The sequence below is a fragment of the Collinsella aerofaciens genome, from assembly GCF_015556945.1.
GTDB classification, from domain to species: domain Bacteria; phylum Actinomycetota; class Coriobacteriia; order Coriobacteriales; family Coriobacteriaceae; genus Collinsella; species Collinsella aerofaciens_AO.
This window is the reverse complement of sequence record NZ_JADNNH010000002.1, coordinates 1-53,324: the sequence shown is the minus strand read 5'-3', so window position 1 is coordinate 53,324 and position 53,324 is coordinate 1. Positions and strand designations below refer to the sequence as shown.

68 protein-coding genes and 1 tRNA gene are annotated in these 53,324 nt (G+C 63.7%); 57 read left to right on the top strand and 12 right to left on the bottom strand.

The window, feature by feature from the left end; translation table 11 throughout:
• Positions 1-108 precede the first annotated feature (108 nt).
• From I2F59_RS01050 to I2F59_RS01030, 5 genes are all read left to right on the top strand, one after another.
• Complete coding sequence (locus tag I2F59_RS01050) at positions 109-447, top strand: hypothetical protein (protein ID WP_118377353.1); 339 nt, start codon at positions 109-111, stop codon at positions 445-447.
• Positions 448-526: 79 nt separating this feature from the next.
• Positions 527-1,222 (top strand): Bax inhibitor-1 family protein, encoded by a 696-nt coding sequence (locus tag I2F59_RS01045; protein ID WP_195502916.1) that lies wholly within the window; start codon positions 527-529, stop codon positions 1,220-1,222.
• A gap of 140 nt (positions 1,223-1,362) precedes the next feature.
• Complete coding sequence (locus I2F59_RS01040; protein ID WP_195502915.1) at positions 1,363-2,496, top strand: TIGR02452 family protein; 1,134 nt, start codon at positions 1,363-1,365, stop codon at positions 2,494-2,496.
• Between the two features lie 78 nt (positions 2,497-2,574).
• Positions 2,575-3,234 (top strand): SGNH/GDSL hydrolase family protein, encoded by a 660-nt coding sequence (locus I2F59_RS01035; RefSeq protein WP_195502913.1) that lies wholly within the window; start codon positions 2,575-2,577, stop codon positions 3,232-3,234.
• A 79-nt stretch (positions 3,235-3,313) separates the two neighbouring features.
• Positions 3,314-3,925, top strand: a complete 612-nt coding sequence (locus tag I2F59_RS01030) for a pentapeptide repeat-containing protein (RefSeq protein ID WP_195502911.1) — start codon at positions 3,314-3,316, stop codon at positions 3,923-3,925.
• A gap of 96 nt (positions 3,926-4,021) precedes the next feature.
• Here the strand turns inward: I2F59_RS01030 and I2F59_RS01025 are convergent, their stop codons facing one another.
• The 4 genes from I2F59_RS01025 to I2F59_RS01010 all read right to left on the bottom strand — a co-directional run bounded on the left by I2F59_RS01025 (position 4,022) and on the right by I2F59_RS01010 (position 7,842).
• Positions 4,022-5,182, bottom strand: a complete 1,161-nt coding sequence (locus tag I2F59_RS01025) for a site-specific integrase (protein ID WP_195502909.1) — start codon at positions 5,180-5,182, stop codon at positions 4,022-4,024.
• 329 nt (positions 5,183-5,511) lie between these two features.
• Positions 5,512-6,555 (bottom strand): DUF3644 domain-containing protein, encoded by a 1,044-nt coding sequence (locus I2F59_RS01020; RefSeq protein WP_195502907.1) that lies wholly within the window; start codon positions 6,553-6,555, stop codon positions 5,512-5,514.
• Between the two features lie 320 nt (positions 6,556-6,875).
• Positions 6,876-7,421, bottom strand: a complete 546-nt coding sequence (locus I2F59_RS01015; RefSeq protein ID WP_195502905.1) for a hypothetical protein — start codon at positions 7,419-7,421, stop codon at positions 6,876-6,878.
• Positions 7,422-7,458: 37 nt separating this feature from the next.
• Positions 7,459-7,842, bottom strand: coding sequence for a helix-turn-helix transcriptional regulator (locus tag I2F59_RS01010; protein ID WP_229065255.1), 384 nt, complete (start codon positions 7,840-7,842; stop codon positions 7,459-7,461).
• A gap of 156 nt (positions 7,843-7,998) precedes the next feature.
• On the opposite strand from I2F59_RS01010, the gene I2F59_RS01005 reads away from it, so the two are divergent.
• The 40 genes from I2F59_RS01005 to I2F59_RS00815 all read left to right on the top strand — a co-directional run bounded on the left by I2F59_RS01005 (position 7,999) and on the right by I2F59_RS00815 (position 33,548).
• Complete coding sequence (locus I2F59_RS01005; protein ID WP_006235491.1) at positions 7,999-8,226, top strand: helix-turn-helix domain-containing protein; 228 nt, start codon at positions 7,999-8,001, stop codon at positions 8,224-8,226.
• A 16-nt stretch (positions 8,227-8,242) separates the two neighbouring features.
• Positions 8,243-8,518, top strand: coding sequence for an immunoglobulin domain-containing family protein (locus I2F59_RS01000; protein WP_195502901.1), 276 nt, complete (start codon positions 8,243-8,245; stop codon positions 8,516-8,518).
• 315 nt (positions 8,519-8,833) lie between these two features.
• Positions 8,834-9,094, top strand: coding sequence for a helix-turn-helix domain-containing protein (locus tag I2F59_RS00995; protein ID WP_195502899.1), 261 nt, complete (start codon positions 8,834-8,836; stop codon positions 9,092-9,094).
• Entirely contained in the window at positions 9,069-9,227 is a 159-nt protein-coding gene (locus I2F59_RS00990) for a hypothetical protein (RefSeq protein WP_195502897.1), read from the top strand. The genes I2F59_RS00995 and I2F59_RS00990 overlap by 26 nt, the downstream gene beginning before the upstream one ends.
• Before the next feature lie 10 nt (positions 9,228-9,237).
• Positions 9,238-10,488 carry a ParB/RepB/Spo0J family partition protein gene (locus tag I2F59_RS00985; RefSeq protein WP_195502895.1) on the top strand — a complete coding sequence of 417 codons (1,251 nt, stop codon included), beginning with the start codon at positions 9,238-9,240 and terminating at the stop codon, positions 10,486-10,488.
• A complete protein-coding gene (locus I2F59_RS00980) occupies positions 10,481-10,837 on the top strand; it encodes a hypothetical protein (RefSeq protein WP_195502893.1) in 357 nt (118 codons plus the stop codon). Before I2F59_RS00985 ends, I2F59_RS00980 begins: the two co-directional genes overlap by 8 nt.
• Positions 10,824-12,026, top strand: a complete 1,203-nt coding sequence (locus I2F59_RS00975; RefSeq protein ID WP_195502892.1) for a tyrosine-type recombinase/integrase — start codon at positions 10,824-10,826, stop codon at positions 12,024-12,026. The genes I2F59_RS00980 and I2F59_RS00975 overlap by 14 nt, the downstream gene beginning before the upstream one ends.
• The gene (locus tag I2F59_RS00970; protein WP_195502890.1) at positions 12,013-12,714 is read left to right on the top strand and encodes a hypothetical protein; all 702 of its coding nucleotides are present in this window, start codon (positions 12,013-12,015) and stop codon (positions 12,712-12,714) included. The genes I2F59_RS00975 and I2F59_RS00970 overlap by 14 nt, the downstream gene beginning before the upstream one ends.
• Complete coding sequence (locus I2F59_RS00965; protein WP_195502888.1) at positions 12,711-13,046, top strand: hypothetical protein; 336 nt, start codon at positions 12,711-12,713, stop codon at positions 13,044-13,046. Before I2F59_RS00970 ends, I2F59_RS00965 begins: the two co-directional genes overlap by 4 nt.
• 50 nt (positions 13,047-13,096) lie before the next feature.
• Entirely contained in the window at positions 13,097-13,399 is a 303-nt protein-coding gene (locus I2F59_RS00960; protein ID WP_195502886.1) for a hypothetical protein, read from the top strand.
• On the top strand, positions 13,396-13,602 hold the full coding sequence (locus tag I2F59_RS00955; RefSeq protein ID WP_195502883.1) for a hypothetical protein: 207 nt from the start codon (positions 13,396-13,398) through the stop codon (positions 13,600-13,602). The genes I2F59_RS00960 and I2F59_RS00955 overlap by 4 nt, the downstream gene beginning before the upstream one ends.
• A gap of 62 nt (positions 13,603-13,664) precedes the next feature.
• Positions 13,665-14,174 (top strand): WDGH domain-containing protein, encoded by a 510-nt coding sequence (locus I2F59_RS00950; protein ID WP_195502881.1) that lies wholly within the window; start codon positions 13,665-13,667, stop codon positions 14,172-14,174.
• Positions 14,174-14,608, top strand: coding sequence for a hypothetical protein (locus I2F59_RS00945; RefSeq protein WP_195502879.1), 435 nt, complete (start codon positions 14,174-14,176; stop codon positions 14,606-14,608). Before I2F59_RS00950 ends, I2F59_RS00945 begins: the two co-directional genes overlap by 1 nt.
• Positions 14,605-14,868 (top strand): hypothetical protein, encoded by a 264-nt coding sequence (locus I2F59_RS00940; RefSeq protein WP_195502877.1) that lies wholly within the window; start codon positions 14,605-14,607, stop codon positions 14,866-14,868. Before I2F59_RS00945 ends, I2F59_RS00940 begins: the two co-directional genes overlap by 4 nt.
• Positions 14,869-15,174: 306 nt before the next feature.
• Positions 15,175-15,423 (top strand): recombination protein NinG, encoded by a 249-nt coding sequence (locus tag I2F59_RS00935; protein WP_195502875.1) that lies wholly within the window; start codon positions 15,175-15,177, stop codon positions 15,421-15,423.
• 94 nt (positions 15,424-15,517) lie between these two features.
• A complete protein-coding gene (locus tag I2F59_RS00930) occupies positions 15,518-16,003 on the top strand; it encodes a sigma factor-like helix-turn-helix DNA-binding protein (protein ID WP_195502873.1) in 486 nt (161 codons plus the stop codon).
• 316 nt (positions 16,004-16,319) lie between these two features.
• A complete protein-coding gene (locus I2F59_RS00925) occupies positions 16,320-16,520 on the top strand; it encodes a hypothetical protein (protein WP_195502871.1) in 201 nt (66 codons plus the stop codon).
• Positions 16,521-16,522: 2 nt separating this feature from the next.
• Positions 16,523-16,837 (top strand): HNH endonuclease, encoded by a 315-nt coding sequence (locus I2F59_RS00920; RefSeq protein ID WP_229065254.1) that lies wholly within the window; start codon positions 16,523-16,525, stop codon positions 16,835-16,837.
• Between the two features lie 108 nt (positions 16,838-16,945).
• The gene (locus I2F59_RS00915; protein WP_195502861.1) at positions 16,946-17,395 is read left to right on the top strand and encodes a hypothetical protein; all 450 of its coding nucleotides are present in this window, start codon (positions 16,946-16,948) and stop codon (positions 17,393-17,395) included.
• Positions 17,349-18,833 carry a hypothetical protein gene (locus I2F59_RS00910; protein WP_195502860.1) on the top strand — a complete coding sequence of 495 codons (1,485 nt, stop codon included), beginning with the start codon at positions 17,349-17,351 and terminating at the stop codon, positions 18,831-18,833. Before I2F59_RS00915 ends, I2F59_RS00910 begins: the two co-directional genes overlap by 47 nt.
• Complete coding sequence (locus I2F59_RS00905) at positions 18,830-20,248, top strand: phage portal protein (protein WP_195502858.1); 1,419 nt, start codon at positions 18,830-18,832, stop codon at positions 20,246-20,248. Before I2F59_RS00910 ends, I2F59_RS00905 begins: the two co-directional genes overlap by 4 nt.
• The gene (locus I2F59_RS00900) at positions 20,241-21,491 is read left to right on the top strand and encodes a VG15 protein (RefSeq protein ID WP_195502856.1); all 1,251 of its coding nucleotides are present in this window, start codon (positions 20,241-20,243) and stop codon (positions 21,489-21,491) included. Before I2F59_RS00905 ends, I2F59_RS00900 begins: the two co-directional genes overlap by 8 nt.
• A 66-nt stretch (positions 21,492-21,557) precedes the next feature.
• A tRNA-Leu gene (locus I2F59_RS00895) sits at positions 21,558-21,642 on the top strand.
• A gap of 102 nt (positions 21,643-21,744) precedes the next feature.
• Entirely contained in the window at positions 21,745-22,266 is a 522-nt protein-coding gene (locus I2F59_RS00890) for a hypothetical protein (RefSeq protein WP_195502854.1), read from the top strand.
• 18 nt (positions 22,267-22,284) lie between these two features.
• Entirely contained in the window at positions 22,285-23,130 is an 846-nt protein-coding gene (locus tag I2F59_RS00885; protein WP_195502852.1) for a hypothetical protein, read from the top strand.
• Positions 23,131-23,149: 19 nt separating this feature from the next.
• Positions 23,150-23,491: a hypothetical protein gene (locus I2F59_RS00880; protein WP_195502850.1), complete on the top strand. Its 342-nt coding sequence runs from the start codon at positions 23,150-23,152 to the stop codon at positions 23,489-23,491.
• Positions 23,491-23,895 (top strand): Gp19/Gp15/Gp42 family protein, encoded by a 405-nt coding sequence (locus I2F59_RS00875; RefSeq protein WP_138339951.1) that lies wholly within the window; start codon positions 23,491-23,493, stop codon positions 23,893-23,895. Before I2F59_RS00880 ends, I2F59_RS00875 begins: the two co-directional genes overlap by 1 nt.
• A 63-nt stretch (positions 23,896-23,958) precedes the next feature.
• Positions 23,959-24,297 (top strand): hypothetical protein, encoded by a 339-nt coding sequence (locus tag I2F59_RS00870; RefSeq protein ID WP_195502848.1) that lies wholly within the window; start codon positions 23,959-23,961, stop codon positions 24,295-24,297.
• Positions 24,290-24,643 (top strand): hypothetical protein, encoded by a 354-nt coding sequence (locus I2F59_RS00865; protein ID WP_195502846.1) that lies wholly within the window; start codon positions 24,290-24,292, stop codon positions 24,641-24,643. Before I2F59_RS00870 ends, I2F59_RS00865 begins: the two co-directional genes overlap by 8 nt.
• Before the next feature lie 3 nt (positions 24,644-24,646).
• The gene (locus tag I2F59_RS00860; protein ID WP_195502844.1) at positions 24,647-24,991 is read left to right on the top strand and encodes a hypothetical protein; all 345 of its coding nucleotides are present in this window, start codon (positions 24,647-24,649) and stop codon (positions 24,989-24,991) included.
• Between the two features lie 19 nt (positions 24,992-25,010).
• Positions 25,011-25,589 (top strand): phage tail tube protein, encoded by a 579-nt coding sequence (locus tag I2F59_RS00855; RefSeq protein ID WP_195502843.1) that lies wholly within the window; start codon positions 25,011-25,013, stop codon positions 25,587-25,589.
• A gap of 63 nt (positions 25,590-25,652) precedes the next feature.
• Positions 25,653-25,946 carry a hypothetical protein gene (locus I2F59_RS00850; protein WP_195502841.1) on the top strand — a complete coding sequence of 98 codons (294 nt, stop codon included), beginning with the start codon at positions 25,653-25,655 and terminating at the stop codon, positions 25,944-25,946.
• 41 nt (positions 25,947-25,987) lie between these two features.
• Positions 25,988-26,341, top strand: coding sequence for a hypothetical protein (locus I2F59_RS00845; RefSeq protein ID WP_195502839.1), 354 nt, complete (start codon positions 25,988-25,990; stop codon positions 26,339-26,341).
• On the top strand, positions 26,342-29,257 hold the full coding sequence (locus tag I2F59_RS00840) for a tape measure protein (RefSeq protein WP_195502838.1): 2,916 nt from the start codon (positions 26,342-26,344) through the stop codon (positions 29,255-29,257). It abuts the gene before it with no gap.
• A complete protein-coding gene (locus I2F59_RS00835; protein ID WP_195502837.1) occupies positions 29,250-30,089 on the top strand; it encodes a hypothetical protein in 840 nt (279 codons plus the stop codon). Before I2F59_RS00840 ends, I2F59_RS00835 begins: the two co-directional genes overlap by 8 nt.
• Entirely contained in the window at positions 30,077-31,063 is a 987-nt protein-coding gene (locus tag I2F59_RS00830) for a hypothetical protein (protein ID WP_195502836.1), read from the top strand. The genes I2F59_RS00835 and I2F59_RS00830 overlap by 13 nt, the downstream gene beginning before the upstream one ends.
• A gap of 87 nt (positions 31,064-31,150) precedes the next feature.
• Complete coding sequence (locus I2F59_RS00825; protein WP_195502835.1) at positions 31,151-31,534, top strand: hypothetical protein; 384 nt, start codon at positions 31,151-31,153, stop codon at positions 31,532-31,534.
• Between the two features lie 3 nt (positions 31,535-31,537).
• Positions 31,538-32,215, top strand: coding sequence for a collagen-like domain-containing protein (locus I2F59_RS10025; RefSeq protein WP_271755769.1), 678 nt, complete (start codon positions 31,538-31,540; stop codon positions 32,213-32,215).
• 15 nt (positions 32,216-32,230) lie between these two features.
• Entirely contained in the window at positions 32,231-32,482 is a 252-nt protein-coding gene (locus tag I2F59_RS10020; protein WP_271755771.1) for a hypothetical protein, read from the top strand.
• 244 nt (positions 32,483-32,726) lie between these two features.
• Positions 32,727-33,548: a hypothetical protein gene (locus tag I2F59_RS00815; protein ID WP_195502834.1), complete on the top strand. Its 822-nt coding sequence runs from the start codon at positions 32,727-32,729 to the stop codon at positions 33,546-33,548.
• Here I2F59_RS00815 and I2F59_RS00810 read toward each other — a convergent pair.
• From I2F59_RS00810 to I2F59_RS00800, 3 genes are all read right to left on the bottom strand, one after another.
• Positions 33,545-33,790, bottom strand: a complete 246-nt coding sequence (locus I2F59_RS00810; protein ID WP_195502833.1) for a hypothetical protein — start codon at positions 33,788-33,790, stop codon at positions 33,545-33,547. The two genes, I2F59_RS00815 and I2F59_RS00810, sit on opposite strands and share 4 nt — an antisense overlap.
• A gap of 1,383 nt (positions 33,791-35,173) precedes the next feature.
• Positions 35,174-35,440 (bottom strand): hypothetical protein, encoded by a 267-nt coding sequence (locus I2F59_RS00805; RefSeq protein ID WP_195502831.1) that lies wholly within the window; start codon positions 35,438-35,440, stop codon positions 35,174-35,176.
• 34 nt (positions 35,441-35,474) lie between these two features.
• Positions 35,475-36,344, bottom strand: coding sequence for a tyrosine-type recombinase/integrase (locus tag I2F59_RS00800; RefSeq protein WP_267473343.1), 870 nt, complete (start codon positions 36,342-36,344; stop codon positions 35,475-35,477).
• Between the two features lie 99 nt (positions 36,345-36,443).
• On the opposite strand from I2F59_RS00800, the gene I2F59_RS00795 reads away from it, so the two are divergent.
• From I2F59_RS00795 to I2F59_RS00770, 6 genes are read left to right on the top strand one after another with little or no spacing between them, the layout of a single operon-like run.
• Entirely contained in the window at positions 36,444-36,851 is a 408-nt protein-coding gene (locus I2F59_RS00795) for a carbohydrate-binding protein (RefSeq protein WP_195502827.1), read from the top strand.
• An 8-nt stretch (positions 36,852-36,859) separates the two neighbouring features.
• On the top strand, positions 36,860-37,429 hold the full coding sequence (locus tag I2F59_RS00790) for a carbohydrate-binding protein (RefSeq protein ID WP_195502825.1): 570 nt from the start codon (positions 36,860-36,862) through the stop codon (positions 37,427-37,429).
• A 13-nt stretch (positions 37,430-37,442) separates the two neighbouring features.
• On the top strand, positions 37,443-37,751 hold the full coding sequence (locus tag I2F59_RS00785; protein ID WP_195502823.1) for a hypothetical protein: 309 nt from the start codon (positions 37,443-37,445) through the stop codon (positions 37,749-37,751).
• Positions 37,752-37,755: 4 nt separating this feature from the next.
• Positions 37,756-37,995, top strand: coding sequence for a holin (locus tag I2F59_RS00780; RefSeq protein WP_195502822.1), 240 nt, complete (start codon positions 37,756-37,758; stop codon positions 37,993-37,995).
• A gap of 1 nt (position 37,996) precedes the next feature.
• On the top strand, positions 37,997-38,815 hold the full coding sequence (locus I2F59_RS00775; RefSeq protein WP_195502819.1) for an N-acetylmuramoyl-L-alanine amidase: 819 nt from the start codon (positions 37,997-37,999) through the stop codon (positions 38,813-38,815).
• 1 nt (position 38,816) lies between these two features.
• Positions 38,817-39,119, top strand: coding sequence for a cupin domain-containing protein (locus I2F59_RS00770; RefSeq protein WP_195502816.1), 303 nt, complete (start codon positions 38,817-38,819; stop codon positions 39,117-39,119).
• A 202-nt stretch (positions 39,120-39,321) separates the two neighbouring features.
• Here I2F59_RS00770 and thiD read toward each other — a convergent pair whose 3' ends face one another.
• Both thiD and thiC read right to left on the bottom strand, forming a co-directional pair.
• Positions 39,322-40,152 (bottom strand): bifunctional hydroxymethylpyrimidine kinase/phosphomethylpyrimidine kinase, encoded by an 831-nt coding sequence (thiD, locus tag I2F59_RS00765; protein ID WP_195502814.1) that lies wholly within the window; start codon positions 40,150-40,152, stop codon positions 39,322-39,324.
• Between the two features lie 178 nt (positions 40,153-40,330).
• Positions 40,331-41,665: a phosphomethylpyrimidine synthase ThiC gene (thiC, locus tag I2F59_RS00760; RefSeq protein ID WP_195502812.1), complete on the bottom strand. Its 1,335-nt coding sequence runs from the start codon at positions 41,663-41,665 to the stop codon at positions 40,331-40,333.
• Positions 41,666-41,836: 171 nt separating this feature from the next.
• On the opposite strand from thiC, the gene I2F59_RS00755 reads away from it, so the two are divergent.
• Entirely contained in the window at positions 41,837-42,358 is a 522-nt protein-coding gene (locus tag I2F59_RS00755; protein ID WP_195502810.1) for a hypothetical protein, read from the top strand.
• Between the two features lie 40 nt (positions 42,359-42,398).
• Here I2F59_RS00755 and I2F59_RS00750 read toward each other — a convergent pair whose 3' ends face one another.
• Positions 42,399-43,208: a YaaA family protein gene (locus I2F59_RS00750; RefSeq protein ID WP_195502808.1), complete on the bottom strand. Its 810-nt coding sequence runs from the start codon at positions 43,206-43,208 to the stop codon at positions 42,399-42,401.
• A 103-nt stretch (positions 43,209-43,311) separates the two neighbouring features.
• Entirely contained in the window at positions 43,312-44,709 is a 1,398-nt protein-coding gene (locus I2F59_RS00745) for an aminopeptidase (protein WP_195502806.1), read from the bottom strand.
• A 166-nt stretch (positions 44,710-44,875) separates the two neighbouring features.
• Between I2F59_RS00745 and polA the strand changes: the two genes are divergently transcribed.
• Positions 44,876-47,626 carry a DNA polymerase I gene (polA, locus tag I2F59_RS00740; protein ID WP_195502804.1) on the top strand — a complete coding sequence of 917 codons (2,751 nt, stop codon included), beginning with the start codon at positions 44,876-44,878 and terminating at the stop codon, positions 47,624-47,626.
• 273 nt (positions 47,627-47,899) lie between these two features.
• Here polA and I2F59_RS00735 read toward each other — a convergent pair whose 3' ends face one another.
• Positions 47,900-48,727, bottom strand: coding sequence for a Cof-type HAD-IIB family hydrolase (locus I2F59_RS00735; protein ID WP_195502803.1), 828 nt, complete (start codon positions 48,725-48,727; stop codon positions 47,900-47,902).
• Positions 48,728-49,282: 555 nt separating this feature from the next.
• Here I2F59_RS00735 and I2F59_RS00730 point away from each other — a divergent pair.
• The 4 genes from I2F59_RS00730 (at position 49,283) to ndk (ending at position 53,251) form a co-directional block, all read left to right on the top strand.
• Positions 49,283-50,509 carry an argininosuccinate synthase gene (locus tag I2F59_RS00730; RefSeq protein ID WP_035138001.1) on the top strand — a complete coding sequence of 409 codons (1,227 nt, stop codon included), beginning with the start codon at positions 49,283-49,285 and terminating at the stop codon, positions 50,507-50,509.
• Between the two features lie 233 nt (positions 50,510-50,742).
• A complete protein-coding gene (locus tag I2F59_RS00725) occupies positions 50,743-50,913 on the top strand; it encodes a hypothetical protein (RefSeq protein WP_195502801.1) in 171 nt (56 codons plus the stop codon).
• Positions 50,914-51,031: 118 nt separating this feature from the next.
• The gene (argH, locus tag I2F59_RS00720) at positions 51,032-52,462 is read left to right on the top strand and encodes an argininosuccinate lyase (protein WP_195502799.1); all 1,431 of its coding nucleotides are present in this window, start codon (positions 51,032-51,034) and stop codon (positions 52,460-52,462) included.
• A gap of 384 nt (positions 52,463-52,846) precedes the next feature.
• The gene (gene ndk / locus I2F59_RS00715; RefSeq protein WP_055251725.1) at positions 52,847-53,251 is read left to right on the top strand and encodes a nucleoside-diphosphate kinase; all 405 of its coding nucleotides are present in this window, start codon (positions 52,847-52,849) and stop codon (positions 53,249-53,251) included.
• The last annotated feature ends 73 nt before the right edge of the window (positions 53,252-53,324 follow it).

The following is a 53,324-nucleotide window of genomic DNA, read 5'->3' as shown; positions in this document are numbered from 1 at the left end:
TGTTCTTTTTGCTAACACGCCATGAGGACACGTGCGCGCGCCCCAACACCCCAAAACCACAGTCTGTTCGCTTTACAATACGCAAACATGCGTTCGATAATAGGAGGCATGGAATATCGACAGACAGACGGCAAAACTCGACGCGTGCACAAGCAGTATGTGGACGTCGTGGCTCGCATCCTCGCGGGCGGACAGGTCGTGCCGGTTACCGTCTGCTGGGTCGATGGTCGTTGCTTTACGATTGACGAGATTGTCTCGTCCACCGGTTTTGGCCTGACGGTCCACGGCATTCGTACGGCGACTTATAAGGTTCGTTTTGGCGGACATGCGACCGAACTGTATCTGGAAGAACAGGCACGCGAGCGACCGGATGGCTCGCAGACTCATCTGATGCGTTGGTGGGTGTGGGCGTTCGACCGGACGCTTGAGAGCGAGCGTCGCAGGTAAGAACGCGTGGCGTTCGGGTACAATGGCAGGAAACTTGTCAGCTACGGCGCCGTCGCGGCGCTTTTTGAAAGGACGAAGTATGAACGATATCCAGGGCTATCAGAACGGCCCCATAGAAACCGGCGCAAGCCGTGCCAAGGAGATGTCGCCGCGCGCGTACAACCTTGTCATGTCTGCCCTGATCTTTTTGGGCTTTTGCGCCATGGGCGCCGGTGCTTACTTTACGAGCACCATGTCGTTTGCGCGCATGATGATGAGCGGGGCCGCTTTGCCGCTGGTCTTTGGCTCATTTATTTTGACCATCGTCGGCATGGTCATGATGTCGGCTGCTGCCAGCAAACAGTCCGTGGGCCTGTCACTCGTGGGCTACGTGGTCTTTGCGAGCACCTTTGGCCTGACGGCGTCGTTTGGTCTTGCCAACTACGACCTGCCTACCATTAACACCGCCTTTATCGCCACGGCCGCCATCACCTTTGTCTTTGGTGCGCTGGGCGTGACCTTCCCCAAGTTTTTCCAGCGTGTGTATGGCATCGGCTTTGGTATTCTGCTTGCCACCATTTTGGTTGAGATGGTTCTGATGTTTATGGGTGTTTCGCAGTCCATCACCGACCTGATCGTGATCGTGGTGTTCGCCGGCTTCATCGGCTACGACACCTATGTGGCAACGACGGTGCCGCCCACGCTGCCCAACGCCGTGCTTATGGCCTCTAACCTGTTCGTGGATATTATCAACGTGTTCCTGCGCATTCTGAACATCCTTGGCCGTCGCGATTAAAGCGCGGCATTGCGACGCTTCCTGCCGGACACGGTAAAACGATGCGAAAGGCGGTCCTTCGGGGCCGTCTTTTTTGTGCGCGGCGGGGTATCATGGATGGGAAAAGCCGATAGCGGCAGCGACAGGAAAGGTGGCCACGTATGGCAGACGTCGACAACAGGAACCGTAACCGCAGGTCCAACCGAGCGGGTCAGCCCAATCCCAAGCGCGAGGCGCGTGCCAAGGCCGCCGAGCGCCATGTGGCGGCTGTGTCCGAGGTCTGCGCCAAGGACATCGAGCGTTCGCTTGCCGGCGTGCGCGAGTTCGATGGTATGCCTGCCGGTTTTGTCGCGGCGATGAAGGCCAAGGCCCAGAAGGCAGCGGCTGCTGAGGAGCAAGCTGCCGAGGAGTCTGAGGCCGCCGAGGTCGAGACCGCTGAGGTTGCGCCCGTCGAGACCGAGGCCGTGGCCGAGCCTGCGCCCGCAGAGGAGGCCGCGGAGACCGAGTCCACGCCTGCCGCCGAGGAGCCCGCTTCGGTCCTGCCCGAGGTCACCGTGCTTGACGCCTCTGCCACGCAGGCCATTTTGGATAACGGCCGAGGCTACGCGCAGTTCTGCGACATGGCTGTGCTCGCCTTTGCCTCGTTCACCAACCCGGGCGGTGGCTACATCCAGGGCTATCTGGGCCAGGAGGCCACGCTCTGTGCCGATTCGTATCTGTACAACGTCCTCGATAAGCAGCGTAAGTGGTACGGAGAGAACCGTCGCCGCAACATCAACTGCGAGCTGTACCGCAACCGTGCGCTGGTGGTGCCCGCTGTGCGCTTCGACCGCAACCATGTGCACGCCTACGCCGACGTAATCGTCGCCGCTGCACCCAACGCCAAGCGTGCTCGCCAGGAGTACCGCGTGAGCGACGATGCCTTGCTTGACGCTCTGCGCGACCGTATCCGCTTTGTGCTTGCTGTCTGCGACGAGCTGGGCCGCGAGAAGCTCGTACTGGGTGCTTGGGGCTGCGAGAACAACGGCTTTGACGCCGAGGCCGTGGCCGAGCTCTTCCGCAAGGAGCTCGCATCGGGCGACTTCAAGGTCAAACAGGTCTTCTTTGCCGTGCCCTCTACGCGCTGGGACGAGGATTTTGCCAAGTTCGAGCACGTGCTGGCAAACTTCCCCGAGCGCAACGAGGAGTCCTATGCCCAGGTTGCCGCCCGCGCCGCAGCCGCTCGTGCCGCCGAGCAGGCCCGGGCAGCAGCCGAGGACGATGAGGACGAGGACGACTGGCGCAAGTACCTGTAAGCGGTGCGTGCGATGTGATATGCCAAGCCGACGGGAGGGATCGCCCCCGTCGGCTTTTTACGGAATAGGGAGCTCAAGATGAAAAACGTTCTGTGCTTTGGTGACAGCAACACCTATGGCTATGATCCAGCGGGTATGCGCGACAGCACCGCAGTGCGCTATGCGCAGGATGTGCGCTGGTGCGGTGTGGTGCAGCGTGACCTGGGTGAGGGTTGGCATGTGATTGAGGAAGGCCTAAATGGTCGCACGACGGTGCGCGATGATATGTGCCATCTGGACACCAACCTCAACGGCATTCGCGCGCTGCCGATGCTGCTCGAAGCTCATAAGCCGCTGGACGCGATCGTGATTATGCTGGGCACCAACGACTGCAAGACGGTCTTTGGCGTGACGGCCTCCGATATTGCCCGCGGCGCCATGGCGTTGATTCGCACCGTCCGTGCGTTTGCCTGGACCGATGCCGCGCCCTGCCCACGGATTCTGCTGATGGCGCCTATCAAGATTAAGCCGCAGATCGCCGACGTATATATGACCGATTTTGACGAGCATTCCGTAGAAGCCTCGGAACATTTTGGTGAGTACTACGCGCATGTGGCTGAGCAGTTTGGCTGCGACTTTTTGAATGCCGCCGATTTTGCCGAGCCGGGCGATATCGATTATCTGCACATGATGCCCGAGAGCCACGAGAGCTTGGGACATGCCGTGGCAGCCAAGCTCCAAGAGATGCTCGGTGAGTAGTGCAGCCCCAAACCACCACAAAGGGGACAGGCACCTTTGTGGTGGTTTTGCCCGGGTAAACGAACGGCTTGGCTGCCATATGGGCATGGACGAGCTCATCGACCTCTTTGCCGAAGGCGATGAGCACGTTTCCAATACCGCTTTTGAGGATTTGGATCTTGCCTATGACGTTGCGAACGGCGCGACCTTCGATGGCGTTGTGTTCCGGTCTTGCGAGTTCGATGGCGTTGACTGGAGCGGCTCGACGTTTCGCGACGTGGTGTTTCGCGGTTGCCGATTTATCCGCTGCAACATGGAAGGCTGCTGGCTCAACCGCTGCGACTTCGTTGACTGCTCGGCGCCGGGGCTCAACTTGCTCAGGGCGCGTCTGTCGAGTGTATCGTTTGCATCGTGCGATTTGAGCTATGCGAACCTTTCGGAGGGACGCATTGGCCCCATGGCTGCGCGTGACACGCGTTTGACCGAGGTCGCCCTCCAGGGGGCAAAGCTGGGGCAATTGCGCTTGGACGGCTGCGACCTGACGCGAATCGATGTGTTCAAGACGCCGCTTTCCGGCATGGATGTATCGCGTTGCGCGTTCGCGGCCCCTGTCGTCTCGGGCGACTACCGTGAGCTGCGGGGCCTGACGGTCAATGCCGAGCAGGCACTTGCGCTCTCGGGCCTGCTCGGCATCCAGCTCGCCGACGACTAGACGTCAAAAAGGAAAAATCACCGCAAAGGCGCCTGTCCCCTTTGCGGTGGTTTTGGGCTGCGAATCTTAATACTGCCACTATTAACAACGCCCGTTTTACCTGCTGGTTTGTTGGGAAATATCCCAATTTATCCCAAGCGCGTCGCAAACGGAACGCGCCACCTGCTCACGGGAGGGACGAATATAATGTCGCCCCGACACGCCCGGCAGGGAGTGGCCCATGAGCATTTCCATGAGGTCCCAGGGCATGTGCAGCTCCATCTCGCAGATGGTTCGCCACGAGTTGCGGAGGTTCGACCATGGGATGTGCTCGACGCCCTCGGCCTCGCACCACTTCTTCCATCTATGATTGCACATCCCTCGATTCATGGGCAGTCCGTCCCCGCGATCTGCTAGCCACTCGGAGCCTGCCGCGCGGCGCTCGCCTGCAATTTCGAGCAGGCGCCCGGCGGCATCCGGCAGCACCACGACTGTGCGTATGGACTTCCGCGTCTTGAGTACGCCGTCCGCCGTGGGCTCGATGCCCGCTTGCTCCATCTGGCGCACGAGGTCGACCGTCGCGAGCGTTGTGGATTCCGCCGCGAATGGCATGACCTCATCGGTGCGGATGCCCAGCGACTCACCCGAGCGGCATGATCCAAAGCACGCCATGATGAACGGCGCCTCGAGCGAGGTCCCGTGCAGGCGCCCCAGGATGTCCTTGGCTTCGGCGAGCGTGTACAGGCGCTTGGAGCGCTCGCGCGTCTTGCGCGTGGGCATGGTGTATTTCACGGTGGCGGCAAACGGGTCGATGGGCAGCACGACAAAGCCCGACACGGTTCCGTATATCTTGCGCAGGGTGAGTAGGGCAGTGTCCGCCGTTGCTGCGGGGAGAGTCAGAAGCCATTCCTGTAGATGCACGGGGCGCAACTGGTCGACCGGCATTGAACCCCATGTGGGGCCGACGTAGTTCGCCCACGACCTTGTGACGAGGTTGCGGGTGTTCGGCGCGAGCGTGCCGGCGGCTACCTGCGCTGCCATGGTCGGCTCGAGCCATGTGCCGTACGCCTGGGCGATGGTCGGCACCGGCTTGTCATCGGCGCGCTCGACGTGGATGCGGTCGAGCTCGGCGCATGCCTCGCGGTAGGTGCCGTATACCGTCTTGGTCTTACGTTTGCGTCCGCACGGCGTGTTCTCCTGCCATCGGAGGATGTATTTCTTGCCGCGCTTGGCCTCGGTGATTGAGCCCCACGCGCGGCGCCTCTGCTTGCGTGTCATATAATGTCCCTAGGTTGCCCGGAGCTATCTCCGTATTACTCCGGCATCCTTGTTGTCACCCCACCGCGCCAAGGTTCCAGCCGTGCGCGGTGGGGTTTCTTTATTTCTGGAGTTGCCAAAGATTCCTTGACAACTTGGGCGTCCGCTTGGATTTTCCGGAAAAACCGAAAAACCATGTCGCGCCGCGGGCCATAATCGCGTTGAATGCCGTTGCAGTCTCCAATCTCCATAACCGCTCGATTTACAACAACGCCAATTAGTACGATAATCACGGTAACGAGACGTACCCGCGAAGGAATACGGCTGGGTTCCCGAATGGGAGTAGGCGGTTATTTCCGCTTAGAATCCTTTGCCCCTGGGGTCGTCTCGTTTTGCTTTTTAGCGAGCGCCTGCTTCAGGGAGTCGACTACGCCCGACGGGTTCTCGCGGATCCTTTCCACAATGAAATCAACGGTTTTCATCGAGTATGTGTACGAGCCGTTCCTTCCGACCTCGTGCTTGTAGGCGAGTTCCTTGTTCGACTTGATGTCGTAGAAGTTCAGGAACAGCTTCCAGTCATTGGCGGTGAACAGTTTCGGTTCGCCATTTGCCATGAGTACGATCCCGAGCCTGCCGAGCCTTGAATTGACATGCTCGAGCACTTTCTTCATCGACAGCGGGTGCGTGTTCTTGGGGTCCTGGAATACCTTCGCGGTGCGGATCGTCCTGTCAGACGAGTTGTCGATGGCGACGGTGAAATCCGCATTTTTGGGGTTCTTCGTTATCGCCATCTCGGTCAGGAAGACGCACGAGTACCTTTGGTTTTCCTGAAGCTGCTGCTCCTGTTCGATCTCCGACTCATCGAAAAGGAACTTCGAGGCTATCTCGACTGGGTACTTGGCGCGTATCACCTCCGGCGTGGCGGGGTTGGCGCTCATCGACAGCATCAGGAAATGCTGGGGGATGATATCCGACATCCTTCTCCCGTGGAACTCGTACATCTTCTCGTCGAAGTTCGTCACGCACGACTGGAACAGGCCGACGTAGATCTGCTCGTATTCCTGGACGATGAAATGCGTGCTCGTGTTGCGCAGGCGGATGATGTCCTCGAGGTTGCGCCTCAGCGGGTCCTTGTCGTTTGTGAAGACCTGGGAGATGCAGCGCTCTAGCGTGATCGTCCTGTCGGTGTTGTCCCTGTAGTAGACGGCCGATATGCCCCTGTCCGCTATCAGCTTCGCCTTGAGCATCAGCTCCCACGCGTTGCAGATAAAGAACGAGAAGCCCTCGACCCTGTATTTGATGCTCGGTCTGTTGTAGAGCTCGATGGCGAGGACGAAGGCCTCGCTGGATTTATCCAGCAGCCGGTTGTACGTCTGCTCGCAATTGCCTTCCATTACTCTCCCTTCACCCATTTTCGTGACGTTACGAAAATGGGAAACAACTGGCGTTTTGGTGCGTGCCTGCACCCGTTTGGGTTTTTTCGGAAAAACCGAAAAAACCTAGCCGCGCCGTGAGGTGCCCGCAGACCGGGCAATGGGTCCTCATCGGATATATGGGCGTCTAGAGGAAGCCCGCGATCTTCCAGCCGACAGCTAGAATGGTTCATAAAAGGTTCCCTCCCATCGATACGTACCCCCGGGTTCTTCGCTTGGCGATAGTTGGGAAGGTCGGATAGGGCGTGCCTCCGGGTGCGCCCTATTCTTTTAACTAGCGCCTACGCCCCGAGGAGCGCCGCGAGGGTGCCGATCGCCTTGGCCACCTTGGGGACGAGCCCCGCGGCCTTGGATGCGAGGGCGAGCGCGTCCTTTGCCTTCTCGGCGAAGCCTCCCTCGTCCTTCTCCTCGGCGGCAAACCGCAGGTCGGCGAGGGCAAGCTTCACGGCGGCGAGATCCTTGGGCGACAGGCCCTGGCTGTTCGATATCTGCTTGATGGTCTGGTTGAAGTCGACCGTGACAGTCGCCTCGACGGCGGCGGTCGCCCTCGCCTCGATCTGGTCGGCAGTCGCCTTGGCCATCATGTACTCGTACTCCATGCGGTCCCGGTGCGCGAGCAGCAGCTCGCGGATCGTCTCGATGGACGTGATATCGATCATGTCGGGACTGGTATTGCCCATCACTCTGGTCCCGGTCTCGCGCTCGATGATTTCCCCGAATGCCGTCATATACCGTGCCACCACCTTCTGCCTGAGACCGGGCGGGTCGCTCTCGATGACCTCGTCGCACAGGTTCACCAGGCGGTCGATTGAATCGTACATTCCCATGTTATCTGCCAATCTCGCAGGTGGTTCCTCTGAATGCCTACGCGGACCTTACTTGATCCGCTTCCAGCCCTTCGATTTCAGGCGCTGCAGGTTGATTTTGGGACAGCTCGGCCTGGTCGCGTGCCGTCTCCAGGATCTTCGAGCGCCTCTTCTCGGTGCTCTGCCGGTAGCAGGTGATCAGCTCGCCCTCCGCGCCCGCCGGCGCCGTCGGCCTGTCCTCGGGATGCTCCTCGTACCAGCCGAGGAGGTCGTTGGGGTCGGTGTGGAGAACCTTCGCGCACTTCCAGAGCTGCTCAATATCGGGAAGGGTCTTCCCTCGTTCCCAGTTGCCTACCGTTTTGATGTCAACGTTCAACGCGTTTGCTAGATCGGCCTGTGAATATCCGTTTTCTTTCCTAGCCTGCTTAAGTTTTAAGTTCATCGTCACCTCCAATATGGGGAAGTATTTACCGAGGATTCTATAGATACACAAAAGAAAAGGCAAGAAAAGCCCTAGTTTGCTATTGCAATCGGGAAAAGATTACCTATACTCTGAATTGCACAGGGAAGAAGTTTCCTATTTCAGAAGGAGGAAAAGATGAAATTTTCGAAGGACGAGTTCGGAGCGAACCTGCGCGCCGCCCGTGCTCGCGCCGATATGTCTCAGGAGCAGCTGGCCAACAAGGCGGGGCTCTCGGCATCTTCAATCATCGGCTACGAGAACGGCTCGATGGTCCCGGGTGTCGACAAGGCGTACGCCATCGCCCAGGCCCTCGGCTGCACGCCCAACGACCTGATGGGCTGGAACACGGACGAGGCCGCATAGGGATGGGGGAAGAGGAATGACAGGCAAGAGCTACGAGCTGCCCGACGACATCACGACGATGGGCGGCATGGTGACGTGGGCCGACAAGGATGCCGAGTGGCACACGGAGGTGTTCGAGTTCCTGGCCGACGCGCGCTACGCGTTCCGCGAGCACGTCCGCATCGGCGACCCCGCCTACCTCGCGCGCCTGGTCGCGCTCGACCGCAGGCAGGCGCTCGACCCGGTGGCATACGACGTCATGGAGATCGACCCCGCGCCGGGCGAGTGGCCGTTCGGCCGCGGTCGCGAATGACCCGGGCGCTGCTCGCCTCGGCCGTCGTGATGGACGCCGCCGGCTGGATGTGCACCGCGCAGGGGGCCTACGGGCTGGCGCGGGTGTGCTTCTCGGCCGCCGTGCCGTTCATCGCGGCGTGGGCGCTCGCCTCGCTCCGGGGCTGAGGTCCCTTCCCCGAGGCGGCACCGGTCCCGGCGGGCTCCGTTAACCATCCGCCGGGCGTTCCAGCCGGTGCCGTGTCGGGGGAGGGTCCGCCCTACGCCCGACCCAAAAAAAGAGCCTCCCGCAGCGTTAGGACCGTACGCGGGAGGCCGACCTAAAAGGAGGTCATCCATGGATGATACCAGTAAGAAGCCCCAGACGTTCAGGGCACTTGCGGCCGAGCTCAAGTTGCCGCGCAAGCTGCTGTACACGCTCGACGAGGTGTCGCGCGTGCTGGGGGTGCCCTACAACACCCTTCGAGACGAATGCACCGCGCGCAGGCTCACCTACTGCCTGCCCGACGGCCGCTGCCGCGGCTACCTGGTGCGCCCCGAGTGGGTCGACGAGTGGATCGAGGAGGGAACCCATGAGCGAGATTCTTTTGCTGCTTAGCGACCGGGTGTCGGCCTGGTGGGGGACGTTGTCCGAGCGGACGCAGAGCGTCGTGTGCGCCCTCGTGATGCTCGCGCTCTTTGCCATCGCCGGCGCCATCGAGGGGACCGAACCGAGCGGGATGTACTACTAGGAGGAATGACATGCAGTTTGAGAAGAGGCAGGTTCGCCTGGGCGATATCCGCCCCAGCGGGCAGAACCCGCGCGAGGACTTCGGCGACATCGGCGCCCTGGCCCGCAGCATCGAGGCGACCGGCGGCGAGCCGCTGAACCCGCCCGTGGTCGTGGCGGACGGCAACGTCTACCGCATCGTCGACGGGGAGCGCCGCTACCGCGCGCTGTCGTCCATCTACGGGGAGGACCGCGAGGTGTCCGCGCTGGTGGCCGACACCATGGACGAGGCCAACGAACTCGTGGCCATGCTCGCCACCGACGACAAGCGCCAGCTGACCGAGGCCGAGCGCGCACGCGGCGTGCAGCAGATGCTCGTGCTGGGCGTCGACGAGCAGCGCATCGAGCGAGCGAGCCGCGCCACCGCCGGGCAGATCCGCGCTGCGCGCAAACTGCGCGGGAGTATCGAGGGCCGCCAGGTGACGCTCGACCAGCTGGAGGCCGCGAGCGCCTTCGACGACGAGAAGGACGTCGAGGCCGTGCTGGCGGCCGGCGAGGGCTGGGCGGGCAAGGCCGACAGCATCCGCCGCCGCAACGAGCGCGAGGAGGCCAAGGCCGAGGACTACGACGCCTTCGGCGATGCCGCGATTCACGTGGTGAAGGAGCGTCCCGAAGGTACGAACTATGTGCTCTGGGCGCGCTACGGCTGCGTGGCCAAGGGGCTCGAGGAGCTGGACATCGCCCCCGGCACCGTGGTGGTGGATACCGGCGGCGGCTGGTATTTCTATGAGCCCGACGATGGCTCGGGCGATCAGGCCGAGAAGACCGAGGAGGAGATCATCGCGGAACAGGAGGCTAAGCGCGAGAAGGCCGCGCTCGTGGACCTGTACAGGCGCATGGTCGACTTCGTCCTGCACGAGGCCCCGGGACGCACGCGCGAGTTGGAGGACACGGTCCGCGCTGCACGCATGAAGCCGTCCTTCTACGTGGACGACCTGCTTGACGACGGCGGCGACTACGACAGCGCCGAGGCCGCGGTCATGGAGGCCTTCTACGGCAGGTGCGCCACCTCGTCCCCGAGCGCCTACGAGATCGGCTGCTGGTGGCTGGACACGGCGCGCAGCATGCGGATGCTCAACAGCCGCTGGCGCGGCGATGACGCGGAAGGGTGGCTCGAGCACTGGGAGGTCGTCCGCAGTGCGGGCTTTACGCCCAGTGCCGAGGACGAGTGGATCGAGGCGAGGGTGCGGGAGAGCATCCGGGAGGAGGAAAAGGATGAGTAGCGAAGAGAAGGTCAGGGTGACGGTGGAGGCGTGCGGCGAGGTCCGCGCTTTCGAGTGCCGCTGCGCGACGGTCTCGACCGGCAACGGCGACGGCACCGGCAACGCGTGCTTCGTGGGCTCGGGCGGGCTTTCCGACCTCCTCATGCTCACCGGCGCTTGCGCCGACACGCTCTACGAGGCCTTCCGCCAGGCTGGCGCGCCGGCCGACATCGCTCGCAAGCTCATGCTCGTCGCCGTGCTCGGCGCCGACCCCCACGGGCACGCCGACAGCGTCCAGACCCTCGACCTGGACGCGCGCAGGGAGATCCGCGACATGGCGGCGGAGCTGGGCGTCGATGCCGGCTTCTAGCGAGCGCCGCGCGGTCGTGCAGCGCGGGGCGGACGGCCGCTGGTTCGCCCGCCCCTACATGGGCACCGACCGCGTGACCGGCAGGCGGATCAGGCCGTACAGGTCGTGGGACGCGGAGCTGACGCGCGAGCAGGCCCAGACCGAGTGCGACTCATGGGTCGCGACCTTCATCCCGTCGTCGGCCCGGGACAGCTCCAAGCGCCTCTCCTCGATGCTCGAGACCTATATCTCGGACCCCGTGAACGGCCTGTCCGACAACTCGGTGGCCACGTACCGCAGCGTCATCAGGACGATGGTGGAGCCGACCATCGGCCGCCTGCCCTACGACCAGCTGGAGCCCTGGGACGTGTCGGCGGCGTACCGCATGCTGCTAGCGCCCAGGACGGGGAAGGGCGTGAAGCCCAAGACGCTGCTCAAGATGCACGCGCTCCTCAAGGGCGCCTACCGCTCGTGGCGGCCGGCGCTGGGGCGAGACATCATGCTCGACGTCCCCGCGCCGTCCGCGCCGCCTTCGGAGCCGTTCGCCCTGTCCGAGTGCGACGTGGACGAGCTGTCCCGCGCGCTCGCCTCCGCCATGTCCTCGCGATCGGCGTCGGGTGCCAACATCGCCCGGCGCACCGAGGCCATGGCGGCCTACCTGGCCCTCAACACGGGCATGCGGGTCGGGGAGGTCTGCGGGCTGCAGCGCCGCGACTGGCGCCACGCGCTGCACGACCTCCACGTGGCGGGGCAGGCGGTCGAGAAGCCCGAGCTGCACCGGCAGGCGTACACCAAGGGCAGGCGGCCGCGCAACGTTGCCCTCGCGCCGGCCGTCGAGGCGCGGCTGGAGCGCCACCTGGAGTGGCAGGGCACGTGGCTCGCGCGCAAGGGCCCGGCGGCGCCCGTGGTGACGTTCAGCCCCGCCGGCACGCTCGCGCGCCCGTCGACCGTCACGCAGCGCTTCAAGGCGCTCGCGCGGGAGCTGGGCCTGCCGCTGGAGACGACGTTCCACACGCTGCGCCACACGCACGCCACGTGGCTGCTCATGAACGGCTTCGACATGAGGACCATACAGGAGCGCCTGGGGCACGCCGACGTCAAGACGACGCTCGAGACCTACGGCTCGGTCATGCCGGGCCGAGACCAGGCCGCCGCCGCGGCCTTTACCGATTCGATATCACACGGAGGTGAGACGGATGACGATACTTGATTCCCTCGTCGAGGGCGCGCTGTGCCTCGGCAACAGGCGCGAGAGCAACGAGCTGCTCGGCATGATGGTGCGCTACCTCGTGACCGGAGAGGCGCCCGAGCCGCGCACCGACGCCCAGAGGATGGCCATCACGCTGATCATGCCGGTCCTCGAGAACAGCCGCGCCAGGGCGGAGGCCGGAAGGAAGGGCGGGCTGAGCCGTGGCAGCGCAGCAAGCGGAGCCGCAAGCAAAGCCGAAAGCAAACAGACAAGCAAAACGGAAAGCAAACGCGCAAGCAAAGCCGAAAGCAAACGAACAAGCGAAGAGGAAGAGGAAGGGGAAGGGGAGTTAGGAGTCTGGATTAACCCCTCAGATTCTGAGAACAGAGGGGGAGGTGGCGCAGAGTTCGTCCCGCCTACCCTCGAGGAGGTCGAGTCGTATTTCGCGGCGAACTGCCTGCGCGGCAGCGCCCGGAAGTTCTACGACTACTACGAGGCCAACGGCTGGACCAGGCAGGGCTTCCCCATCGCGAAATGGGAGCCGGTCGCCCGCAGCTGGTCCGACCGCGAGCGCGGCTACGACGCCGAGCGCAAGGCCCGCGGCGGACAGACCTCGCAGGAGGTCGAGCGCGTGGCGGTGTGGAAGCCAGCCGAGACCGAGGACGACGTCATCGCCGCCCTCGAGCGGGAGCTGGGTGAGGCGTCGTGATCACCCTCAGGGAGATGCTAGACGGCTTCGACCCCGCCGCCGGCCGCCCGCTCGACGCGACGCGGATCTACATGGCCAACGTCATCAGCGCCGACGAGGGCGCACGCCTGGCCACGAAGCAGAAGCTCGACGAGTACCGCGCCCGCAAGCGCGCCAAGGAGGACCTGCGGATGGACATCGCCGCCATCGCGAGGGGCGAGGAGCCGAGCTGGAGGTATGCCAAAGGTGTGCCAACGGCGGCGGGGCAGCTGGGCCAGCAGGCGATGGGGTTCCCGCCGCTAGGCAGTGGAAACGGCGCCGGCGGGGAAGCCCCCGCGGCAAAGAACACCTAATTCTTTTGAGAAGGAGAGTGAGAGAGGTTTTGACCGAGATCTCAGCGGTGATGAGGGCCTACCGAGATGCCCTCGACAGGCACCAGATCCCCTGGGCCGACGACACGTACGACACCGAGAGGGTGGGCGGCTACAGGCTGCGCGTGGAGCGCACCGAGACCATCCTCGACGAGCACAGGGTGAGCGTGACCTGGGGCTACCAGTGCCTGCCGGGGCGCGAGCCCACGGGCGTGACCATCGGCTACCCGAACTACCTCGAGGTGCAGTACGACCCCGTGAGCACCGAGCCGTTCATGGCCACGCCGGGCGACATCCTGGCCGACATCTTCGGCGTGAGGGGTGAGTCCCGATGAGCTACGCGTGCGGAGCGGCCGACTGGATCGACCTCGCCGTCGGCAGGCTCGAGGACGCCAAGAGGTCGCTCAGGGAGTGCGACAGGCTGCGACAGGGGTGCGACATCTGCGTGGAGCTGCGCCAAGCGAGGCGATGCCTCAACAAGGCGCTGATCATGGTCGCACAGGAGAAGGAGATCGTGAAGGAATGGAGCGGGAAATGAGAGACAGGAACGAGTGGTTCAAGGACGTTAAGAGGCTCATACGGGGCCTCGAAGTCGAGACTGTGGAAAACCCTTTCGCATGGCCGACTGTCACGAGCGTCGCAGATGGGGAGGATGTCCTGCACGCACTCGGGCTTCATCCGTCCCGTGATGTTTGCGGCATTGTGAACGTCGACATCGATGAGGTGCATGAACTCGTCCGGCTCATAGAGCCCGAGCCCGTCACGGGCGCGACGTCGGACGGGTACCACACGTTCGACGAGCTCTACCATCACCGTGCGGTGCTGTTCTCGGTGATCGTGGCCATGTTCCGCGGGCTCTCGTGGAAGTCGCTCCACCACCATGACGGGACGATGTACGACGGCATGTTCATCGTGGGCATCGACACTCCCGCCGGCCCCGCCACCTACCACTACGACGTTGAGCCTTACTGGGACATGTTCCCGTGCGAGGTGCTCGACCGCGCGCCCGAGTGGGACGGCCACACGCCCGACGACGCGATCGAGCGCATCGGCACCCTGCGGGACATCCTGCAGGCTGAGGTTAAGGCCGAGAAGGGTGGTGACGAGTGATGGGGGAACGTCTCACAGTCGACAGCGTGATGACGCCGGACGGGGAAGTGATGCCGTTGGGCCCTGTCGACAAGGAGGGACGCAAGGTCTCCCTGTCGACCGCGACGCTCTTTGCGGACAGCGGCATGGAGTGCACGGTCAAGAGATATGAGTACCTGCTCGGCGCTGGCGTTTGGCGTGCCAGCTGCGATGAGGGGGTCGTGAGGGTGGACGAGATGCACCTGATCCGCCCGGATACGTTCGGCGCCCTGATGAACGATATCGAAGTTGCTATGAACTGCCCTGCCAGCGAAGAACCGACGCACGCCTACAACGTTGTCTCTGGGATGTGCGATGCCTGCGCTGACAGGTGCGGCGGCACGTTGTGCCAGGCGAGAGCGCTCCACAGCATCTGCTACCGCATTCACTCCTTGCTCGCGGGTGATGGCGAATGAGCTGCTACTTCTGCGGAGGCTCGCGCATCGCGTCCATCCACTCTGCCCCCGACCGAGGCGTCTGCAACTGGTCCGTTGGTTCCATGACCCTGACGCGCCGATATGACGGCGAACCGATCGTCAGGGTCGAGCTGGATACCAGCGTGTCGCTCGACGTATCGGTCAACGGCTTGTGCGGCGACACCGTCAGCGCCGATGTGACGGCGGACGCCTACATCGAGGATATCAAGTACTGCCCGTTCTGCGGAGAGGAGCTTTGATCCGCTCGGCGGTGGAGCTGTTCCGCGCGACCGCCTGGCGCATGGTGCCCGATCTGGTTTCGGGCCCCGCGCGCCGGGCGCTCGTTCACGGCCGGGCAGACGCGCCGAGCGTGTCGGCGAGGGAGATCAGGGACGCGGAGCGAAGGGCGAGGGCGCTGCAGCGCGACCAGGCCCGCGCTCTCAAGAGGTCGAGGAAGGCGAAGCGATGAGGTTGTTTGAGAAGTTGTGGCGGATGCTCGCCGAGAACCGCCGCGTGCGCAAGAGCATCGAGGCGCGCCGCGCCCGCAGGTGCAGGAGGTCGATGAGATGACCGTGATGTGGGATGTGCAGGAGAGGAGCTGCGCGGTCTGCGGGAGAATCTTCATCCCCCAGGCGCCGAAGGCCAAGTACTGCTCTGAGGAGTGTCGGCGAAAACACGAGCAGGACCGTGCGAGGGAAGCGAGGCGCAAGGGTGCCAAGCCCAAGCGCGACAGGGTCGACCGCTACCTGGCCGGGTCTGGTGCGGTGCACGACGAGATCATGGCCATTCGGCGCGAGGTCGCGATGAGATTTTAAGTTTCCGCAGGTAGACATAGGTAGATATATAATTAAGGCCGCTGGCGTAGGAGCGCCGGCGGCCTTTGGCAAAGACGCCTCCCGGCATCCTCTAATGACAAATGCATGGTACCACGCGGGAGGTCACATGGACGCACGTGAATATTTTGAGACTGTACGGGCCGCCCAGCGCGGCATCGACCGCCGCCTGGCGGTCATAGAGTCGATGCAGGCGCGCGAGCAGGTGCGCGCCCAGCGCTACGACGCCGTTGGCAAGGGCGCGCACGGCACGGACTTCATGAGGTCCACCGACGACCGCATAGACTACGAGCGCCGCAGCGGCGCCGAGCTATCCGAGCTGCGAGATGAGGTGGAGCGGGGCCGCGAGCTCTGCGCGGGCGTGCGCTCCGCCAACCCGGGCAAGCGCTGGGGCGACGTTCTGGAGCTGCGCTACTGCGAGGACCGCACCTTGCAGGAGATCGCGGGGACGCTCGGGGTGTCGGTGAGGTCGGTGCATTCCGATATGTCATCCGCCCTGGACTGGATTGACATGGTGGGCATCGCCACCGCGCGGTCCGGACTGGGCCGAGCGGCAATATAATTAGATAGCTGGTTCGCGTCAGCATGTTTGCCCCGGCCGCCCGTGCGGTCGGGGCTTTCTGTCTTTATGGGGCTGCAGACAATTGCAGACGATTGCACACTTCTGCAGACAATTGCAGATAGTTGCAGACGATTGCACACAATTGCAGACCGTTGCAGGTTTCTTCTGGGATATAACTAGGGTGTCGATTCGCAGCGCCGCCCGCGCGGCTTGCGGGTCGGATGTGCGTGGAAGCACAGATGAGTGGCCGGGGTTCCCTTCAGCAGTTCAGGGACTCCGGCCTTTCTATTAAGCAACAACCTAATGAGGTGGGTCTGTGGTCACACGCGAGGCTATCGTCCGCGCCGCAAGACGGTACGACACCGTTATGGCGTGGGCATTCCGCCGCGCCCTAGGCATCGCCCGCCGTGCGGGCGGGCGCAAGTGCAAGGCCGCCGGCAAAGCGGTCGAGAGCCTGCGCTACGCGGGGCTCGAGGGATGCATGGCCAACAGGGGCCGCTCCCCGGTGGAGCGCTAGCCTTGGCCACCAAGACCCGCTACGCCAACGGCCACGCCCGCCGGCAGGTGCGCGCCTGGCTCAAGGCGCAGGGGCTGCCGTGCCACATCTGCGGCATGGCCATCGACTACGACCTGCCCGCGGGCGACCCGATGAGCTTCGAGGTGGACGAGATCGTGCCCGTGTCCAAGGGCGGCTCGCCCATCGACCGCGCGAACGTCGCGCCGGCGCACCGGATCTGCAACGAGCGGCGCGGCAACAAGAGCCTCGCCGCGCTGAACGGCTCGATATCGCCACGCCCCCGCGACGTGGGCTGCTCGACCTCGCTGCCGTGGTGACCCGACCCTGGGGGATGGCCCCTCCCCGGGGGCCGAAGGCTCGCCCGCCGGCATTGCGCCTTTTTTGCGCAGGCCCCGAAACCGAGTCCATACCGGGAGGTGCATGGAATGTCCACGAAGTCCACGAAGCCGAGGGGCAAGCCCTGGACCGCGGACGAGCGGGAGTTCGTCAAAAACGCGTACCCGGCGCTCGGACCTGCGGCTATCGCGAAGAAACTCAAGAGGTCGCGCTCGGGCGTGTGCGCCCTCATCAAGAGGATGAAGGAGAGCGGCGAGATCGCGACCGACGAGTCCACGGGGGAGTCCGCGGGCGCGGGCGTCTCGGCGCCTCCCGCGGACGGCCCGGACGGCCGCCAGGACACGCTCGGGAGGCTCCGGTGGGTGCGGCAGATCATCGAGCGCCAGCTCTACGACGCCGAGCCCAGCCAGGCGGCACGGCTCGCCAAGGAGTACCGCGAGACGCTCGAGCAGATTGAACGAATAGAGGGGGCTGGGGAGGACGGTGGCGACGATGTCATCATCAACGCCGTCTCGGTCCTGCGCGACGTCCTCGGCTAAGCCGAGGCTCCGCCTCGTCCAGCCCTACGAGAGGTCCCTCGGCCCGCTCGCGGTCGAGCTCGCCCCGACGATGGGATACAAGCTCGTGCCGTGGCAGGAGCAGCTCGCCCATGACATCGGCGCCGTGGACGCCAACGGAAAATGGGTCCACCCCCGCGTCGGCATCTCCATCCCGCGCCAGCAGGGCAAGTCCGTCGACCTCATCGTGTGGGTCGCGATCATGGCGGCGCTGGCCGGCTACAAGGTGCTGTGGACCGAGCACAACTACTCCACGACCATGGAGATGGTCGCCCGCTTCCGCAAGATCTTCGGCCGCCGTGTCGGCGACACGTCCGAGGGGATCCCGCGCTGGCGCAAGCTCCTGGTCGAGGTCTGCTCCCAGACCGGCCAGGAATGGATGCGGTTCAGCTCCGGCGGCGTCATCCAGTTCTCGACGAGGACCAAGTCCTCTCGCCTGGGCTTCTCCTTCGACATCGTCATATACGACGAGGCCCAGGAGCTCACGGGCATCCACACCCAGGTCGTCAACCCGACCACGGTGTCCGGCGCGAAGCACAACCTGATGATCGTGTACGCCGGCACGCCGACCCGCGCCGGCAACCCCGCCGAGGTGTTCAAGAACCTCCGGCAGCAGGCGTGGGAGGGCGGCGAGAAGGCGTCCGACCTGCTCTGGCTGGAGTACGGCGTCGAGGAGGTCGGCGACATCTGGGACGAGAGCCGCTGGCCGGAGGTCATGCCCTCGCTCGGATACCATGCCGACATCCGCGCCATCCGCACCGGAATGAAGGACATGGACGAGCTGGGGGCCGCCCAGGAATACCTGGGCTATTGGCTGCCTCCGCAGAGTCAGGTGGAGGAGCCCGTCATCGGAGCCGTCGCGTGGGGCGAGTGCCTCGTGGGGAGCGGCCCCGAGCTGACCGCCGGCTGCAAGATCTGCGCCGGCGTGAGATTCAGCGCCGACGGCTCGACCGTCGCCGTGGCGTGCGCCGTGCGGCCGCCCGGCTCGCCGACCGCGCACGTTGAGCTTCCCTTCTGCAAGGACCCGGAGCCTAGCACGGATTGGCTGGCCTACTGGATTGCCGCGAGGGCGAGCAGGTACGCCTGCGTCGCCATCGACGGCAAGGCGGGCGCCGGCGCCCTGTGCGACAAGCTCGAGGGCATGGGCATGCCCAAGGACTACATCCTGCGTCCGAGCACCGACCAGGCCGTGACTGCCGCAAGCCTCATCTCGTCCGGCGCGAAGGCGGACTCGGTCACGCATATTGCGTGCCCGGCGCTCGACCTTTCTGCCGAGACCTCGCCCAAGCGCAAGATCGGCTCGTCGGGCGGCTGGGGCTTCGGCGGCGACAACGCCGCGCCCATCGAGGCCGCGGGGCTGGCGCTGCTCGCGCTCAACACATCGAAGAGAAAACCCGGAATGAAGGCGAGGGTCACTTGATCTCGATACCTTACGCCGTGGCGTCCGCCGACGGCCTGCTCGAGGAGGACCGCGAGACGGTGCGCTGCCTGCTCAACAGCTGGCAGACACATTACAGGGGCAACCTCCTGCGCTCGGACTACTACGAGGCGCGCAACATGCTCAAGGACCTCGGCATCGCCGTGCCCGACTCGCTGCGCGACCTGGAAGTCGCGTGCGGCTGGGGATACAAGTGCGTGGAGGTCATGCGCGACCACATCGCCTTCGACGGGTTCACGTGCCCCGACGACGAGGACTTCGACGGCCTGCTCACCTCTGTGGCCAAGCGCAACAAGATGGCCACGCGCGTCGGCAAGGCCGTCAACTCCGCACTCAAGTACTGCTTCTCCATGCTTGTGGTGACGGCGGACGAGGACGGGCACGCCCGCATCTCGGCGTATCCGCCGACGCTCTGCACCGGCATCTGGGACGACGTCCACGAGTGCCTGTCCTCCGGCATGTTCGTCGTCTCCTTCGCCAAGGACCGCGGGCGGCCCACGGACCGCCCGGACTGGGTCAACGTGATGCTGCCGGACCGCATGGTGCGCATCCGCGAGGTTCGCCGCAACGAGTGGGCGGCGGAGTACGTGGAGCACGGCCTGGGTGCCGTGCCCATGTTCGTCATGCCGCACAATCCCGATGACGACCGACCGTTCGGCGTGTCCAGGATCAACTCCGAGGTGCGCTGGAACATCGACTGCGCCATGCGCGCCAACGTCAACGAGGAGATCGCCGCCGCGTTCGCCGCGTCCACGCAGAAGTACCTGCTGGGCACTGACGGAGACGCGTTCGCCGACAAGACCAAATGGAGCGCCTTCATCGGCTCCATCTTCGAGGTCACCAAGACCGAGGACGGCACGATTCCGCAGTTCGGCCAGCTCACGCAGCCGAGCATGCAGCCCATGACCGAGCACTTCGGCAACCTGTGCAAGCGCATGAGCGCCGCGACCGGCATCCACGTGGGGCAGTTCGGCATCATGAGCGACAACCCCAGCTCTGCCGAGGCGATCTACGCCGAGAACGAGCCGCTCATCCTCAAGTGCAAGAGCTTCATCCGCGAGGCCAAGGCGGCGCTGGCGAATGCCGCGACCGCCGCGATCGCGACGGAGCTGGGGTGCTCCTACGAGGAGGCCGAGGACGCCTGCGGCGTGTCCGTCCACTTTTTGAACCCAGCCATGCCGACGCTGGCCCAGCAGACCGACAGCTCCATCAAGCTCGCCTCGGTGGTCGAGGGCTTCGCCGGCACGCCGACCTTCTGGCGGCTCAACGGCCTCGATGACGACGAGGTGCGCAACGTCTCGTCCGAGATCAGGCGCAACGTGACGCGCTCGGCGGCGCTCGACCTGATGGCGGGCGTCACCCAGGCGGCGGAGCCTGCGCCGCCCGCCGATGATTAGCGCGGCTGAGTTCGCGGCCTACAACCGGGCCGTGGCGAAGATAGGAGACAGGGCGGCATCCGACGTGGAGGCCGCCGTGCTCGCCTGGTGCCGCGCCCACGAGGGCGCGACTGTCGCCGAGAAACGCGAGGCCGCGAAGCTCATCATGGAGGGCTTCGTCCAGGGGTACGACGACGTCGCGGCGGAGTTCGCGGCGCAGTGGTACGACGATCTAGCCGAGCGCAACGGCGTCAGGCTGCAGCAGGCCGTCACCATGACGACGTACAAACCGAAGTCCGTCGACGAGGTGGCGCGCTACCAGGCGAAGAAGCTCGTGAAGGGCGGCGACGCGGCGTTCGCCAGGGCGTGCGGCGAGTACGCCCGCAACGACGCGTTCCGCAGCCTGAACGAGACGATCATCTCCAACGTGGGCCGCGACAAGGACAGGGGCGTGCGCTTCGCACGCGTGCCGACGGGATTCGAGACCTGCACCTTCTGCATCATGCTCGCGAGCCGCGGCGCGGTCTACCACACGCGCAAGTCGGCCGGCGAGTTCAAGCACTTCCACCGGCACTGCGACTGCAAGGTGGTCCCCGGCTTCGAGGACAACCCGGACGCGGAACTCGTGGAGGGCGTGCGGCCGGAGGAGCTACGCGACCTGTACGTGCAGTTAAATGAGATAGACGAGGATGCGGGCCTAAGCGCCAAGCAGAAGGAGGCGCTCAAGTGCAGGGCGATCAACCTCGCCGCCGTAGGATCTGACCCATCGACCGGCTACAGGGCAGACAACCTTGACCTGTCTGCGTTGGTGCCTGGCGAACTCAAGAAGATGCAGAAGAAGAACCCGCTCGAGTGGGAGAGCTACGTGCAGCTGTCCAGACTCGGGTATAGGCAGAGGTTGCTCCACGAGCAGGGAAGCGCGACGGCGAATATCGACATTGAGCTCTATCTTGACGGAATGTGGAGATATTGGGATATGAAGACGATCGAAGGTGGGGTCCATGCACTGAAGAAGCGTATGACCGAATGCCATTCAAAGTGGGTGCGGCTCTCGTCGGAGGGGGCCGTCCTGCCAGACGGAATCAATATCGAGCTCCTTGATAACCCGCGTGTTGTCATCGACAACAGGTTCAGCAAGATTACCGATGCGGAAGCTGAGGCGCAGATAAGGAAGTCGGAAGACTATCTAAGCGGCAAAAACGGATTCAACTTTGAGCGGGCGCTTCTCATCTGCAAGGACGGTACTGCAAAGCTGATTGAATAAAAAAGGCGGTTCCAACCCCAGACCGAGCCCAGGGCGGAACCGCCAAGCAACTGCATTTTATCACACCGGGGCGTGGCGGAATGGCAGACGCGCGTGCCTCAGGAGCACGTGGGCATCGCCCGTGCGGGTTCGAGTCCCGCCGCCCCGACCAAAACGTTGAACCAGGCCATCCGCACGGGTGGCCTTTTTCATGCCGAAAAGCGCCCCGCACGGGGCAAGACGATGCCCCGCACGGGGCGGAAATGGAGGGAGCATGGCCCAGAAGACCACGCCCGCCGAGACCGATCCGATCGACCCTGCACAGGGCGGAAAGACCGATCCGGCGCCCGACTACAAGGCGCTCTACGAGAACGCGCTGAAGGAGTCGCGCAAGTGGGAGAGCCGCTCGAAGGCGAACCTCAAGGAGCTCGACGAGCTCAAGGCAGCCGCGACCAAGACCGACCCGACCGTCGAGGAGCGCCTGAGCGCGCTCGAGAGCGAGAACGCCGCCCTTAAGGCGAGCGCCGCCCGCTCCGCGCTCGTCGACTCCGTGGCCAAGGCCACCGGGCTCGACCGCTCCATCGTGGCCACGCTCAACGGCGAGGACGAGGACGCCCTCACCGAGCAGGCCAAGGCCGTGGCGGCCATCACGAAACCGGCCGGCGGCGCGCCGAAGGCGCCCGAGGCCGGCGGCAAGCCCAAGCCCGGCAAGCCCTCCAAGAAGGACATCCTCGGAATCGAGGACAAGAAGGAACGCATGGCGGCAATCGCCGCCAACATCGACCTCTTCAAGTAAGGGGAGAAAGGGGCCCCAATGCCCGATATCAAGACCCTCGCAGCCGCGCGCAACGTCGACCTCGTGAACACCTTCACCAAGTCGCTGGAGAAGCTCACGGCGATGCTGTCCACCTGCGCGCCCATCCACGCCGCCGTCGGCGAGACCCTGCACCAGAAGAAGATCACCGGCAAGCTCTCCGAGGCCGAGTACACCCCCGGCCAGGACATCCCGCTTTCCAGCTACGCCTACGAGGACGTCACGACCTTCGAGGTGACGCTCAAGCCCTACCGCAAGCAGACCACGCTCCAGGAGGTCAAGAAGCGCGGCTACGACGGCGCCGTCGACAAGACCGACGCCGCGATGATCTCCGACATGCAGCGCAACATCAAGAAGGACTTCGTCGCCGCGCTCGGCGCCGAGGGCACCACGGCCGCGACCGGCAAGAGCCTCGTGGCCACCGCCGCCAACGCCTGGGCCGCCCTGTCCAACCTCACCGAGGAGTACGGCTTCGGCAGCGGCGAGACGGTCTACTTCGCCAACCCGGTCGACTTCGCCAAGCAGATCGGCGAGTCCGAGGTCTTCAGCGCCTTCGGCATCTCCTACATCGAGAACTGGGCAGGCCTGGGCACGCTCGTGTCCACCGGCTCCGTGACCGCCGGCACGATCTACGCCACCGTCAAGGACAACATCAAGGTCTACGTCGCACCGACCGACGGCGACGACCTGTTCGGCTTCTACTCCGACGAGAGCGGCTACATCGCCGTGTCCCACTCGCCCGAGCTCAAGAGCCTGACCTACGACACCGTGGCCTACGTCGGCCTCGTGTTCTTCGCCGAGTACATCGACTTCGTGGTCAAGGGCACCATCGCCCCGACCGCCTAGGCAACCCTAAGGAGCATCCATGATCGCTTTGGTCACCTACCCGTACCGTGACCGCGAGACCCTCGCGGTGCATTACATGGGAGAGGAGGTCGAGCTGACCGACGAGCGCTTCGCGGAGCTGTCCGCCCTCGGCCATGTTGACCTCCCGCCCGCCGAGCCCGAGGTTAGCGCGGAGCCCGTCGAGGACGAGGCGGACGAGGGCGAGGACGTCGTGGACAACGAGCCCGAGCAGCCCGTGCACGAGAAGCCTTCACCCGAGATGACCGTGCAGCAGCTGCGCGATGCCATCGAGGCCGCCAACGGCTTCGCCCCGCGCAAGGCGACCAAGGCGGAGCTCATCGCCATCCTGGAGACGCTCTAGTGGGCGCCTTCGCCACCGTTGCCGACTACGAGGCGCGCTGCGGTGCCGCCGAGGACGAGGCCAGGGTTGCCGCGCTGCTCGAGGATGCCTCGGCGTACCTGCGCGGGGCATATCGGCGCCGTATGGGTGTCCAGTACCTCGCCGGCTCGAACCCCACGTTCGATGAGAACGTGAAGTCCGTCTGCGTGGCCATGGTCGCCCGGGCGGTCAACGCGCCCGGCGCCATGGCTGGCATCACCCAGCAGTCGCAGACGACCGGCCCGTACTCGTCGAGCGTCACGTTCGCCAACCCGACCGGAGACCTCTACCTGGGGCGCTCCGACCTCAAGCGGCTCGGCCTGGCCGGGTGCCGCGTGCGCAGTATCCAGCCCATGACCGCCGCTGACCGCTGGGAGGAGGCGTGATGCCGATGGCGGGGATACCGACCGAGACAGTCGCGATCATCGTCCCGATGGCTGGCGATGACCATGTTTAGCCTCATCCCCACGGAGCCGGTCACCGTCATCCGCCCGAGCATCGAGCGCGACGACCTCGGCGAGCCCGTCGAGGTGGGGGCCGAGCGCGAGGAGGTGCGCTGCGTCGTGTGCCCGGGGGCGACCTCTGACATGGACGCGACGCGCCCGGAGGGGGTCACCGTGGCCTTCACGCTCCACTTCCCCAAGACTTACGCCGGGAGCCTGCGCGGCTGCTCGGTCGAGGTGCGCGGCGAGACCTACGACGTGGTGGGCGATCCGCAGCGCACGACCGAGGCGGCGACGCCCGGCCCCTTCAACATGGCTGCGGAGGTGACCCGCGCAGATGGCTAGCGTCAAGTTCGGAAAGTTCAAGGCCAACAGGGCGGGCTACAGCGCCGTCAAGAACTCAAGTGCCGTCCAGGGCATGCTCCGCGGCAAGGCCGAGCGCGTGCGCTCCCAGGCCGTAAACATTGCCGGGGGCAACGGCGAGGTCCGCGGCCCCGCGAGAAACCACCCAAAGGACATCATCGCCTACCCGGGGTCCGAGTACCGCAAGCCGCCGTTCGTGATGAAGCCCGTCGTACTCCCGAAGAAGGGCGACCACGCGTACATCGTGGCCACGGGTACGAACCACGGGCGCTACAGCGAGGCCAAGCACAAGGCTCTCTCGAAGGCGCTCGGCGCGGCGAGGGGGTAGCGCATGGACATCGAGGCAGTGGTGGCCAGAAGGCTCTCCGAGGCGGCCGGCGTGCCCGGCCGCGTTGAGGCCACCGGGGACGCGCCCGAGAGTTTCATCAGCGTCGAGCGGCTGGGCGGGGGAGGCTCCATGTTCGAGCCCGTCCAGCTCGCCGTCGACTGCTGGGCAGGAAAGAAGCAGCGCAAGGCGGCGCAGGCGCTCTCCGAGAGGGTGGGCGCCGCCGTCTACGACCTCGACGAGGAGCCGAACGTGTTCCACCCCGAGGTCACCAACACCTACCGGCAGAACGACCCGGACACGGGCCGCTCTCGCTACATCGTGCAGATCCAGCTGTGGGTCTGCGAGTAGACAAGAAAGGGGCCTGCGAATGGCAGAAACCAACACCAACAACCAGGCGAACGTCAGCTCCGCAAAGGGCGTGAAGGGCGGCTACATCTTCTCCGCGCCCGTGGGCACGGACCTGCCGACCGACATCGAGACCAAGCTCAACCCCGCGTTCAAGTGCCTCGGCTTCATCTCCGAGGACGGCTACGTGGAGACGGTCGACGAGGACTCCGACGACATTCCGGACATGAACGGCGACGTCATGGACTCCACCAACTCCAACCGAGTCGAGTCCGCCCAGCTCACGCTCGCTGAGATCAAGGCCGAGACCCTGAAGCGCCAGTACGGCGAGGACAACGTGACCGACGCGGGCGGCCTCATCACCGTCAAGCACAACTCCGACTCCCACCCGACCTTCGCGTACGTGCTCGAGCTGGTGCTCAAGAACGGCCGACGCTGGCGCAAGGTCGTGCCGAAGGGCAAGTCCTCCGAGCTGGACGACCTCACCATCGCGAGCTCCGAGCTGTGCCAGCGCGCGCTGACGATGAAGTACCTGACCGACGAGCAGGGCAACACCTGCTACGACTACTACGAGTCCACGGAGACCACCAAGGCCGCCTAGGGCCGTTGACGGGCGGGCGCGCCACGCCCGCCCATTTGCCGACGAAGAGACAAGGAGCGGCGAATGCCGACTAAGAAGAAGCACGACACCGTCAAGTTCGATTTCCGCGGGCTGACGTTCGAGGTGGACAAGACGGCGTTCGCGTCGCTTAAGATCCAGACGGCCCTCAACCTCGGCGAGCGCGATCCCAGGGCCGCGAACGAGGCAATGGACATCGTCTGCTGCGGCCACCTGGTCGACTACATCGGGCGCATCCCCGACGCCGATGGCAACGCCCCCGACGAGCTGGGGTGCTCCGCCGAGGACTGGGCGGCCTTCACCTCAGCGATGGCGGAGGCCATCTCGGCAAAAAACTGACCGGCTTCGCCCGCGACTGGCTCTGTCACCGAGAGGACACGGTGGCTGACTTCAGGCAGTTCTACGGCATCGACCTCCCCCTGGAGGCCGGGGACGAGGACTGCACCCGCTGGGCGATGCTGTGGCACGCGCTGCCGCGCGAGTCGAGGACGGCGAGGCGGCAGAGCCCGGCGCTCGAGTGGAGCGAGGGCGAGTACATGCTCAACCAGGCGGTCTACTACCTCAGGCTCCTGGCGTGGAGGCAGTGCACCAAGGACGGCCAGAAGGGGCGGCGCGCCCCTCAGCCGCCGAAGACCCCGGGCGAGAGGGCGGACGCCGAGCGGCGTCGCGCCAACGCGGAGCGCTCGCGCGACGAGATAGACAGGATTCTCGGCATCCCGGAAGGGGGTGTGTAGATGGCAGTTAACGTCGGCTCGGCGTCCGTGACGATCATGCCCACCATGTCGGGCTTCGCTGCGAAGATGGACAGGGAGCTGGGCGGCGCGGGCAAGTCTGGCGGCGCGGCCTTCTCCAAGGAGTTCGGCGGCGCAGCGCAGCCTGGCGGTGGGTTCCTCGGGAAGTTCAGGAGCGCGGGCACGCAGGCGGGCTCTTCCATGGGCGAGTCCGTGGGCAAGGGCATCTCCGCCAAGGGAGCGGCCATCGCGGGCGCGCTCGGCGGCCTCGCCTCAACTATCGGCTCGAAGCTCATCGGCGCGGTGCAGGGTCTCATGGGAGAGATCGCCGACGCATCGGACTCCGCGCAGAAGTTCGCGAGCACGCTGAGCTTCGCGGACCTCGACGACTCGACCATCAGGCAGCTCACGGCCTCGACGCAGGCCTACGCGGACGAGACGGTCTACGACCTCTCCGACATCCGCAACACGACGGCGCAGCTCGCCGCGAACGGCGTGGACAACTACGCCCAGCTCGCCGAGGCGGCGGGCAACCTCAACGCCGTGGCCGGAGGCAACGCCGACACGTTCAAATCCGTGGGCATGGTCATGACCCAGACTGCGGGCGTGGGCAAGCTCACAACCGAGAACTGGAACCAGCTCTCCGACGCCATCCCGGGAGCCTCCGGCAAGCTGCAGGAGGCCCTGAGGGCGAACGGCGCGTACACGGGCAACTTCCGCGAAGCCATGGAGAAGGGCGAGATCTCCGCCGAGGAGTTCAACCGCGCCATCATGGACCTCGGCATGACCGACGCGGCCAAGGAGGCGGCGACCTCCACCGCCACCATCGAGGGCGCCATGGGCAACCTCGAGGCGGCTGGCGTCAAGGCGGGCATGGTCCTGCTCGACGCCCTCAAGCCGCTCATCACGGGCGGCATCAACGGCGCGACCGACGCCATCACCGCCGTCACGGACGGCGTGTCGGCCTTTATCGACTCGTGCGCGCAGAACGGCGCGGCCCAGACCCTATCGGACACCATCGGGCAGCTGGGCACCGCCGCGGGCAACGTGGGCGGGGCGCTCGGCGGCCTCGCGCTGTCCCTGCTCGGCGTGGAGCCGTCCGGGGACGCCGCGAAAGACGCGGCGGACGGCCTGAAGAATGCGCTTGACGCCGCGAAGCCGGTCGTCAAGGGCGTCTCGGACGCCACCGGGTGGCTTAAGGACCACGCTAGCGAGGCCACGCCCTACGTGAAGGGCCTCGCCGTCGCGTTCGCGGCCTTCCGCATGGCCAAGGGCGTCGCGGGCTTCGTCTCCGCCTTCTCGGCGGCCGTGGGCGGCATGGCCGTCGCCTCTCCCGCGGCGGCGGCAGGGACGACGGCGCTCGCGGGCGGCGAGACCGCGGCCGGCACCGCCGCTGGCGTCTCGGCGGGCCAGATGCTCGCCTTCGGCGCGGCCGTGCTCATGGTGGGCGCGGGCGTGTTGCTCGCGAGCGCGGGGCTGCTGGTCCTCGCCAACGCGGCCGTCATGATCGCGTCGTCCGGCCCCGCCGCCGCCATCGCCATGGCGGCCATGGTCGGCACGGTGGCCCTGCTCGCCGTGGGCGCCGCCGCCCTCGGCCCCGCCCTCACGGCGGGCGCCGTCGGCATGGTCGCATTCGGCGCGGCCATCGCCCTCGTCGGCGCGGGCGTGCTGCTCGCGGGCGCGGGCATCCTCGTCCTCTCGACGGCGCTCCCCGCGGTCTCCATGTACGGGGCGTCCGCCGCGGTGAGCATCGCCGCCCTCGGCGCATCGATGCTCCTGCTCGGCCCGGGCGCCATCGTGGCGTCGGCGGGGCTCCTGGCGCTTTCCGTCGCCACGGTCGCTGTGGCGGTGGGAGTGGCGGCGCTGGCCGTCTCGGCCGTCATGGCGGGCGTCGGGCTCCTGCTCCTCGGGGCCGGAGCACTCGTGGCGGGCGCGGCGCTCTCGCTCTGCGCGTCGGGAGCGCCCCTCGTTGCCGCGTCCGTCATGGTCATCGGCCCGGCTTCCATCCTCGCGGGGACGGGCCTCATCCTCCTCGGCGCGGGGGCCATGGTCGCCTCCGCGGGCGTCATGCTCCTCGCGGGAGGGGCGACCCTCGCAGCGGGCGGCGTCACGCTCCTCGCGGGAGGCATGACCGCCCTCGCGGCGTCGGTGACCACCGTGGCCGCGGGGCTCAAGACGTCCGCGTCCTCCCTCAAGACCATGGGCACCGCGATGCCCAAGGTGGCCTCCGGCGCGCCGGGCGCCGCGGCGGGCCTCGCCGCAGTCGCCGCCGCGGGGGTCGCCGCCGCCCCGGGACTCCTCGCGGGGACCCCGGCCCTCGCGGCCTTCGCCGCCACGTGCGGCACCGCCGCTGCCGTGGCGCTCGTGCTCGCCGCATCCATCGCCTCCGTCGGGGCGAACGTGCGCTCGAGCATGTCCTCGGCGTCCTCAGCGGTCTCCGGGTTCGGCAGCAAGTCCACGAGCGCCTTCCGCACCTTCGCGACCTCCGCGAGGACGGCGGCGAGCGTCGCGAGGCTCGCGATCATGGGGGCGTGCCGCCAGATGAGCGCGCAGGTGGGGTCACTCAGGCTCACCCTGCCGCGCATCCAGGTTGGCGCGCTGCCGCACTTCTCCATGAGTGGCAAGTTCGACGCACAGTCCGGTTCCGTGCCCTCCGTGCACGTGAACTGGTACGCGTCCGGCGGCGTCTTCTCGTCGCCGAGCGTCATCGGCGTCGGCGAGGCCGGCGACGAGGCCGTCATCCCGCTCAGGCCGAGCGTCCTGCGCGGTATCGGCGAGGGCATCGGCTCGACCGGGGGAGACCCATCGGAGGTCATCGAGTGGCTGGACCGCAACCTTCCCGCGATCATCCAGAGGTACACCCCGGTCACGCTCGAGCGCGACCTCGACAGGCACATCAGGGCGGTGGCATATGCATAGGATGCACTACGTCTCGTCCTCGGGTGAGCGCGTCGACCTCGACGGCGACGGCATCTTTGTCGGCACCGCCGCGTGCGTGCGCTCGCGCGAGTGGAGCTACGAGCTCTCATGGCGCGGCATCTACGGCATCTCGCGAGACGCGAGGGAGGCAACGGTCGATGCCGTGCTGTCCTCGGCGGCTGCCGACAGGCTCAGGCGGCTGGCGGACAGGGATATCTCCGTCCGCGAGCCCGGCCGCCTCGTCGTCGACGGTGTTTGGTACCAGCGCGCCTATATCGCGAAGTCCGAGACCTCGCAGGTCTACGGCAGGCGGGGTATCGCCGCCACGCTTACCGTGCTGCTGCTCGACGGGTCCTGGCGGCGCGAGGTCGTCCAGGAGTTCTACGCCCGGGAGGACGAGGACCAGACCGGCCTGGACTTTCCCCATGACTACGAGTACGACTACGGCGGCTCAGTCGCAAGCCGGACGGTCACCGTCGACGGACTGGTGCCCGCCGACCTTAAGCTCACGATCTTCGGTCCCGCGTCGTCCCCGCGCATCACCGTGACGCAGGGGGACTTCATCAACGTCTACTCTGCGGACGTTGAAGTGCCTGGCGGCTCCAGGCTCATCATCGACGGCTCGAGCTTCCCCAAGACGATCAAGCTCGTCGGCATGTACGGTGAGACCGAGGACCGCTTCGCCGACGGCATGCGCGGAGAGGGCGCCGGAAGCGGTTCCTACTGCTTCGAGCAGCTTCGGCCCGGCACGTCCTCTGTCGCGTGGGACGGCTCGTTCGGCTTCACCATGACCCACTATCTTGAGGAGGGGGAGCCGCCTTGGAGCTCATAGTCGCCGACAGCGCCGGCAGGACGCTCTTCCCGATTTCTGACTTCGAGCTGGATATGGACTCGGGCTGGGGCGACGGCGTCGACAACTCGTTCGATCTCGTGGTGCGCGACTCGTCCGTACCGTTGCCGGAGGCCGCTTGGCGTGTTTTCGCCGACGGCCTGGAGATCGGCGGGCGCGTCGAGGGGTTCGAGCTCAAGACGCGCCGCACCTCGTCCGAGCTGCACTGGACCGGGTCGACCTGGACTGGAGTGCTCGAGAAGCGCCTTCTTTGGCCCGATCCGGGCCAGGACTACCTTGTCCTCTCTGGGGACGCTAACGCCGTGCTGCGGTCCGCGGTTAAGCGGCTCGACATCGGCTCCCTCTTCACGGTTCCCGATGCCGACGCCGGGGTGAACGTCAGTTACCGATGCAGCAGGGACGCACCCGACGCCTGGACCAACCTTAGGCTGGCGATGCGCTCCGCAGGCCTTCGCCTCGATGCGAGGTGGGTGGGCGGATCGTGCAGGCTTCAGGCGGTGAAGGTGACAGACTGGCGCGGCAGGGTCGACTCCGATCTCGTAAACTTCGACCTCAAGAGCGACCTGCTCGTCACCAATCACCTCAAGGCGGCCGGCAAAGGTGAACTTGCGGCCAGAGAAGTCGTGGACGTCTACGCCGACCGGGAAGGCAGCGTGGGCACCGTGAAGGCGATGACCGGCGTCTTCGAGCTCGAGGAGTACTACGACGCCAACAACACCGAGGGCGACGATCTCCGCGACCAGGCATCCAGCCGACTCGAGGACGAGCAGTCCGAGGGCAGCGTGACCGTGACGGTCAACGAGGGCGTCGAGTTCGGCCTCGGCGATATCGTTGAGGCCAGGCACTATTCGCCAAACGTGACGGTCTCGGTCGAGATCAGCAGCAAGATCGTAAAGGCCGCGGGGTCGGGCTACAGCGCCACGTATGGCGCATCGCCTGGTGCGGTGGGGAGATAGGAGACTGCCATGAAGCAGATAGAACTCATCGGCTCGCCCCTTTACCAATGGGATACGGGTCGGCGCGTTCATATCGCGTTGCAGGGGGTGACGGAGGCACATTTCGCCGTCGCCGGATCGGAGCGCGCATTGGTCGTCCCGGTCGTGGGCGGCGAGGCCGTGGTGCCCTCGCTCCTGCTTACTGCGGGCGTTGACATGGCCGTTTGGGCGAGCGATGGGCGCGACACGCACGCGCGCGCCGTGCTCAAGGTGCGCCCGAGGGCCAAGCCGGACGGCTACATCTACACCGATGACGAGGTCAAGACCTGGGCTGATGTCGAAGATTGGGTGCGAGAGCAACTGAAGTCCGCAGGCGAGCCCGGCACGAAGTGGTATGTCGGGGGCGGCACCCCCGCCATAGGTGGCCGCGTTGGGGACCTCTACCTCGACAGTGAGACCGGCACCTATTATCGCTACGGCGAGAAGGAGTAACAAATGGCAAACACATGGAACCAGGTCGGCACGCTCATGGGCCCGCAGGGGCCGAGGGGCGCGACCGGCGCGACCGGCGCCAAAGGCGGTAGCGTCAGGGTCGCGAACATCGACGTGAAGAGCAACAGCGACGTTGCCTTCTCCGCGCTCAAGCCTGCCGACGGCGTGCAGGTCGGCGACGTGGTCATCGACGCCAACGGCGACGTGTACGCTATCGCGTCCGTGGACTCGGCGGGCAGCACCGCGCACGTCGGCGAAGCCGTCGAGGGCGTAAGCGTCAAGGGCCCGCAAGGCCCCAAGGGCGACGTGGGCGAGAAGGGCGCCGACGGCACGTCCATCACCGTCAAGGGCGCCGTCGCCGACAAGAACGCCCTGCCTGCAGATGCGGCGGTCGGCGACACCTACGTCACGAGCGATAACGGCCACATGTGGGTCAAGACGTCGATGTCCGGCGACGCCCAGTGGACAGACCTCGGCGAGATGAAGGGCCCTAAGGGAGACAGGGGCGAGAAGGGCGCCACGGGTGACAGGGGCGAGAAGGGCGCCACGGGCGCGCCGGGCCCGGCTGGTCCCGGCATTACCTTCGGCCAGGGTGCTCCTACGTCCGCCTCGCAGGAGGGCGCGGTCTACATCGACACCGCCGACGGCTTCAAGGTCTACCAGTACGGCCAGACGGCCTAGCGAAAGGAGCTCATCATGGCATGGACGAACATCGGCTCGCTCAAGGGACCCAAGGGCGACAGGGGTGCTACCGGCGAGACCGGACCGCGGGGCCCGCAGGGAGAGAAGGGCGTCACGGGCTCCCAGGGCCCGACCGGCCCGACGGGCCCGAAGGGCGCGGACGGCACCTCCGTCACTGCGGGAACCGGCGCCCCGAGCGGCGTCGCGGTGGTCGGCTCGGTGTACATCGACGCCTCGACCGGAAACCTGTACACCTATAAGGCCTAGCTGGGGTTGCGCTATGGCCTGGACAAAGATAGGCAACATTAAAGGACCGACCGGGTCTACGGGTCCTCGGGGCCCGCAAGGGCCACAAGGCCCCGAGGCCTCGACCGCCAAGGTGTTCCTCGCCGCCCATCCCGTCGGATCTCTCTACATGGAGAGCCAGGGGAAGAACCCCGGCGCCACCTATGGCGGCAAGTGGGCCATGCGAGACAGCCAGAACGGCTTTATATGGGAAAGGACGGCTTAAATGGAGATTGTGACCGGCAAAGCGGGCGTGCCACACGTCAGCTCGGCCGACGACGGGCGTCGCATTGCGGGCGAAGTCGGCACTGGCAGCTATGTGCTGCAGACGGGCGGCAAACTTGCCCCATCTCTCGTCGACGCGAACACCGTCCGTATCGCGACCGGCGACATGATCGTGCAGGGTCGCCATATCGGTGTCACCGCGCCCGAGGACGTCAAGGTGGCGAGTGGCTCGCAAGGCAAGAAGCGCATGGACTACATTTGCGTCCATTACACCCGCGATGTGAGCGGGTCCAGCCCGACCCTTGTCGAGACGGTTGAGTGGAAGGTTCTCCAGGGAACCCCCGGCTCGAGCGCCGTCGCGCCGTCGGTGCCGAAAGGCTCCATCCTGGACGGTGATGCTGACGTGACGGTCCCGATCTGCTCGGTGACATTCGACGGATTGACGACGGGTCAGCCTAAGCTTCTCATCCCCGAGCTGACTCCCCTGGCAGACCTCGGGGATTCTGTATCCCAAGGCCGCGACCCGTCGCTCGACCGCAGCGGGACTGCCGAGGGATGGAGCTATTCACTTGTTCATATCGAACGCGACAACTATATGCTGACGATCCAGCGTACCCTGAACCCTACGCCCGCGTACACCGAGTTCATCCTTCCGTTCCATCTGGAGACCGCTGTTCGTCTGTATGGCAGGCTCATGGTCGCCACCACATACGTCGGGGCAACGACGGCATCTATCAATACCAACGGCCTCGTGCGCGTCAGCGGAAGCGGCTATGGGGCGCCGGCGACTACCGACCTGTACGGTCTGGTTATCCTCGCCTAGGCCCCCAATGTGATGATGTAATTCAGCCTTATGGCGCCGGTCGTGCCGCTCAGATGGGCATCAATGTGCTTCGTGTTCGGGTCGTAGATGACGCCCATGACGAGGGCGCCGGTCGCGTTACCGTCCGCGTTTATGACCGAGATGCAGTCTTTGCTGTTGTCGAACGCCCTCCCCGCGATCTCCTTAAACTGCTCCGGGCCGAACACCATCACAGCATTGAAGCCACTTGCGTTGCGCACCACTGAGCCGCATATGACCTTGGGATACTCGTTTTGGGATACAGAATGCTATACGTTTACCGTTCCCAGCATTCTGTATCCCCGACAGTGCTTTACTCGGATGGTTCGTGGCTCGTAGTGAGCTCCGGGATGCTCGGTATAGCCATCGCGAAGAATGTCAAGGTAACCGGCAGTGGTTGGACTATGACAAAGTGTCCTTACATCCTACCGCTGGATAAGAGGCCGAAAACAGGGTTTCAGGCCCCTGCGTATGCCTACCCAAACGCCAATGTTCGCATCATTATCGATGACACGGGAAAGATTACGATCGGTAGCGGAGACAGTTACAACATTGATTCGATTGTCTACGCGTTCGCTGTGTGGATGGTCGGCGTGTAGCATTCTGTATCCCAGGCTAGGATCAACTGGAAAGTCCCTTACTCTAGCAGCACGATTCAGCTGGAACGTATAGGCAAAGCCGTTTTCTGCCACGGGAACGTAAAGTTCAGCTCTTCAGGACAGTGCAACTACTCCACGGCCAGCGAGACGCTTCCGGTTGGATTCCGGCCGCTCTCCGGCAATACCCCTGCGGTTTTCTCGTTGGCCGGCAATTTCGCCCTGCTGTTCGACGAAAACGGCAAAGTCTCGATGTTCGGAAACCCAAACAGCGCCTACGCCTGCTGCACTGGCTCATGGGTCACCGGCGATCCTTTCCCTGCTTAGTCGGCATGAGGGCCGATGTAAAGGACGTGTGGCTACTTCCATCTTCCGCGAACAAAATAGCCTACAGGGATGTCCCCTCTCTCCTTTGCATCCGCAACAGCGCAGCTGACAGTGCTAATTGACGCTTTATCTGTCGGGTAATACGGGTACAGCGCCGGCGCGAAGTAAGCGCCACCAGAAACAATCACGGTGAAGTCATCGTATGAGTTGACAGGCTTGACCAGTGTAAACGGCAAGCTTATCTCAGGTAGCCAGAAGGTTCCTGTCCGAGTAAGGCTGTGCTTTGCCGTGCCGTGGCATTCGGCGGTGCCGTCTGCGTACTTGGTATACGTCCATATGCCACTCGTGCCCCTCTCGACGATTTGGGATACAGAATGCTAAGAAGGCAGAACATCACGTTTGCTGTTCCCAGCATTCTGTATCCCAGGCCGTCGTCACAGCTCCAGCCAACGGCGTCACTTGTGTTGGCATCGGGCGCATCGTTGTCGTCCAGCTGAAAAACATCTCTCTTACGGGACATACCGGTCGCACCGTTTGTCAGCTACCTTTTAAACCGGTGACGGAGGCGTTTGGATGTCTTAACGTGGGCAGTGCCTCTGGCTACGTCAAGATCAATACAAATGGAATCGTCTTCTGTTTCTCCATGACGTCTGGTGACTTCTCCGGTCAGGTCGTGATCTGCACCTAAAACACCATGAAAACTGCGCTATATGTTGAGGCTTCGGCCATGAGGAATAGCTTGCCGTCCGTATAGTAAGCGTGGACATCAAATTTAAAGTTACCAGTGCTGTAGCAGCAGTCAGCGCACATTCCGGCGTTGGTGCATTCCTCGGCAAACATTGACGTGGAGAACAAGGTCGATGCTAGAGGGCGCCCTTGATAGACGCAGACGAGCGCCGCCATCCTGTTTGGCGGCATGTCGTAGTTGAATATCTGATAGTTCTTCCCCATATTCGTCTTTGCCACAATTCTCGGGGATACAGAATCACCCGGCTAGTATTAGCCGCTCGACCTCGCGCTGCGCATCCTTGCAGATGCGCGGCCTCGGCACGATGTAGTGCTCGTATGCCGTGCCGATATCGGTGTGCCCCAGCATCATGGCCACAGTCTCGATACCCACGCCTGCCTCCACGGCGAGCGTCGCCCACGTGTGGCGGCATTCCGTCATCGAGGTCCAGGCGGCGCCGGCACGGCGGCAGGCGGACTTAATGTGCCGAGCGATGGCGTCGGGCGACAGATCGCACAGCCAGCCCGAGCGGCCCTTTCGCAGCGCGCGCAGGCGCTTGACCGCGAAGCGGGGGAGCCAGCAGGACCGCGCGGAGCGCTCGGTCTTCGGCGCCTCGACGACCTCATTGCCGCGCACGACCTGCCTCGAACGGCGGATGCGGACCTCGCCGGTGCGCAGGTCGATGTCCGACCACTTGAGGCCGCACGCCTCGCCGCGCCGCAGCCCGAGGGTTACCGAGCAGATCGCGACCGCCTCGCACTCGTGTCCCCACAGCGCGCGGAGGTAGGTGCGGACCTGGCTTGCCTCCATCGTGCGGGGGCGGTGCGCCGGCTTGCGCGGCAGCTCGACACCGGCGGCGGTGGGGTCGTACATCCGCACGCCGAGACGGCGGATGGCCCAGCGGATAACCTGCCGCAGGGTCTTGTATGCCTTTTCGGCGGCCCCCGGCAGCTCAAACGAATCGATCCAGCCCTGTATGCCCTCGGGCGTTATCGCCTCGAGTTCCAGCTCGCCCCAGCGAGGTAGGACGTGCAGCGCTAGCGCGCTCTCGTATCCGGCCAGGGTGCAGGCGCGCAGCCTGCCGCGCTTGTCGTCCATGTACCTCGAGGCGGCCTCTGCAACTTTCATCATGCTCTCCAATCCCGTAAATCCCAGACGCGTGGGCTCTCAAGGAGAGGATACGCGCGTGGGATTTCTGCCACGAGAGGTCGAGAGAAAGGAGTCTAAATGGCATTGATCGGGACCCTTGTCGGGCCCGCAGTGCGCCTGGCGACAGACGGGAGGGGTCTCCCGATTCTCGCGTCTGATGAGCCTGAGGTCCCCGAGGGTTTCAAGGCGGACATGGCGTATGAGCAGCGGGGCGGTTCCATCTACCAAGTATGGAGTGTCGTGCCGGACGGGGTGCGCGATGACGCGGTTCGGCTTGCTGCCATGTCCGCCGAGACTCTCGGTGACGAGGACGCGCTGAAGGTACCCCAGCTCATCCGGCCGTGGTATGTGGGTGAGGCCTCGTATGCCGCCGGCGCGCGCGTGGCATATGGAGGCGACCTGTACAAGTGCCTGCAGACGCATGCGCCCCGTATCGGATCTGAGCCCGATACGGCACCGGAGCTTTGGGAAAGAATCAACCATTAAGGAGAAAAATGTTTTACGGGCAATTTGTATCTGGGTCTGTCTACCTGACCACGGACGGCTCCGGCCTGCCGATTCGCGAGGCGGCGGAACCCAACCCCGGCGCCGGTTACCACACGGTGCTCTCCTATGAGCAGCATGACGGCGCCATCTGGCAGGTGTGGACTCTCGTCCCCGATGAGGGCACGCCGCAGGACGCGGCCCTCATGCTCGCCCAGATCCAGGCGGCCGCCCTCTCCGACGATGATGCGTTGAAGGTTCCGGCGCTCTATCCGCTCTACGCATGCGGTCACGTCTATGCGCAAGGAGACCGCGTGCTCTGGCAGGGCGCGCTCTACAAGGCTATTTCCGGCCACACAGCGACTGCGGCGGATCCCGCTTCCGACCCCCAGCACTGGGCGAAGGTCGTGGCGTCAACGGCCGGTGGCGAGAGCGTTCCCGAGTGGGTCAGCGGCAAGTCCTACGCCAAGGGCGACCGCGTCACCAAGTACGGCCAGGTCTACGAGTCGCTGATGGACGGCAACACAATCGAGCCGGGCACGTTCGGCAGCGAGTCTGCATGGAAGCAGCTGACGGCCTAGTGGGGGCATGCGAATGGAAGAACTAGCCAGCGCGGCCGTCCAGTGGGCCGTGCCGGTTGTCCTCGCGGCCCTCGCGGGTGCGCTCATGCGCCTGTACCGGCTCATGGACGCGATGCAGGAGGGCACTCGGACGATGCTGCGAAGCCGCCTCGTGGACCTCCATGAGCGCTACGTGGTCAGCGGCAAGGGTTGCCCCGACTGGGTCAAGCAGGAGGCCTCGCAGGTCTACGGGGCCTACCACGGCATGGGCGGAAATGGCACCGGCACCCACTACTACCAGGAAATCGTCAACGCCCCCATCAGGGGAGAATCGGAGGACTAGCATCATGGAGAAGTACGAGGAATGGGCAATCGCGGCCCTCACCCGCGCCGTCAAGACGGCTGCTCAGACGGCGGTGGCGCTCATCGGTACCGGGAGCGTCGGATTCACGGACCTCGACTGGGTGCAGGTCGCGAGCGTGGCGGGCGTCGCCGCCGTCGTGTCGCTGCTAACCAGTGTCGCGACCGACCTGCCAGAGGTTGGCGGCGCGCAGCCGGGACCGTCTCACGAGGGCGGCGAGGAATAGCGTGGCCAAGCTGTTCGTCATCTGCGGGCACGGCGCCGGCGACCCCGGCTGCTGCGCCGGCGGGTACACCGAGGCCGAGCGCGTGCGTGCGCTCGGCAGGCGCATCAAGGAGCTTGGCGGCGATCAGGTGGTGCTTTGCGACACTTCGCGCAACTGGTATGCGGACGGCGGGCTGAACAGCCTCAAGGCTGACGGTCCCGTCGTTGAGCTGCATATGGATGCCAGCGGCCTCAAGACACCTCACGGTGCCCATGTGATCATCAGCTCGAAGTTCAGCCCGGACTCCTACGACAAGACGCTGGCGGACAAGTTGTCAGCATTTATGCCGGGACGGGCGCAGAAGCTCGTCAAGCATTCCGACCTCGCCAACGTCAACAGGGCTGCCGCGCGCGGCATCAACTACCGCCTCGTCGAGAACGGCTTCATCGACAACGGCGGCGATTTGCAGAAGTTCAATGAATACCTCGATGACCTGGCCCGAATCTACCTCGAGAGTTTCGGAATCAAGGTATCGAATTCCGCACCCGTTCAGCAGGCTCCCGCGAAGCAGCCGACCCAGCAGGCGACTGAGACCGAGAGCTTCGGAGGCCGCTACCGCTGCACCGTCTTCAAGCTCAACGTGCGCTCGGCGCCGTCCCTCTCCGGGTCCGTGGTGGCCTCCTACAGCAGGGGGCAGACTGTCGTGCTCGACGACTGGTATAAGTCCGCGGACGGCTTTATCTGGGGACGCTACACCGGCGGCAGCGGGAAGATCCGCTATGTTGCCGTGGGACGCGCCACTGGCAAGCCCGAGGCCGACGACTACCTCGTCAGGGAGTGACATGAAACCGAGAGAGAAGATGCTCAGCCTCGCCTATGCGATCGCGTGCCTCATCGCAATGTCTGCGCTCATCATCATCGTCTGCTCAGCCTTGGCGCCCAAGAATGCCCAGGCGGCATCTGACATGACTGTCATGGACCAGTCGGAAGGCCCCCTGTACGATCTGCCTGGTGGAGTCAATTCGTACATCGCGACCGAGCGCTCGACGAATCGAGCCTACATCGTGGTCGAGAGCGACCGCGGCATCGCGATCACGCCGTACCTCGACGAGGACGGCGACCAGGTGGTTATCGCCAGACCATAAGGACAGGCCCCTCCCCGGTAGTCCCGGGGAGGGGCCTCTTTGTGTTAATAAATGGGGATATTTCGGGCGCACGCCCGCGTGGCTTTCATATCCCCAAATTATCCTAAGTGCGCGTGCTAACCCGTTTTTACGCGCTTCTGCCGTTGTTGTCGTACTTAAACCAGCAGGTAAACGGCGTGTTCGTTTTTGTCGTTCCTACAGGTCAGTACTGCCACATATGGTTGACGGGGCCGGAACCTTTGCCCATGTCAAAGCCGGCGGCGAGAGCGCCGGTTAGGTAGGCCTTGCCGGCGTTGACGGCGTCGGCAAGATCCATGCCTTGGGCCAGCGCGCAGGCGATGGCGGACGAGAGCGTGCAGCCGGTGCCATGCGTGTTGCTGGTCTCGATGCGCTTGTGGCGGAACCACGTGGTGAGCGGATCGCCCAGGTGGTTGCCCTCGTCATCGAGCGGTTCGGGCTCTGCTAGCACATCGTTGGCCTCGTTGACAAAATGACCGCCCTTAACGAGGGACGCGCAGCCAAAGCGGCGGGTGAGGAGCATGGCAGCGTTTTGCTGCGTGCGCTCGGAATCGACCTCGTAGTCGAGCAGCGCCATGGCCTCGGGAATGTTGGGCGTGATGACGGTCGCTAGTGGGAACAGGCGACGTGTGAGCGCCTCGGCGGCATCCTCGGCAATGAGGCGAGCGCCCGAAGTGGCGACCATAACGGCGTCGACGACGATATTTTGTGCGTTCCAAGTACTCAGGCGGTCGGCGATAACCTCGATAATCTCAGCAGAGGAAACCATGCCGATCTTGACGGCGCTGGGGCGAATATCGTCAAAGACGGCGTCAATTTGCGCAGCGACGATATCGGGGGAGATATTCTGCACGGCGGTGACACCGAGCGTGTTTTGTGCGGTGATGGCTGTGATGGCTGTCTCGGCATACAGACGGTGCGCCGTGATGGTCTTGATGTCTGCCTGAATGCCGGCGCCACCGCTGGAATCGGATCCTGCGATGGATAGAACGGCTGGTACCTTACTGCGATCCATGTTCGCTCCCTTGTCCGGTCGAATTCAAATGGGTCTTTTACCCCGCATTATAAAGTTGCCCGGGCCGGCTGTATGCCGATCCCGGGCGGGCGGTGCAACCTTTACGTAAATGTAAGAAAATGTTCACATGTCAACAATTGACGAACACCTTGTGGCCGTTTGTGGCTCCGGTGACGAGTTAGTCCTCCATGCCGAGGTCGATCGTCGTGCCTTCGAACACCTTGTTGACGGTGCGGACGGCGCACATCTTGCCGCACATGGTGCAAGTGCCCTCGGTGGCGGCGGGGGATTCCTCGTAGCGTTTTTTGCCGGTGACCGGGTCGAGGGCGCACTTCCACATGGCGTCCCAGTCGAGCTTGCGGCGCGCCTGGCCCATCTTGTCGTCCATGTCGCGGGCGTGCGGCACCTTCTTGGCGATGTCGGCGGCATGCGCGGCGATCTTGGTTGCCATGAGGCCATCGAGCACGTCCTGGGCGTTGGGCAGGCACAGGTGCTCGGCGGGCGTCACGTAGCACAGGAAGTCGGCGCCGGAGCTTGCGGAGATGGCGCCGCCGATGGCGGCGGTAATGTGGTCGTAGCCCACGCCGATATCGGTCACCAGCGGCCCCAGCACATAGAACGGGGCGTTGTGGCACAGACGCTTCTGCAGCTTCATATTGGCGGCGATCTCGTCGAGCGCCATGTGGCCCGGCCCCTCGACCATAACCTGGACGCCGGCGGCCCAGGCGCGCTTGCACAACTTGCCGAGCTCAATCATCTCGGCGGTCTCGGTGGCGTCGTTGGAGTCGTAGAGGCAGCCCGGGCGGCAGGAGTCGCCGAGCGAAATCGTCACGTCGTACTCATGGCAGATTTCGAGCAGCTCGTCAAAGTACTCGTAGAAGGGATTTTCGTTGCCGGTGACCTCCATCCAGCCAAACAGCAGCGAGCCGCCGCGGCTCACGATGTTCATCAGGCGGCCGGTCTCCTTAAAGGTCTTGGTGACCGACTTGTTGATGCCGCAGTGAATGGTCATAAAGTCCACGCCGTCCTCGGCGTGCGCGCGCACGACCTCGAACAGGTCGTCCTTGGTGAGTTTGACCAGCGGCTTTTCCATGTAGCCGATGGCGTCGTACATGGGGACGGTGCCTACCATGAGCGGCGTCTCGTCGATGAGCTGCTGGCGGAACTGGCGCGTCTTGCCCGAGTTGGAGAGGTCCATGATGGCGTCGGCACCGTAGTCCTCGGCGATCTTGACCTTCTTCCATTCCTCGGCGGCATCGGCCTTGTCGCCCGAGATGCCCAGGTTCACATTGACCTTGGTGGACAGGCCCTCACCGACGCCAAAGGCGCGCATGCCCTTTTTGATGTGCACGATGTTGGCGGGGATGGCGATGCGGCCGTCGGCCACGCGCTCGCGGATGTACTCGGGATCGCGATGCTCACGCTCGGCGACTTCCTTCATCTGCGGTGTGATCTGCCCGGCGCGGGCGAAGTCGATTTGCGTGACGAGCTTGGGCTCGGTCTGTGTGCTCATTGGCACGGCTCCCTTCGTTGGCATTACCCATATCAGGTTTGCGGGTCAGGGCGGGCGCGCCCAATCTCAGCCTGCCGTCTTGTCCCGCAAGCTCCCCGTTTATGTAATGGGCTCAAGTATAGCTCGAATGGGTACGATTGGCCTAACGAGCGTGCCTGTGAGGAGGCGAACATGGAAGACAAGCATCTATATCGAGAGACGCAATGGGATGTATCGGCCGAGGAGGGCCGTGCGCACCATGGGTTGGTCGCGATTGGCTTTGCGGTGCTTGCCGTGCTGGTGATTGCCTTTTGTATTTGGACGTTTGGCGGTCGCGGCGGCGCTGCCTGGGAGTTTGAGGCCGATGATAGCCTAGCGATTATGGCGGTGAGGAGTACTGGCGGTAATGCCAATACGCTCGCCATTCCGGGCGATTATTGGTACCCGCGCGATGAGTTTGTGCAGTTGCAGCTGAGTGGTGGGTCCATTCCAGGCGAAGAAATCGAACGCGTGACGTTTGACGCGGCGCTCAAAACGCTGACGGTGAAGCTCAAAGATCAAGGGGATGTGCCCACGACGATGGATATCGCGCTGACGGAATGGCGCCTGGAGCCCCCGTCGGGCGTCAAGGTGTCCGAGGTGGAGCATGTCAAGATTACCTATCAGGACGGCACGACAAATGAAATTGCCAAAGCCGACGGCTTGGCGGAATAGACGTCGTGCCTAGGCAGTACATTCAAGAGTAGCGGTGGTCCTACAAGGCCTGTTCGTTCAGGAAGACCAAAGTGTTTTTATTTGAAAGCTCGGGAAGGTGACGATAGCCAACGTCGAACGCGGTGAGCCCGCTTACATCCTCGAGCTTGTTTTCTGCCATCCAGCGCACCATGGAGCCGCGCGCCTTTTTGCTGGCGGTCGAGCGCTGGATGGGCTTGCCGTTGCGGATGCCTTCACCAAAGAGGCATGTGACGACCGTGACATCGGTGGTGAGGTGGGGCAGAACGGCTTTGGCGTATTCCGCGCTGGCGAGATTGACGATCGTAGCGTTGGAGCTCGCCGGAGCGATGGTCCGTGCGAGCTTGTCGCCCCAAAACGCGTAGAGGCCTCGGGCATCGTCGACGGCAAGCTTTGCGCCCATCTCCAGCCGATACGGTTCAACGGCATGAAAGGGGCGCACGCATCCGTAAAGGCCCGAGAGGATCCACAGATGGTCCTGCAGCCAGTCGAGCTGTGCGGCATCCATCACCTCGGGCGCCATACTCTGGTATTGAATGCCGTGATAGGACATGACGGCAGGGGAGAGGTGACGGGCGAGTGCAGGATTGTCGAGATCGCCGTTTTTCAGGATGGGCCCGAACTCATGCAGGGTGTTGAGGCAAGGCCCCAGCAGTTTGTCACTCACGTTCCATAGCGTCTGCAGGCCGCCGCTGCCTTCATTTCGTTCGATATCTAGCAGTGCGCGGTGGAGGCGAGCCGTCTCGTGCGCAAAAGGTGGAATGCCCAGGACTTCAAAAGCATCTTGGGCCGCGCGCATCTGCTTGGCGGGCGAAATGATGACCTGCAGCATGGACTCTCCTCTGCCAAAAAGGAAGTTGCGGTGGAATACGGTCTGTTTTGGCCGTTTATGGGCCAGTTTAGTCCGTATTTCACCGCAACTGATGAAGGGTTGGTTAGGCGCGCTCGAGGAAGGCCTTGTAGCCGCGGTAGGCCTCGTAGATGTCGGCCTTGTTGGCGACCTCCCACAGGGCATGCATGGACAGAACTGCAACGCCGGAGTCGATGACGTTCATGCCGTACTTGGCCATGATGTAGGCGATGGTGCCACCGCCGCCTGCGTTGACGCGGCCGAGCTCACAGGTCTGGAAGTCCACGCCTGCCTCGTCCATGATGTCGCGGACGAGGGCCACGTACTCGGCGTCGGCGTCGTTGGAGCCACCCTTGCCGCGGCTGCCCGTGTACTTGTTGAAGCACAGGCCGCGACCCATGAAGGCGGCGTTTTTGGTCTCGAACTTGCCGGCATAGCCCGGGTCGAAGCCGGCGGACACGTCAGAGGATAGCATGCGGCTGCGGGCGAGTGCGCGGCGCAGGGCAAGCGGGCTGTCCTCGCCGGCGAGCGTCATGATCTCGGCGACGGTGTTCTCGAAGAAGCGACTCGTCATACCGGTGGCACCCACGGAGCCGATCTCCTCCTTGTCGACGATGAGCGTGATGCTCGTGCGCTCCACGTTGGCGACGTCGATCTGGGCGAGCATGGAGGGGTAGGCGCAGACGCGGTCGTCGTGGCCATAGCCCAAAATCATGGAGCGGTCGAGGCCCATGTCGCGGGCGGGGCCGGCGGGCACGACCTCGATCTCGGCGGAGAGGAAGTCCTCCTCCTCGACGTCATACTGCTCCTTGAGGATGTCCAGGAACATCTGCTTGACGGGCTCCTTGGGGGCGTCCTTGTCGTCCTCATCGAACTTGACGGGACGGCCGCCCACGATCACGTCGAGGATCTCGGCGTCGACGGCGTCCTTGGCGGGCTTGGCCATCTGCTCGCTCGAGAGGTGGATCAGCAGGTCGGAGATGGTAAAGACCGGATCGTCTGCCTTGTCGCCGATGTTGATGTCGACGGTGGTGCCGTCCTTTTTGCAGATGACGCCCACGAGTGCAAGTGGGGAGGCCACCCAGTGGTAGCTCTTGACGCCGCCGTAGTAGTGCGTATCGAGGTAGGCCATGTCGCCGGCCTCGAAGGCGGGGTTCTGCTTGAGGTCCAGGCGCGGCGAGTCCACGTGGGCGCCCAGGATGTTAAAGCCCTGCTCGAGCGGGGCGGTGCCCAGGTTGACGAGCATAAGGTCCTTGCCGTGGTTGGCGGCGTACACCTTGTCGCCTGCCTTGAGTTCGCGGCCTTCGGCAATCACGGTCTCCAGATTGACGTAGCCCGCCTCCTCGGCCATCTTGATACCGGTCTTGACGCACAGGCGCTCGGTCTTGTTCTCGCTCAAAAACTGCTTATAGCCGCGGCAAAGCTCCTCGAGCTCCTCGATTTGCTGTGGCGTGTACTTTTTCCATGCGCAGGGACGCTCCATGACGCAGGCTCCTTTCGGATCGATCGTGCTGGTTGATGTACCGTGAGCCATCGTATCACGCGCGGGCCCGCGGCGGCAGGGAAGCCTGATGTGCGGTGGCCGCGGGGCGGGGAGCGTGTAAACTGGAGTGAGCAAACCGTGCCCAGCCCAAAGCGAGGTATTCAATATGTCTGACAAGCGCCGTATCTTTGCCGTTATCGACGGCAACTCGCTCATGCACCGTGCCTTTCACGCCGTGCCGCCGACCATGAACGCGCCGGACGGTCGCCCCACCAACGCGATCTTCGGCTTCCTGAACATGTTTCTCAAGATGATCGATGCCTTTAACCCCGACGGCGTGGTCGTGGCGTTTGATAAGGGCAAGCCACGCGTGCGCATGGAGATGCTGCCGCAGTATAAGGCGCAGCGCCCGCCCATGGACCCCGATCTGCACGCGCAGTTTCCGATGATCAAGGAGCTGCTCACCGCGCTCAACGTGCCGATTCTGCAGTCCGAGGGCTGGGAAGGCGACGATATTCTGGGAACCATGGCGCGCCTGGGTGAGGAGGCCGGCTGCGACATGCTGCTGGTGACCGGCGACCGCGACATGTATCAGCTCGTGACCGAGCACGTCAACGTGGTCTCGACTCGCAAGGGTCTGTCCGACGTGGCGATCATGACGCCCGAGAGCGTGGATGACCTGTATCACGGCATTACGCCGGCGCTCGTGCCCGATTTTTACGGTCTGAAGGGCGACACGTCGGACAACATTCCCGGCGTACCGGGCATCGGCCCCAAAAAGGCGAGCGCGCTCATCGCGCAGTACGGCAGCTTGGACGAGGTCATCGCGCATGCCGACGAGGTCAAGGGCAAGATGGGCGAGAATCTGCGTGCGCACATCGACGACGCACTGCTGAGCCGCAAGGTTGCGACCATTCGCACCGATGCGCCTGTCGAGCTCGACTTTGACGCGACGTCATTCCCGGCGTTTTCTGCCGACGAAGTGTCCGCGTCGCTCGGCACGCTTGGCATTACGGCCATGCAGAACCGCTTCCTGGCGCTGATTGGCGGCGAGGGTGGGGCTGCGGCCGCTGTCAGCACGTTTGAGATTCCCCCTGTTTTGCGTGCCGCCGACGGCGATGCCGAGGCGCTCGCTGCCGCTGCTGCCGAGATCGCTTGCGCGATCGAGACAGGCGAGTGGGTCGCCGCCGTGGTGGACGATGACAAGGAGGAGGGCGCGCTTTTTGGCCTGACGCGTACGTTGTGGCTAGCGACGTCCAAGGGGCTTTTTGCGCTCGAGGAGGCCGATGGCGGCACGCCCGCCGCTGTCGAGGGCTTCAATTTAGCCCACGGTGTGATCGCTGGTGTGCTCGCGCGTCTGTTTATGGAGGGCCGTGTGGCGAGTCCGGACATGAAGGCGCTGCTGCACGAGCTTTCGCCTATCGATTCCTCTGAACCCGAGCTCATGGATTCGCTGTCTGCCGATTCCACGCGCATCTTCGATACCGTGGTTGCCGCTTACCTGCTGGATTCCGACCGCTCCGAGTTCGATGAGGCGTATCTGGCCGATACCTATCTGCAGATGGCGCTTCCTGCGGCGCGCGGTGCAGAGGGTGCCGGCGAGGACGCCCCCGCGCCTGCCGCTCGCACGGCGGCCTTGACGCTGGCGCTGGTCGCACCGCTGCGCGATCGCATGACCCGCGAGAACGCCGCCAACGTGTTCGACGGCATCGAGATGCCGCTTGTGCCGGTGCTTGCCAAGATGGAGCGCGCGGGCATGCTCGTGGATCCCGATCGGCTGCGCAGTCTGTCCGAGGACCTGGCGACCCAGATCACCGAGGTCGAGCGATGCATTCGCGACCTTGCCGGTGACGAGACCTTTAACATCGGCAGCCCCATGCAGCTCTCGCATGTGCTGTTTGATGTAATGGGCCTTCCGACCAAGGGTCTCAAAAAGACCAAGCGCGGCTACTATTCGACCAATGCCAAGGTACTGAGTGATCTTGCCCGCGACCACGAGATTGTTCGTCTGATCTTGGACTGGCGCGAAAAATCCAAGATCAAGTCCACCTATCTGGACACGCTGGGCCCGCTGCGCCGTGGTGACGGCCGCGTGCATACCACGTACAACCAAACCATTACCGCAACAGGGCGTCTGTCCTCGAGCGACCCGAACCTGCAGAACATCCCGACGCGCTCTGAGCTGGGCCGTACCGTCAAGACGGCGTTTTCGGCAGGCGAGGGCAGCGTCTTTTTGGCGGTGGACTACTCGCAGATCGAGCTGCGTCTGCTGGCGCATCTTTCGGGTGACGAGCATCTGGTACGCGCTTTTAACGAGGGCGAGGACTTCCATGCCGAGACGGCCGCGCGCGTGTTTGGCGTTCCCGTGTCCGAGGTAACGCCCGACCTGCGCAGCCGCGCCAAAGCCGTGAACTTTGGCATTGTGTACGGTCAGCAGGCCTACGGTCTGTCGCAGTCGCTGCACATCTCGATGGCCGAGGCGCGTGGCATGATCGACCGCTACTACGAGGCCTACCCGGGCGTGCGCACGTTCCTCGACAACGTGGTGGCGCGCGCCAAGGAGACGGGCTACGCCGAGACCATGTACGGCCGCCGGCGTCATATTCCGGAGCTCAAGGCCAAAAACCCGCAACTCCGCGGCTTTGGCGAGCGCACGGCCATGAACCACCCCATGCAGGGCACCGCAGCAGACATCATCAAGATCGCGATGGCCCGCGTTAGCCGTCGCCTGGAAGAAGAGGGCTTTGCCGCCCACATGATCTTACAGGTGCACGACGAATTGGACTTTGAATGCCCCATCGACGAAGTCGAGCGCCTGACGGCCATGGTCCAAGACGTCATGGAACACGTCGTAGACCTACGCGTACCCCTCATCGCCGAAGCCAGCACCGGCATAACCTGGGCCGACGCGAAGTAAAGGCCCATCCACAACCCCAAAGTAACAAAAGCAGAAGGGGGCTCCTTGCCAACAAGGAGCCCCCTTCATCCAATTAAAATCAGCCAAGTATCTAGACACCCAAGCCGCCATCTCGGCGGCAAGCAAAGTCAACATAGCCATGCCCGGGGCCGACCGTTTGATTTTTGTAGATTCCGCACGAGCCGAAGGCCACTTAATGTGGCCTTCGAGCGAGCCCAGGACCTGACCGAGCAAAAATCAAACGGCCGGTCCCGGGCATGGCGACGAGATAGATTAACGAGCCGCCAAGATGGCGTCGATGAGCGTCAGTACGCCCCCGTCGTTGTTGCTCGGAATACGCCACTTGGCATGCGCGTTCATGTGCTCCTCAGCATTGTCCACGATAAAGCTGTGACCGACGCGCTCGAGCATGGGGATGTCGTTGTAGGTATCGCCCACGGCAGCGGCGTCGGCAATATCGATGCCCAGGTGCTCGCACAGGTGCGCGACGCCGGCGCCCTTGTCGACGCCCAGGTTCATAAAGTCGATCCACTCGCGCCCGGCGTTGGTGACGTAGAGCTTGTCCGAGAACTCGGGGCTATAGGTCTCGCGAAACGCGGGCTCGGCGTCGTAGCCGGGGAAGAAGACCGAGATCTTGTTGGACTCGATATCAATGCCCTCAAAGCTGTCGACATAGTTGATCGTGTTGTAGTAGACGCTGATCTCGTCGTGGTATTGATGGTCGCGGGCGAGCACGTAGAACTCGTCGAAGCAGCACAAGACGGGGACAGCGCGAGAATCCTCCGAGGCGCGGCTCAAGACCTGCTGGTACAGCTCCACGTCGATATTGCTCTTATAGATATAGCTGCCGCGATAGATCACGCACGCTCCGTTGTCGGGACAAAAGGCGAGGCGGTTCTTGATGCCCTCGAACATCTCCTCGAGCTTGGGGGCGGGACGTCCGCTGGCGGGGCAGAATACGATGCCGGCGTCGGCGAGCTTGTCCAGGCGCTCATCAAGACCCTGCGGCAACACGCGCTCGTCGGTGAGCAGCGTCTTGTCCATGTCGACGGCGATGAGTTTAATGTTGCCGATGTTGGCGTCTGATTCGTAAGTCTGCATAAAATGCGCCTTTCCGTTTCCAGATTGTTTCGGGCGTAATGACCCTCTGCCATGTAATCGTGCGTATTTTCGCAGGAATGGCGCGTATTTGCACTGCAATTCACAAACTAATGAAAAAACTTTTCAGAAATTTGAATTTGTCGCTTGTGCAGCAAGCACTTTATCGTAATATAGCGAACATCGAAAACGGAGACGGCAAAAGAGCCGCTTACCGAGGAAAAGGTACCGTTTACGATATTAGAATTGCGCCCGGCGATAGGTGAAAGGAGAGGCAGATGCAGTTCGTAAAGATCATCACTACTGCAGACAATGCCATCCGACGCCAGCGCGCAATTTCCCGACGACGATAACAATCGTCTCTGTCCGCATGGGGCGTAACGCCTCAACAGAGTCATTTTGAGGTCGTTGGGTTTTAGCACAACATAGCTGCATGTTTCTAGGGCATGTATGTGCTGATTTTTGCTATTTAACCTGATATTGCACGGTATATGACCTTGAAATGACTTGCAACTGACCGATGTTCTAACTAGCTACCAAGGGCGAAAGGAAACAGCCATGAGCAAGGAAAAAGTCGTTCTCGCATATTCCGGTGGTCTTGATACATCCGTATGTGTCAAGTGGCTCCAGGACGAGAAGAATCTCGATGTCGTTTGTGTCTGCGGCAACGTGGGCCAGGAGGAGACCGGCCTGGATGCCAAGAAGCAGAAGGCGCTCGACCTGGGCGTTCTCGATTGCCAGGTGCTCGATCTGCGTGACGAGTTCTCCGATGAGTTCCTGACCAAGGCCATCGCCGCAAACTCCATGTACGAGAACAAGTATCCGCTGCTCTCCGCTCTTTCCCGTCCGCTGCTCGCCAAGAAGCTTGTTGAGGTCGCCCACGAGTTTGGCGCGACCTACGTCGCCCACGGCTGCACCGGCAAGGGTAACGACCAGGTCCGCTTCGAGGCTGCCGTCAAGGCCCTCGACCCCGAGCTCAAGGTTATCGCCCCGGTCCGCGAGTGGGACCTGAAGTGCCGTCCCGACGAGGTCGCCTACGCCCATGCTCACAACGTGCCGGTTCCCGAGGGTGCTAACGACAACCCCTACTCCATCGACGACAATCTGTGGGGTCGCGCCATTGAGTGCGGCCACCTGGAGGATCCCTGGAACGAGCCGCTCGACGACGCCTGGGTTATGACCAAGAACCCCGAGGACACGCCCGACACCCCGACCTACACCGAGATCGAGTTTGAGGCCGGCAAGCCCGTCGCCGTCGACGGCAAGAAGATGAAGCTCTCCGAGATCGTCATCGCCCTCAACAAGATCTCCGGCGATAACGGCTTTGGCCGTCTCGATCTGGTCGAGGATCGTCTGGTGGGCCTCAAGAGCCGCGAGTGCTACGAGGTTCCCGGCGCCCTGACGCTCATCACCGCCCACAAGGCGCTCGAGGACATCTGCGTCGAGGGCGACCTGCTCAAGACCAAGATCAAGCTCGAGCAGGATTGGGCCACCGCCGTGTACAACGGCCAATGGTACAGCCCGCTCAAGAACGCACTCGATGCCTTTATGGCCGATACCCAGAAGTTCGTGACCGGCACTGTCCGTCTGAAGTTCTTTAAGGGCAACTGCCATGTCGTCGGCCGCAAGAGCCCATTTAGCCTGTATGACTACGGTCTGGCCACCTATGACCGCGACACCACGTTTGACGAGAAGGCCAGCGCCGGCTTTATCGAGATCGATACGCTGTCGCTCAAGACGTGGGCTAAGGTCCAGGGTCCCAGCTCCGCTGCCGCTCAGGCCTAGCGCCTCCTTCCCTTGGTATCCGCGCGGCCCATCCGCGTGATACAAAACGGGCGCACGGGGTCCCTACCTTTCGTTATGCTTGCTGACACTTCTTAACATCGGTGGCCCCTACGTTCCGCCCGCATATATGATGCCGCGTCTGCGGCTGAGTCCGAGCCCCGCCGGGGTTGTCCGGCGGGGCTCCTTCTATCAATTTGGCGGCTCTGTGCCTATATATATGAGGAGTATCCATTATGTTCAATGCTATCGCGCATGCTTTGCTTGCCCTTGCGCCCGAGTTCGATGCTGCAAAGGTCGAGGACGTTCCTACGAGCCTGAAAGCCTGGATCGATGGATCGCAGGGCAACATTCGGAGGGAGACGTTGGGCGCCAAGTGCATGGCGCGTCACTTCTTTGCAAATTAGCTACATGGCCCCGTGCACGGTGGGGAATGTGCAAAACTAGCGGTTGAAAAATCGCTTTAGCGACATGGCGCATTACTTTGGGCGCTTGTTTTGGTATTTGGAGAAAGGGGACGGTTCCATGGCTCTTTGGGGCGGTCGTTTTGAGGCGGGCGTGGCCGAGGTCACGCAGGAGTTTGGCGCGTCGCTGCCGGTCGACAAACATCTCTATAAGCAGGATATCGCCGGCTCTAAGGCGCATGCCAAGATGCTGGCGGCCCAGGGCATCATCAGTGCCGAGGACGAGCGGGCGATTGCCGAGGGTCTGAGCGGAATCGAGCAGGACATCGATGCCGGCAACTTCACCTTCGATATCAACGACGAGGACATTCATATGTCCATCGAGAGCGAACTGACGCGCCGCATCGGCGAGGCCGGAAAGCGCTTACACACCGGGCGTTCGCGCAACGACCAGGTGGCGACCGATACGCGCCTGGGCGTCAAGGCGCTGGCCAAGGAGCTCATGGAGGCCAATCTTGAGCTGCGCCATGTGCTGGTGGATGCGGCCAAGAAGTACGGCAAGGTGATTCTGCCGGGCTACACGCACTTGCAACATGCTCAGCCCGTGCTGCTGTCACATCATCTGTTGGCGTATTCCTGGATGTTCGCGCGCGACTTTACGCGTTTGAAGGCCGCCTTTGATGCCGCTGACAACTGCCCGCTGGGTGCTGCCGCGCTTGCCGGTACGAGCTATCCGCTCGATCGCCAGATGACGGCTGCCGAACTTGGCTTTGCGGGTGTGATTCCCAACTCGCTCGATGCGGTTTCCGACCGTGATTTCCTCCTCGACCTGCATTACGCCGGCTCCGTCATGGCTATGCACCTGTCGCGTCTTTCCGAGGAGATCGTGCTGTGGTCGAGCTCCGAATTTGGCTTTATCACGCTTTCCGACTCCTATTCCACCGGCTCGTCCATCATGCCGCAGAAGAAGAATCCCGACTTTGCCGAGCTTATCCGCGGCAAAAGCGGTCGTGTGTATGGCAACCTGGTGCAGCTGCTCGTGACCATGAAGGGCCTGCCGCTTGCTTATAACAAGGACTTGCAGGAGGACAAGGAGGGCGCGCTCGATACCGCTCGCACGCTCATGCAGTGCCTGTCCGTTATGGCCGGTATGATTTCGACGTGGACCGTCAACGAGGACGCCATGGCGCGCGAGTGCGGCGTGGGGCACCTTGCCGCCACCGATGTTGCCGATTACCTGGCTAAGCGTGGTCTGCCGTTCCGCGAGGCACATGCCGTGGTGGGCCATCTGGTCCTGATGTGCGAGAAGCGCGGCTGCAATCTTGAAGACCTGCCGTTTGAGGTGTTCCAGGAGGCAAGCCCGCTCTTTGAGCGCGATATTACCGAGGCGCTCCACATCCCCTCGATTGTCGCCGCGCGCACGACCGAGGGCGGTACCGCTCCTGCCGCCGTTGCCGTGCAGCTTGAGCGCGCCGAGGCGCAGCTCGTGGCCGACGAAGGCGTGTTTGGATCGCTGACCAAGGTCGTCGAGATGGGTCACGGGGCAAAGTAGAGGTTTGGCTGAAGCCGTTTTGGCCATGTATTGATAAATCGGTTTCGCCTTACGGGCGCCTGCTGATGTGGGCGTCCGTATTTTGTTGCTATGGGGGAGGGGCTTGTCGAGAACTTCTGTAGGACCTTTGGGCAGGTTGTGAAGGGGATACGTTCGCGGGCGGCAATCGACCGTCTGCTCTGCTCGGTGCGGTTGATGGACAGTCGGATGGTACTCTAATCGGGCTTCGAAACAGAAGTGACACATATGGAACGCTTCAATAAATTGCAACGTTTCAATATACAGCTTTTTGTTTAACAGCAGCTAAAACTCTGTTACGATGCAGTCCAGGCGGGTGCCGGAATGGGACTTGGGCACGCGCGAACCTACTTGAAAGGCTACCTTATGGCTATCGAGAAGACCTTCATCATGATTAAGCCCGACGCCGTGCGCGACCGCAAGATCGGCGAGATCGTCGCTCGCATTGAGCGTAGCGGCCTTGTCATCGAGCGCATGGAGATGACTACGCTCGAGCGCGCTACCGTCGAGGAGCACTACGCCCATCTGGCCGACAAGCCCTTCTTTGGCGGTCTCTGTGACTTTATGACGAGCGGTCCGGTCGTCAAGATGGTCGTTTCCGGTCTCTCCGCTGTCTCCAAGATGCGCACCCTCATGGGCGCTACCAACCCGCTTGACGCTGCCCCCGGCACCATTCGCGGCGACTTTGCCGTCGATGTCAACGCCAACGTGATCCACGGCTCCGACTGCCTGGAGAACGCCGAGATCGAGATCAAGCGCTTCTTTGGCTAAACCAGCTTTGACTCCTTAAAGCTGTTAGCGTGTGGCTTGGGCGCCGCGGAACTCCATCCGCGGCGCCCTTTTA

Bases quoted from the DNA above. Each gene is read 5' to 3' on its own strand.
- I2F59_RS01050 (WP_118377353.1), top strand. From the start codon at position 109: ATGGAATATCGACAGACAGACGGCAAAACTCGACGCGTGCACAAGCAG.
- I2F59_RS01045 (WP_195502916.1), top strand. From the start codon at position 527: ATGAACGATATCCAGGGCTATCAGAACGGCCCCATAGAAACCGGCGCA.
- I2F59_RS01040 (WP_195502915.1), top strand. From the start codon at position 1,363: ATGGCAGACGTCGACAACAGGAACCGTAACCGCAGGTCCAACCGAGCG.
- I2F59_RS01035 (WP_195502913.1), top strand. From the start codon at position 2,575: ATGAAAAACGTTCTGTGCTTTGGTGACAGCAACACCTATGGCTATGAT.
- I2F59_RS01030 (WP_195502911.1), top strand. From the start codon at position 3,314: ATGGGCATGGACGAGCTCATCGACCTCTTTGCCGAAGGCGATGAGCAC.
- I2F59_RS01025 (WP_195502909.1), bottom strand. From the start codon at position 5,182: ATGACACGCAAGCAGAGGCGCCGCGCGTGGGGCTCAATCACCGAGGCC.
- I2F59_RS01020 (WP_195502907.1), bottom strand. From the start codon at position 6,555: ATGGAAGGCAATTGCGAGCAGACGTACAACCGGCTGCTGGATAAATCC.
- I2F59_RS01015 (WP_195502905.1), bottom strand. From the start codon at position 7,421: ATGGGAATGTACGATTCAATCGACCGCCTGGTGAACCTGTGCGACGAG.
- I2F59_RS01010 (WP_229065255.1), bottom strand. From the start codon at position 7,842: ATGAACTTAAAACTTAAGCAGGCTAGGAAAGAAAACGGATATTCACAG.
- I2F59_RS01005 (WP_006235491.1), top strand. From the start codon at position 7,999: ATGAAATTTTCGAAGGACGAGTTCGGAGCGAACCTGCGCGCCGCCCGT.
- I2F59_RS01000 (WP_195502901.1), top strand. From the start codon at position 8,243: ATGACAGGCAAGAGCTACGAGCTGCCCGACGACATCACGACGATGGGC.
- I2F59_RS00995 (WP_195502899.1), top strand. From the start codon at position 8,834: ATGGATGATACCAGTAAGAAGCCCCAGACGTTCAGGGCACTTGCGGCC.
- I2F59_RS00990 (WP_195502897.1), top strand. From the start codon at position 9,069: ATGAGCGAGATTCTTTTGCTGCTTAGCGACCGGGTGTCGGCCTGGTGG.
- I2F59_RS00985 (WP_195502895.1), top strand. From the start codon at position 9,238: ATGCAGTTTGAGAAGAGGCAGGTTCGCCTGGGCGATATCCGCCCCAGC.
- I2F59_RS00980 (WP_195502893.1), top strand. From the start codon at position 10,481: ATGAGTAGCGAAGAGAAGGTCAGGGTGACGGTGGAGGCGTGCGGCGAG.
- I2F59_RS00975 (WP_195502892.1), top strand. From the start codon at position 10,824: ATGCCGGCTTCTAGCGAGCGCCGCGCGGTCGTGCAGCGCGGGGCGGAC.
- I2F59_RS00970 (WP_195502890.1), top strand. From the start codon at position 12,013: ATGACGATACTTGATTCCCTCGTCGAGGGCGCGCTGTGCCTCGGCAAC.
- I2F59_RS00960 (WP_195502886.1), top strand. From the start codon at position 13,097: ATGAGGGCCTACCGAGATGCCCTCGACAGGCACCAGATCCCCTGGGCC.
- I2F59_RS00955 (WP_195502883.1), top strand. From the start codon at position 13,396: ATGAGCTACGCGTGCGGAGCGGCCGACTGGATCGACCTCGCCGTCGGC.
- I2F59_RS00945 (WP_195502879.1), top strand. From the start codon at position 14,174: ATGGGGGAACGTCTCACAGTCGACAGCGTGATGACGCCGGACGGGGAA.
- I2F59_RS00940 (WP_195502877.1), top strand. From the start codon at position 14,605: ATGAGCTGCTACTTCTGCGGAGGCTCGCGCATCGCGTCCATCCACTCT.
- I2F59_RS00935 (WP_195502875.1), top strand. From the start codon at position 15,175: ATGACCGTGATGTGGGATGTGCAGGAGAGGAGCTGCGCGGTCTGCGGG.
- I2F59_RS00930 (WP_195502873.1), top strand. From the start codon at position 15,518: ATGACAAATGCATGGTACCACGCGGGAGGTCACATGGACGCACGTGAA.
- I2F59_RS00915 (WP_195502861.1), top strand. From the start codon at position 16,946: ATGTCCACGAAGTCCACGAAGCCGAGGGGCAAGCCCTGGACCGCGGAC.
- I2F59_RS00910 (WP_195502860.1), top strand. From the start codon at position 17,349: ATGTCATCATCAACGCCGTCTCGGTCCTGCGCGACGTCCTCGGCTAAG.
- I2F59_RS00900 (WP_195502856.1), top strand. From the start codon at position 20,241: ATGATTAGCGCGGCTGAGTTCGCGGCCTACAACCGGGCCGTGGCGAAG.
- I2F59_RS00890 (WP_195502854.1), top strand. From the start codon at position 21,745: ATGGCCCAGAAGACCACGCCCGCCGAGACCGATCCGATCGACCCTGCA.
- I2F59_RS00885 (WP_195502852.1), top strand. From the start codon at position 22,285: ATGCCCGATATCAAGACCCTCGCAGCCGCGCGCAACGTCGACCTCGTG.
- I2F59_RS00880 (WP_195502850.1), top strand. From the start codon at position 23,150: ATGATCGCTTTGGTCACCTACCCGTACCGTGACCGCGAGACCCTCGCG.
- I2F59_RS00870 (WP_195502848.1), top strand. From the start codon at position 23,959: ATGTTTAGCCTCATCCCCACGGAGCCGGTCACCGTCATCCGCCCGAGC.
- I2F59_RS00865 (WP_195502846.1), top strand. From the start codon at position 24,290: ATGGCTAGCGTCAAGTTCGGAAAGTTCAAGGCCAACAGGGCGGGCTAC.
- I2F59_RS00860 (WP_195502844.1), top strand. From the start codon at position 24,647: ATGGACATCGAGGCAGTGGTGGCCAGAAGGCTCTCCGAGGCGGCCGGC.
- I2F59_RS00855 (WP_195502843.1), top strand. From the start codon at position 25,011: ATGGCAGAAACCAACACCAACAACCAGGCGAACGTCAGCTCCGCAAAG.
- I2F59_RS00850 (WP_195502841.1), top strand. From the start codon at position 25,653: ATGCCGACTAAGAAGAAGCACGACACCGTCAAGTTCGATTTCCGCGGG.
- I2F59_RS00840 (WP_195502838.1), top strand. From the start codon at position 26,342: ATGGCAGTTAACGTCGGCTCGGCGTCCGTGACGATCATGCCCACCATG.
- I2F59_RS00835 (WP_195502837.1), top strand. From the start codon at position 29,250: ATGCATAGGATGCACTACGTCTCGTCCTCGGGTGAGCGCGTCGACCTC.
- I2F59_RS10025 (WP_271755769.1), top strand. From the start codon at position 31,538: ATGGCAAACACATGGAACCAGGTCGGCACGCTCATGGGCCCGCAGGGG.
- I2F59_RS10020 (WP_271755771.1), top strand. From the start codon at position 32,231: ATGGCATGGACGAACATCGGCTCGCTCAAGGGACCCAAGGGCGACAGG.
- I2F59_RS00815 (WP_195502834.1), top strand. From the start codon at position 32,727: ATGGAGATTGTGACCGGCAAAGCGGGCGTGCCACACGTCAGCTCGGCC.
- I2F59_RS00805 (WP_195502831.1), bottom strand. From the start codon at position 35,440: ATGGGGAAGAACTATCAGATATTCAACTACGACATGCCGCCAAACAGG.
- I2F59_RS00800 (WP_267473343.1), bottom strand. From the start codon at position 36,344: ATGAAAGTTGCAGAGGCCGCCTCGAGGTACATGGACGACAAGCGCGGC.
- I2F59_RS00795 (WP_195502827.1), top strand. From the start codon at position 36,444: ATGGCATTGATCGGGACCCTTGTCGGGCCCGCAGTGCGCCTGGCGACA.
- I2F59_RS00790 (WP_195502825.1), top strand. From the start codon at position 36,860: ATGTTTTACGGGCAATTTGTATCTGGGTCTGTCTACCTGACCACGGAC.
- I2F59_RS00785 (WP_195502823.1), top strand. From the start codon at position 37,443: ATGGAAGAACTAGCCAGCGCGGCCGTCCAGTGGGCCGTGCCGGTTGTC.
- I2F59_RS00780 (WP_195502822.1), top strand. From the start codon at position 37,756: ATGGAGAAGTACGAGGAATGGGCAATCGCGGCCCTCACCCGCGCCGTC.
- I2F59_RS00770 (WP_195502816.1), top strand. From the start codon at position 38,817: ATGAAACCGAGAGAGAAGATGCTCAGCCTCGCCTATGCGATCGCGTGC.
- thiD (WP_195502814.1), bottom strand. From the start codon at position 40,152: ATGGATCGCAGTAAGGTACCAGCCGTTCTATCCATCGCAGGATCCGAT.
- thiC (WP_195502812.1), bottom strand. From the start codon at position 41,665: ATGAGCACACAGACCGAGCCCAAGCTCGTCACGCAAATCGACTTCGCC.
- I2F59_RS00755 (WP_195502810.1), top strand. From the start codon at position 41,837: ATGGAAGACAAGCATCTATATCGAGAGACGCAATGGGATGTATCGGCC.
- I2F59_RS00750 (WP_195502808.1), bottom strand. From the start codon at position 43,208: ATGCTGCAGGTCATCATTTCGCCCGCCAAGCAGATGCGCGCGGCCCAA.
- I2F59_RS00745 (WP_195502806.1), bottom strand. From the start codon at position 44,709: ATGGAGCGTCCCTGCGCATGGAAAAAGTACACGCCACAGCAAATCGAG.
- polA (WP_195502804.1), top strand. From the start codon at position 44,876: ATGTCTGACAAGCGCCGTATCTTTGCCGTTATCGACGGCAACTCGCTC.
- I2F59_RS00735 (WP_195502803.1), bottom strand. From the start codon at position 48,727: ATGCAGACTTACGAATCAGACGCCAACATCGGCAACATTAAACTCATC.
- I2F59_RS00730 (WP_035138001.1), top strand. From the start codon at position 49,283: ATGAGCAAGGAAAAAGTCGTTCTCGCATATTCCGGTGGTCTTGATACA.
- I2F59_RS00725 (WP_195502801.1), top strand. From the start codon at position 50,743: ATGTTCAATGCTATCGCGCATGCTTTGCTTGCCCTTGCGCCCGAGTTC.
- argH (WP_195502799.1), top strand. From the start codon at position 51,032: ATGGCTCTTTGGGGCGGTCGTTTTGAGGCGGGCGTGGCCGAGGTCACG.
- ndk (WP_055251725.1), top strand. From the start codon at position 52,847: ATGGCTATCGAGAAGACCTTCATCATGATTAAGCCCGACGCCGTGCGC.